This is a genomic window from Billgrantia kenyensis (assembly GCF_013697085.1).
In the GTDB taxonomy this organism is placed as follows: domain Bacteria; phylum Pseudomonadota; class Gammaproteobacteria; order Pseudomonadales; family Halomonadaceae; genus Halomonas; species Halomonas kenyensis.
This window is the reverse complement of record NZ_JACEFT010000002.1, coordinates 225,596-276,814: the sequence shown is the minus strand read 5'-3', so window position 1 is coordinate 276,814 and position 51,219 is coordinate 225,596. Positions and strand designations below refer to the sequence as shown.

General features: G+C 65.7%; 45 protein-coding genes (1 of these 45 running past the window's edge). 7 read left to right on the top strand and 38 right to left on the bottom strand.

The genetic code is table 11. The features are described from left to right. From H1D44_RS21295 to H1D44_RS03835, 3 genes are all read left to right on the top strand, one after another. A partial coding sequence (locus H1D44_RS21295; protein ID WP_181513519.1) for a hypothetical protein occupies positions 1-105 on the top strand: 105 nt, incomplete at its 5' end. 349 nt (positions 106-454) lie between these two features. Next, the gene (locus H1D44_RS03840; protein WP_181513518.1) at positions 455-1,138 is read left to right on the top strand and encodes a sulfite exporter TauE/SafE family protein; all 684 of its coding nucleotides are present in this window, start codon (positions 455-457) and stop codon (positions 1,136-1,138) included. A 23-nt stretch (positions 1,139-1,161) separates the two neighbouring features. Next, complete coding sequence (locus H1D44_RS03835) at positions 1,162-2,124, top strand: sigma-54 interaction domain-containing protein (RefSeq protein WP_181513517.1); 963 nt, start codon at positions 1,162-1,164, stop codon at positions 2,122-2,124. A gap of 68 nt (positions 2,125-2,192) precedes the next feature. On the opposite strand, the gene H1D44_RS03830 is transcribed toward H1D44_RS03835, so the two are convergent. The 10 genes from H1D44_RS03830 to H1D44_RS03785 form a co-directional block, all read right to left on the bottom strand. Further along, entirely contained in the window at positions 2,193-2,621 is a 429-nt protein-coding gene (locus H1D44_RS03830; RefSeq protein ID WP_181513516.1) for a copper-binding protein, read from the bottom strand. A 68-nt stretch (positions 2,622-2,689) separates the two neighbouring features. Then, positions 2,690-3,244, bottom strand: a complete 555-nt coding sequence (locus H1D44_RS03825) for a hypothetical protein (RefSeq protein WP_181513515.1) — start codon at positions 3,242-3,244, stop codon at positions 2,690-2,692. A 42-nt stretch (positions 3,245-3,286) separates the two neighbouring features. Then, complete coding sequence (locus tag H1D44_RS03820; protein WP_181513514.1) at positions 3,287-3,673, bottom strand: cupredoxin domain-containing protein; 387 nt, start codon at positions 3,671-3,673, stop codon at positions 3,287-3,289. A gap of 29 nt (positions 3,674-3,702) precedes the next feature. Next, positions 3,703-5,376: a NapC/NirT family cytochrome c gene (locus H1D44_RS03815; RefSeq protein ID WP_238984409.1), complete on the bottom strand. Its 1,674-nt coding sequence runs from the start codon at positions 5,374-5,376 to the stop codon at positions 3,703-3,705. A 165-nt stretch (positions 5,377-5,541) separates the two neighbouring features. Then, positions 5,542-7,158: a cytochrome D1 domain-containing protein gene (locus H1D44_RS03810; RefSeq protein ID WP_181513513.1), complete on the bottom strand. Its 1,617-nt coding sequence runs from the start codon at positions 7,156-7,158 to the stop codon at positions 5,542-5,544. A gap of 253 nt (positions 7,159-7,411) precedes the next feature. Next, positions 7,412-8,179 (bottom strand): Crp/Fnr family transcriptional regulator, encoded by a 768-nt coding sequence (locus tag H1D44_RS03805; protein ID WP_181513512.1) that lies wholly within the window; start codon positions 8,177-8,179, stop codon positions 7,412-7,414. Between the two features lie 31 nt (positions 8,180-8,210). Next, positions 8,211-9,095, bottom strand: a complete 885-nt coding sequence (gene ccmI, locus H1D44_RS03800; RefSeq protein WP_181513511.1) for a c-type cytochrome biogenesis protein CcmI — start codon at positions 9,093-9,095, stop codon at positions 8,211-8,213. Further along, positions 9,095-9,583, bottom strand: coding sequence for a cytochrome c-type biogenesis protein (locus tag H1D44_RS03795; protein ID WP_181513510.1), 489 nt, complete (start codon positions 9,581-9,583; stop codon positions 9,095-9,097). The genes ccmI and H1D44_RS03795 overlap by 1 nt, the downstream gene beginning before the upstream one ends. Next, complete coding sequence (locus H1D44_RS03790) at positions 9,580-10,143, bottom strand: DsbE family thiol:disulfide interchange protein (protein WP_181513509.1); 564 nt, start codon at positions 10,141-10,143, stop codon at positions 9,580-9,582. The genes H1D44_RS03795 and H1D44_RS03790 overlap by 4 nt, the downstream gene beginning before the upstream one ends. Continuing rightward, the gene (locus H1D44_RS03785; RefSeq protein ID WP_181513508.1) at positions 10,140-12,146 is read right to left on the bottom strand and encodes a heme lyase CcmF/NrfE family subunit; all 2,007 of its coding nucleotides are present in this window, start codon (positions 12,144-12,146) and stop codon (positions 10,140-10,142) included. Before H1D44_RS03785 ends, H1D44_RS03790 begins: the two co-directional genes overlap by 4 nt. 361 nt (positions 12,147-12,507) lie before the next feature. Between H1D44_RS03785 and H1D44_RS03780 the strand changes: the two genes are divergently transcribed. Further along, a complete protein-coding gene (locus H1D44_RS03780; RefSeq protein WP_181513538.1) occupies positions 12,508-13,029 on the top strand; it encodes a peptidylprolyl isomerase in 522 nt (173 codons plus the stop codon). A gap of 76 nt (positions 13,030-13,105) precedes the next feature. Here the strand turns inward: H1D44_RS03780 and H1D44_RS03775 are convergent, their stop codons facing one another. Together H1D44_RS03775 and hemE are read right to left on the bottom strand one after the other, a co-directional pair. After that, positions 13,106-13,483 carry a VanZ family protein gene (locus H1D44_RS03775; RefSeq protein WP_181513507.1) on the bottom strand — a complete coding sequence of 126 codons (378 nt, stop codon included), beginning with the start codon at positions 13,481-13,483 and terminating at the stop codon, positions 13,106-13,108. Beyond that, on the bottom strand, positions 13,476-14,558 hold the full coding sequence (gene hemE / locus H1D44_RS03770) for a uroporphyrinogen decarboxylase (protein WP_181513537.1): 1,083 nt from the start codon (positions 14,556-14,558) through the stop codon (positions 13,476-13,478). Before hemE ends, H1D44_RS03775 begins: the two co-directional genes overlap by 8 nt. A gap of 168 nt (positions 14,559-14,726) precedes the next feature. Between hemE and ribA the strand changes: the two genes are divergently transcribed. Both ribA and trhA read left to right on the top strand, forming a co-directional pair. Then, on the top strand, positions 14,727-15,362 hold the full coding sequence (gene ribA / locus H1D44_RS03765) for a GTP cyclohydrolase II (protein WP_181513506.1): 636 nt from the start codon (positions 14,727-14,729) through the stop codon (positions 15,360-15,362). A gap of 38 nt (positions 15,363-15,400) precedes the next feature. After that, positions 15,401-16,072, top strand: a complete 672-nt coding sequence (gene trhA, locus H1D44_RS03760) for a PAQR family membrane homeostasis protein TrhA (RefSeq protein ID WP_181513505.1) — start codon at positions 15,401-15,403, stop codon at positions 16,070-16,072. Here the strand turns inward: trhA and H1D44_RS03755 are convergent. Genes H1D44_RS03755 through H1D44_RS03740 form a run of 4 tightly spaced genes read right to left on the bottom strand, consistent with a single transcriptional unit; the run spans position 16,030 to position 19,259 of the window. Next, complete coding sequence (locus H1D44_RS03755) at positions 16,030-16,914, bottom strand: DUF6999 family protein (protein WP_181513504.1); 885 nt, start codon at positions 16,912-16,914, stop codon at positions 16,030-16,032. The two genes, trhA and H1D44_RS03755, sit on opposite strands and share 43 nt — an antisense overlap. Continuing rightward, positions 16,907-17,590, bottom strand: a complete 684-nt coding sequence (locus H1D44_RS03750; protein ID WP_181513503.1) for an iron-containing redox enzyme family protein — start codon at positions 17,588-17,590, stop codon at positions 16,907-16,909. Before H1D44_RS03750 ends, H1D44_RS03755 begins: the two co-directional genes overlap by 8 nt. A 2-nt stretch (positions 17,591-17,592) precedes the next feature. Then, positions 17,593-18,693, bottom strand: coding sequence for a beta-ketoacyl-ACP synthase III (locus tag H1D44_RS03745; RefSeq protein WP_181513502.1), 1,101 nt, complete (start codon positions 18,691-18,693; stop codon positions 17,593-17,595). Beyond that, positions 18,690-19,259, bottom strand: a complete 570-nt coding sequence (locus H1D44_RS03740) for a diguanylate cyclase (RefSeq protein WP_181513501.1) — start codon at positions 19,257-19,259, stop codon at positions 18,690-18,692. The genes H1D44_RS03745 and H1D44_RS03740 overlap by 4 nt, the downstream gene beginning before the upstream one ends. Before the next feature lie 145 nt (positions 19,260-19,404). On the opposite strand from H1D44_RS03740, the gene H1D44_RS03735 reads away from it, so the two are divergent. Next, complete coding sequence (locus tag H1D44_RS03735; protein ID WP_181513500.1) at positions 19,405-20,778, top strand: acyltransferase family protein; 1,374 nt, start codon at positions 19,405-19,407, stop codon at positions 20,776-20,778. A 312-nt stretch (positions 20,779-21,090) separates the two neighbouring features. Here the strand turns inward: H1D44_RS03735 and H1D44_RS03730 are convergent, their stop codons facing one another. The 22 genes from H1D44_RS03730 to dxs form a co-directional block, all read right to left on the bottom strand. Next, the gene (locus tag H1D44_RS03730; RefSeq protein WP_181513499.1) at positions 21,091-21,603 is read right to left on the bottom strand and encodes a hypothetical protein; all 513 of its coding nucleotides are present in this window, start codon (positions 21,601-21,603) and stop codon (positions 21,091-21,093) included. A gap of 35 nt (positions 21,604-21,638) precedes the next feature. Continuing rightward, entirely contained in the window at positions 21,639-22,379 is a 741-nt protein-coding gene (locus H1D44_RS20805; RefSeq protein ID WP_220127954.1) for a hypothetical protein, read from the bottom strand. Between the two features lie 608 nt (positions 22,380-22,987). Next, on the bottom strand, positions 22,988-26,434 hold the full coding sequence (locus H1D44_RS03720; RefSeq protein ID WP_181513497.1) for a toxin VasX: 3,447 nt from the start codon (positions 26,432-26,434) through the stop codon (positions 22,988-22,990). Beyond that, positions 26,431-27,330, bottom strand: coding sequence for a DUF4123 domain-containing protein (locus H1D44_RS03715; RefSeq protein ID WP_181513496.1), 900 nt, complete (start codon positions 27,328-27,330; stop codon positions 26,431-26,433). The genes H1D44_RS03720 and H1D44_RS03715 overlap by 4 nt, the downstream gene beginning before the upstream one ends. 12 nt (positions 27,331-27,342) lie before the next feature. After that, on the bottom strand, positions 27,343-29,400 hold the full coding sequence (locus H1D44_RS03710) for a type VI secretion system Vgr family protein (RefSeq protein WP_181513495.1): 2,058 nt from the start codon (positions 29,398-29,400) through the stop codon (positions 27,343-27,345). Between the two features lies 1 nt (position 29,401). Next, entirely contained in the window at positions 29,402-29,689 is a 288-nt protein-coding gene (locus H1D44_RS03705; RefSeq protein WP_181513494.1) for a type VI secretion system PAAR protein, read from the bottom strand. 25 nt (positions 29,690-29,714) lie between these two features. Next, a complete protein-coding gene (locus H1D44_RS03700; RefSeq protein ID WP_181513493.1) occupies positions 29,715-30,293 on the bottom strand; it encodes a GNAT family N-acetyltransferase in 579 nt (192 codons plus the stop codon). Then, positions 30,277-33,942, bottom strand: coding sequence for a type VI secretion system membrane subunit TssM (gene tssM, locus H1D44_RS03695; protein ID WP_181513492.1), 3,666 nt, complete (start codon positions 33,940-33,942; stop codon positions 30,277-30,279). Before tssM ends, H1D44_RS03700 begins: the two co-directional genes overlap by 17 nt. Before the next feature lie 5 nt (positions 33,943-33,947). Next, positions 33,948-35,393 carry a type VI secretion system protein TssA gene (gene tssA / locus H1D44_RS03690; protein ID WP_181513491.1) on the bottom strand — a complete coding sequence of 482 codons (1,446 nt, stop codon included), beginning with the start codon at positions 35,391-35,393 and terminating at the stop codon, positions 33,948-33,950. Between the two features lie 8 nt (positions 35,394-35,401). Beyond that, complete coding sequence (vasI, locus tag H1D44_RS03685; RefSeq protein ID WP_181513490.1) at positions 35,402-36,055, bottom strand: type VI secretion system-associated protein VasI; 654 nt, start codon at positions 36,053-36,055, stop codon at positions 35,402-35,404. Next, the gene (locus tag H1D44_RS03680) at positions 36,052-37,668 is read right to left on the bottom strand and encodes a sigma-54 interaction domain-containing protein (RefSeq protein WP_181513489.1); all 1,617 of its coding nucleotides are present in this window, start codon (positions 37,666-37,668) and stop codon (positions 36,052-36,054) included. Before H1D44_RS03680 ends, vasI begins: the two co-directional genes overlap by 4 nt. A gap of 3 nt (positions 37,669-37,671) precedes the next feature. Continuing rightward, positions 37,672-40,461, bottom strand: a complete 2,790-nt coding sequence (gene tssH, locus H1D44_RS03675; protein ID WP_181513488.1) for a type VI secretion system ATPase TssH — start codon at positions 40,459-40,461, stop codon at positions 37,672-37,674. 8 nt (positions 40,462-40,469) lie between these two features. Beyond that, complete coding sequence (gene icmH, locus H1D44_RS03670; RefSeq protein ID WP_181513487.1) at positions 40,470-41,315, bottom strand: type IVB secretion system protein IcmH/DotU; 846 nt, start codon at positions 41,313-41,315, stop codon at positions 40,470-40,472. A gap of 3 nt (positions 41,316-41,318) precedes the next feature. Continuing rightward, the gene (gene tssK / locus H1D44_RS03665) at positions 41,319-42,653 is read right to left on the bottom strand and encodes a type VI secretion system baseplate subunit TssK (protein ID WP_181513486.1); all 1,335 of its coding nucleotides are present in this window, start codon (positions 42,651-42,653) and stop codon (positions 41,319-41,321) included. Then, on the bottom strand, positions 42,653-43,207 hold the full coding sequence (gene tssJ / locus H1D44_RS03660) for a type VI secretion system lipoprotein TssJ (RefSeq protein WP_181513485.1): 555 nt from the start codon (positions 43,205-43,207) through the stop codon (positions 42,653-42,655). The genes tssK and tssJ overlap by 1 nt, the downstream gene beginning before the upstream one ends. 26 nt (positions 43,208-43,233) lie before the next feature. Further along, the gene (gene tagH, locus H1D44_RS03655) at positions 43,234-44,619 is read right to left on the bottom strand and encodes a type VI secretion system-associated FHA domain protein TagH (RefSeq protein WP_181513484.1); all 1,386 of its coding nucleotides are present in this window, start codon (positions 44,617-44,619) and stop codon (positions 43,234-43,236) included. A 4-nt stretch (positions 44,620-44,623) separates the two neighbouring features. Continuing rightward, the gene (gene tssG / locus H1D44_RS03650; protein ID WP_181513483.1) at positions 44,624-45,643 is read right to left on the bottom strand and encodes a type VI secretion system baseplate subunit TssG; all 1,020 of its coding nucleotides are present in this window, start codon (positions 45,641-45,643) and stop codon (positions 44,624-44,626) included. Then, a complete protein-coding gene (tssF, locus tag H1D44_RS03645) occupies positions 45,607-47,370 on the bottom strand; it encodes a type VI secretion system baseplate subunit TssF (protein ID WP_181513482.1) in 1,764 nt (587 codons plus the stop codon). Before tssF ends, tssG begins: the two co-directional genes overlap by 37 nt. A gap of 41 nt (positions 47,371-47,411) precedes the next feature. Next, positions 47,412-47,843, bottom strand: coding sequence for a type VI secretion system baseplate subunit TssE (gene tssE / locus H1D44_RS03640; protein WP_181513481.1), 432 nt, complete (start codon positions 47,841-47,843; stop codon positions 47,412-47,414). 15 nt (positions 47,844-47,858) lie between these two features. Further along, entirely contained in the window at positions 47,859-49,340 is a 1,482-nt protein-coding gene (tssC, locus tag H1D44_RS03635) for a type VI secretion system contractile sheath large subunit (protein ID WP_181513480.1), read from the bottom strand. 84 nt (positions 49,341-49,424) lie between these two features. Further along, the gene (tssB, locus tag H1D44_RS03630) at positions 49,425-49,934 is read right to left on the bottom strand and encodes a type VI secretion system contractile sheath small subunit (RefSeq protein WP_181513479.1); all 510 of its coding nucleotides are present in this window, start codon (positions 49,932-49,934) and stop codon (positions 49,425-49,427) included. Between the two features lie 481 nt (positions 49,935-50,415). Then, positions 50,416-51,219 carry the end of a 1-deoxy-D-xylulose-5-phosphate synthase gene (gene dxs, locus H1D44_RS03625; protein WP_181513478.1) on the bottom strand. Its footprint extends 1,104 nt past the window's final position, so only the last 804 of its 1,908 coding nucleotides appear in the window; the start codon falls outside the window, past its right edge; it ends in the stop codon at positions 50,416-50,418.

Sequence of the window (51,219 nt, the reverse complement as noted above, 5' to 3'; positions counted from 1 at the left end):
AAGGCGCCGGAAGCGGTGGTCGAGAAGGAGCGCGGCAAGCTCAAGGAGTACCAGGCGGCCCGCGCCGTGCTGCTCGAGCAGCGTGACAAGATCGCCGCGCTTTGATTAGCGGCCCGAAACTGCACCGGGCGAACTCGGGAATGACGCCAATGCCTCGGGGCCCTACGCATACGCTAAAAAAACGGCCCCAAGCGGGGCCGTGATAATTGCTGCTCAATTACGAAACGGTACATCTTTCAAGCATTTTTTATGCCAGATTGACTCAACACCGCTTAAAGAAATGCACCTTATTGATTTGAAGGGGGTGTTTCCTGATTCTGCAAGGCCCTCCAGGCGACAGCCGTAACGTTCAATGCGTATGCTTGTGTCATCTGCCACGCCCGACATGTCAGATGACACAGCATGGTGAATCGCCACAAGCTGTTGCCTCAGCACATCAGGGGAGCAAGCCGTAATGCCGGCTGAGTGGTCCATCGCCTTTCTGCTGGGGCTGCTCAGCAGTACTCACTGCCTGGGCATGTGTGGTGGGATAGCCGGCGCCCTGACCTTCAGCCTCTCCCCCGAGGTGAGAGCGAGGCCACGCTGGTTGACGACCTTCAACCTGACCTACAACGCCGGGCGCATCAGCAGCTATCTCGTTGCCGGCGCATTGGTTGCCGGCAGCGCCGGAGTGCTGAGCAGCACTGTAGGCACTGCCAACCGCCCACTTATGGCAGTGTTGGGTGCGGCCTTTCTCATCGCGGTGGGGCTCTATATCGCCGGCTGGTTTCCGCGTTTCGCGCGTATTGAGGCGCTGGGGCGTCCGCTATGGCAGTACCTGGAGCCTATGGGGCGCCGGTTGCTGCCGGTACGCCGTCTCTATCAGGCCTACGGCTTCGGGCTAATATGGGGGTGGCTGCCCTGCGGGCTGGTCTATTCAGCGCTGCTCTACAGCCTGACCACGGAAGTCGCCTGGCGAGGTGCACTGTTCATGTTGTTTTTCGGCCTTGGAACCATGCCGATGCTGTTCACCGTGGGAGTCATGGCCAGCAGCACTGCGGCAAGGCTTCGCTCGCCGTTTGTGCGTAGGCTCGCCGGGCTGGTAATCATCATGCTGGCACCGGTGCCAACGATACTCACCCATTGGGGAGGCGCATGAAGAGGGATCAGATGAAGGAGGCAATGGCAAACCAAACCACACGCTTCGAGCTGGTCGGCGAATCTCCCGAGCTGCAGGCGGTCGTGCGCTCGGCGCGCCTGGTGGCTGCGACCGACGCCACGGTGCTGATTCTTGGTGAGAGCGGTACCGGCAAGGAGCTGCTGGCTCGCCTGGTGCACAAGAGTAGCCGTCGCGCCCAAGGCCCCTGGGTCACCCTGAACTGCGCAGCACTACCCGAGGACCTGATCGAATCCGAGCTTTTCGGCTACCAGCGGGGCGCTTTCACCGGCGCTCATGCCGATACGCCCGGCCGAGTCCAGCAGGCCCATGGCGGTACTCTATTTCTCGACGAGGTAGCTGAGCTTCCCCTGGCGGCCCAGGCCAAGCTACTGCGCTTTCTGGAATACGGCGAATGCCAAGCACTGGGAGCAGGAACCGTAGAGCAGGTCGATGTGCGCATCCTGGCCGCAACACATCAGGATCTCCGCACCCGGGTGGCAGAAGGCACTTTCCGCGAGGATCTTTTCTATCGCCTCCATGTCATTCCATTGGAGCTGCCACCGCTGCGTGTGCGTGATGGCGACCTACCGCTACTGGCACGGCGCTTCTGCGAGGAACTCGCATGTCGCCATGGCGTCGAGCCACCAACGTTTGCCTCCGACTTGATGCGTCGGCTGCTCGCCCATGACTGGCCAGGCAACGTCCGGGAGCTTCGCAACTTGATAGAGCGCTGCGTGGTACTGATGCATGGTCACACCATTGGAGCCGACGACCTCCCCGAAAACTGGCTTAATGCAGCGACACCCCGACAGAACAATGCGACATGGCAGCTGCCCGCCGGCGGAATGAGCCTCGACGCTCTGGAGGGCCAACTAATCCGCCAAGCACTGGAGCAAGCAGAGGGCAACCGCTCGCGTGCCGCCCGCCTGCTGGGACTGACCCGCGACACTTTACTCTATCGCATGAAGAAGCACGCCATCGCCTGACCTCCCCTACGACGGGGTGTCGCCTCGGTGGGCAACACCTCATCGCGCAAGCCGGTCCAGCGCAGGGCTCAGTAACCCACCGCCTCGCGCAGCTCGGCCGGCAGACTCAGCTCGGTACCCTCGGGCAGCGCTTCAAACTCCTTGGCGTACCAGCGCTGTCCGCCCTCGATGCGGCTGAACATCTGGAAGACTACCTTGTCACCCGGCTCAAAAGCGGACACAGCCTCCCCTTCGGGGAGTGCGAGATGCATGCGCATGGCCATCATCACTTCAGGGACCGCCTCGTGGGCTAGCGTCACCCGCCCTTCACTCTCATCATGGCCCAGAAAGATACCTCGCACCTCGAAGGGGCCCGCAGCGGTTTCAGATGTGGCGTGGGCATGGTCATGAGCGTGATCACCGCCATGCGCATGATGGGTGTGCTGCCCCTGGTCTGCGTGTAGCGTTATGCTGAAAATAGCGGCGGACATCAACGCCAACAAGGAGGTTCTTTTCATCAGTTGCATTCCTCAGCGGAAAAGCCGCCCCGGTGAGGACGGCTGGAAAGGATCATGGTCTGAAGCGTTCACTCGAATAGGCGGGTGTCGAGGTACTCCACCGAGAGGTAGTCGTCGAAAACCCAGAGGCGCACGAAGCGTCCACGCTCCTGGTTCTCGCTCTCGCCTCCGCCCCAGATCGCCAGGCCGTTCGGCTCCTCCGGCATGCCCTCCTTGAGCTGCTCGAACCACCACTCGGTCATCTCCTCGCCCCACGGTTCACCGTGCCGTGAAACCAGTTGCTCCTTCACGACCGCATGATCCTGCACATCGGGATGGAACGTGACAACCAGGGCCAGTTGATCGCCGCCTGCCGGGAAGACATAGCGCACATCGGTCACGGGCCCATCCGACACCCGGAGCTCACCGTCGATGATCAAATCATCATCGGGTGTTTCCTGCGTCTCGACATTCACCACATCATCGGTCTCGAGACGTGCCAGCACTTCCTCGGAAGACATCCCGAACTCGGCACTGCGATAGCCCGTGATGCCTTCCGCCGCTGCCACCGCACTTGTCGCGGTCAATACCAGCGCCGTCAATAGCCCGCCAACCAACGCCGCGGGTTGAGTGGTTATCGCCATGCGTACTCCTCTTGGGCCATCAGGCCCCGTCGCCAAGTGTTCTTACTCGTCAGCCACGACCCGGATCACCCCCACCATGCCCCGGTCCTGATGGGGCTGGCAGTAGTACTCGTAGGTGCCTTCCTCGTCGAACGTACGCTCCCAGCTCTCCTCGGGGAAGAGCCGTCCGGAAGCGATATCCTCCTCGGGGAAGTAGATGTCGTGATTGGAGCGGCGCTCGACGTTGACCCAACGCACCGTGGTGCCAACGCTCACCTCCAGCTCCTCGGGTTCGAAGCGGTTGCTGATCATCTCGATCTCGACCACGTTGTCGTTGTCGGCGCTGCTGCCCTGGTCGTTCTCGCTGCCGGCCTGGGCCATCCCGCTCATCAGCAGGGTGGCCAGCAGGCCGGCACCGAAGGTGGTCAGAAGCCATCTGTGCGTGTGCATCACTTCTTCCTCCTTGGGTGCCGGACGCATCAGCGGCTGATGCGCGTGGCGTTGATCTCCACCATGTCGTCGTCGAAATCACCGGGAATCTCGGCATCGAAGGCCAGGCCATACTGCCAGGAGACATGGTGGAAGCGCGAGGCGGCGTAGTCGTCGTGCAGCGCCACGTTGAAGCTGTACTTGCCGTCGGTGGAGAGCGGCTTGTCACCTTCCACGCCGGTGCGCAGGGCACGGGTCAGGTAGGCGGTCCAAACGCCATCCTCTTCCATGGCGGTGATAACCACTGCCTCGCTCTCGGAGAGGTGACGCTGTTCGAGGATATAGCCGCTCTCGGTCAGCTCGTTACCACTATTGTAACGAGCAATGTCGAGGTAGACGCCACCGCTCAGCAGTTCGGCGATCTCCGCCTCCTCCTTGAGCTTGTCCCAGCCACCGCGAGCGGCACCGCGACGACCGCGAATCTCGATCTCGCTGCGGCTCTCGCTGAGGTACTTGGTCACCCCGTTCATCAGCTCGAGACGCTCGGCCAGCTCGGACTCCGCCAGCGCTTCATCTTCCGGCGCGTCGGGCATGTAGGTGGAGTCGTGGTGACAGCTTGCCCAGCAGCCGCCGCGATCGGCCATGTCCACCCGGTCGTCGGCAAAGCTGACGGTCAGCTTCATGGGGTTGTCCGGATCCATGCGACCGCCATCGACGAAGGGCAGCGGGGCATGCTCGCCGGCCTCCCACTGGAAGCGCATGAACAGGTAGTCGTCGTCGAAGGAGGCCTGCGCGGTCATCGGGATGTGGCCGCGCTTGTCGCCCAGATCGAAGGTCTCGATCTTCTCGGCGTTGACCGCCATCTCGCCGATCTGCGCCTCTTCGCCCGCATGACACCACACGCAGCGGTCACCGAAGCTGAAGGCGCGGCCGCCGCCGTGCTCGCTGCCGTCCTGAATCCACTCGATGGAAGCCTGGCCAGGCAGGAACAGGGTCATGTCGAGCGCCGGAATATCGTCCCAATCCAGCGTCGAGGCGATGTCGCCTTCTGCTACCACGGCCTCGCCCAGCTCCTCGGCCTCCAGCGGCATCTCGGGCTCGCCACGCTCGGCCAGGTCGGTTTCGGGCTCGTCGTGCTCGAAGCGTGCAAGCCACACTTCGGACTCGTCCCAGTCTTCGGGCAGCTCATGGGCGATGCCCTGGTGGCACTCGATACAGGTCTGGCCCTGCTCGAAGGCGCGGGCATGCTCGCGGGCGGCACGTGGCGCCTGCTCCTCCAAGTCCATGGCCGACCAGTCGTGGCAGTTGCGACACTCACGCGAGTCGGTGCGCAGCATCGAACGCCAGACGTTCTCGGCCAGATGGAGGCGCTTGTCCTCGAACTTCTCCTTGGTGTTGATGGTTCCCAGCATCCAGTGCCACACCTCGCGGCTGGCCTCGATCTTGCGGATCATCTTGGGCCCCCAGTCATCCGGCACGTGGCAGTCCGAACAGGTGGCCCCCACGCCGGTAGGGTTCTGGTAGTGGGGGCGGTCCTTGTACTCCTCGTAGACCCAGGTCATCTCGTGGCACGCCGTACTGCAGAACTTCATGCTGTTGGTGGCTTCCATCACGGTATTGAAACCGCCCCAGAACAGGATACCGGCAACGAAGAACACCACGGCGGCACTCAACGATGCCCCCATGATGGTGATCTTGCGCCAGTTGCGTAGACGCTCCCCCATGATCAATCTCCCGAGTTTTTCATGACACCCGTTGCTTACTTAAGCCTGCCCTGCCGCCTTGTTGGGTTGTGGTGCCGGCCCCTTCTTCAACCGCTTCGCTTCGTGCCATCCCTTGAAGCAGCTGAAGAAGAGGCCGGAGCGCCATAGGCGCTCCGGCAGGTCGGCTTAGCCGCGCTTGTACTTTTCCTTGCGGTTGTAGACGTTGAACTTGCCGGTCGGCGTGTTCAGGTTCTCGACCCGGCCAATCTCTTCCATGGTTGCGTCGTCATAGATGATGATGGCGCCATCGTCCTGGTGGCCGCGACCGCGAGCCCAGATGGAGACCCACACCTCGGTACCGCTCTGGTCGTACTCGAAGTGCAGCGCCACGGCGTCATGCTCGCGGGGACGGTCGGCGACATGGATCGGAGTCAACTCGCGGGTCTCCTTGTCCATGACCATGACCCACTGGTTGACGTCGGCCTCCGGGTGCATCGACTGGTCGATCCAGACGTGCGGGGAGTCCGGATGGCTGCGCAGGAAGAGCCCCGGGCCGTCGGTCTCGACGGTGCCGCAGATCTCCCAGGCGTGGTCAGGATGGTTCTCGGGATCGGTACCCCAGAAGGTCACCAGGCCCTCGCCCAGGTGGGTGGTACCGGCCACCGGACCACACTCCGGATCGATCCAGTTGGCGCCCGGGCCCGGGTGCGGGATCTGACCGGTGTTGAGCATGCTGACCAGCTTGCGCTCCACGGTGTCGACGAACGCCATCTTGTGGCTGAAGTTGGCCGCGATCATGAAGTAGCGACCGGTGGAGTCGAAGAAGCCGTCGTGCAGGTACTCGGCGGACTGGATGTGGTCGATGCGCAGGTTGTCGATGTCGCTGTAGTCGACCTGCCAGATCTGTCCGGTTTCCTTGACGTTGACCAGGAAGCTGGGCGCATGGGGCGTGTCGTAGAGTGCCGCGACGCGAGCCTCGTGGACGTAGTTGCCCTCGGTGTCGTAACCACGGGTGGAGACGACCTTGAGCGGCTCCATGGTTTCAGCGTCGGCGATCACGAAATGCGGGGGCCAGTAACCGCCACCGATGACGTACTTGTCGGCCCACTCGCCATAGTGGGAGACCGCCACGTCGCGGGCGTCGATACCGATGAACACCTCGGCGGTCACCTGGGGCGGATCCATCCACAGGTCGATCTTCGACAGGCGTCCGTCACGCCCCTGGACGTACCAGAAGCGGCCATCGGAGCTCGACTTGGCCACGTGCACGGCGTAGCCGGTCTCGGCCTCGGTAACGAGCTCCTTGGTGTCGCCGTCGATGATGCCCATGGCGCCACGGTCACGCAGGATGGTGACCATGAAGTTTTCCCAGTTGCGGTCGTGCTGGGGCTCGTCCGGCCACTCCTCCTGCGGCACCACGATGGTCCAGGTGTCGCGGATGTCGGCCAGGGACATCTCCGGCGGCTCTTCCGGGGTCTGCTGGATGTACTTGGAGATCAGGGTGATCTCCTCTTCGTCCAGGATGCCGTCGAAGTTGTTCATGCCGCCTTCGGTGCCCAGGGCAATGATGCTCTCCAGGCGGCGCTGGCCCATCTCCTGAGTGTCCTCAGGCAGCAGGCCGGGGCCGGTGGCGCCCTTGCGCAGGGTGCCGTGGCAGCCGGCGCAGCGCTGGAAGTAGATGGCGCTGGCGCGCTCCATTTCCTCGGCGGTCATTTCCGGGGCCGCGGCCTGGGCGGTGCCCATCATCGCGGCCAGCGGGAAGCTCAGGGCAAAGATTCCCTTGGTCAATGCTCTCTTGTGCATATCGTGCCTCGCTTGGTTTCCCCTTCGGGTAGTGGCTGGCGGGCGCCGCTGCATGACCTTTCTTTTCCATCCCAAATGATCATGGCCAGCCCCCCCCACCTACGGGTTAGTAGAGCAGCTTTCACGTCGACCGAACTTGACCGCTGTCAATTGATGCATTCCAGAGTTGACTTATGTCAGTAGAGGGGTGAAGAAATGCCGATAGGCCAGCCAGACTGCACGATGGGCCGAGGCAAAGTGACGCAGCAGGCCGCTAACGGAGTGCCTGCAAGGACGACGCAAGACAGTTCTGGTTGGGTTTCTTACCCACCGCGGCGTCCTCCGGCGTGGCCTCGTCAGCATTGGCAAAGCGTCGCAGCGCCCTGAGATTCTCGACATGGACGCAGTTGCGCTCACAGCAGACGCCGACCTCCTTCAGCCGGGCCATGGCCCGGGAAAAGCTCTCTGGCTTCATCCCCAGGCGTCCAGCAATCAACAGCTTGTCGCAGGGCAGGCAAACGGTGGCCTGCTCGGCATCCTGCGGGCATAGCGAGACGATGAAGGCCGCCAGGCGCTGGTAGGTCGGCAGGTTGGTCAACTGGTCGAGCTGGCGCACCAGGTAACGCAGCATTCCCGAGAGATTGGCCAGCAGGTTGAGCGCCAGGCCGTGATTCTGCTCCAGGGTGGTGAGAAAATGATCGGCGGTGAACACCAGCAGCCGTGCATCTTCGGCCACCGCCGCATTGACCGGGTAGCCCAGCCGATCGAACATCGCCGCCTCGGCAAAGGACTCGCCCCGGGTGAACAGTCCCACCATGCACTCGTTGCCGTCGGGGCTTTCGCGGAACAGCTTGACCCAGCCGTCCAGCACCACGTAGAAGCGATCCGCGGGCTCGCCCACGCTGAACAGCAGGCTGCCACGGCGGTAGTTTCGCTCTTGGGCACCGTCGGTCAGCAGCGCCAGGGTTTCGTCCTCGAGCCCTGCGAAGAGGGGCACCTGACGAACGGCTTGCAGCGCCTCTCGGCTCAGCGGCGACTTCATGCGATTCTCCTTCATGATCGTCAGCTCCGGTTCAGCCTTCCGCGGTCACCTGGGACAGGTTGCCGCGAATCACTTCGGCTTCGGGTGAGCCCTCGGGCAGTATGCTCAGCAGGCGCTCCCAATAGCTGCGAGCGCTATCCATTTCCCCCTCCATGAAGGCTTGCGAGCCGGCCAGCCAAAGCCCCTGGGCATGGTAGGGGTCGACTTCAAGTGCCTGCTCGATCAATCGCAGCGGCTCTCCTGTCAAGCTGCCCTGGCGCTCGGCCATGACATCGGCATAGCGCGTCAGCAGATCGGGGTCGCGGTCGCCGCCATGGGCCAAGGCCTCACGGAAGGCGCGCTCGGCGGCTTCCAGATCCTCCAGGAACACCAGGGTCCGGCCCAGCAGCACCCAGCTCTCGAGGTCGTCCGGCTCCTGGGCCAGGCGCCCCTGGAGCTGTTGCGCCATCATTTCGAACTGGCGCCTCAACTCGGCCTCGGTAGCCGGGGTCGGCACGACTTCGGCCACTTCCTCCGAGGGTTGCTGAGTAGCGAAGACCTCGTCGGCATGCCCCACCGCGAGGTAGAGGCCGATCGCCATGAAGGGCAGCACGGCGATGCTGACGAACGCGGCAGCACCGGCTGCCCGCCGGGCACCTCGCCCTTCGTTGATCGGCTGCTCATCGGGATCGACGGCGCCGCTGTCGAGTAGCTCCCGCTCCAGGTCGGCCAGGGCCGTATCGTACTGGGCTCGAGTCAGGGTGCCCGACGCCAGGTCCTGCTCCAGTTCACGCACCCGGTCGCGATGGACACTGGCATTGATCGAACGCCGTGACGGCACCGTGTCACCCTGTGGCTCACGCAACAGCGGGTAGAGCACGAACGCCAGTGCCAGGATGCAGAGCAGCAGGGCAAAGAGTAGAAACAGTCCGTTCATCACATCCTCCGGGGGGAGCCGTCGTTGCGGAGCTGCTCGAGCTGGGCTCGCTCCTGCTCGGTGAAATCGGGGCGCTGCGGCATGCTGCGCCGCCCCACGATGATTCGCCACCAGGCAATGATGCCGCCAAACAGCAGCAGGAAGGGGCTGGCCCACAGCAGATAGGTGTTGGCTTGCAGCGGTGGCCGATAGCGCACGTAGTCGCCATAGCGCTGGACCATGAAATCGATGATGGCGTCGCCGTCATGGCCGGCGAGTGTCATCTCGTAGACCCGCCGACGCATGTCGGCGGCGAGCTCGGCGTTGGATTCATGGATGGTCTCGCTCTGGCACACCGTGCAGCGCAGCTCGCGCACCAGGCTGTCGTACTGACGCTGCTGGGCCTCACTTTCGAACTCGAGCGGCTGGCCAAGAGCGAGGGCCATGGCAAACCCTGCCACCAGCCATAGCGGCAATCCCAGCAGGCTGATCATCATAGGTCGCTTCATGACTGCGCTACCCTCCTCGCCTCGTTACGCTGCTGCTCGTCGCGCAGCTTCTCCACCAGCGGCAGCACCTCGTCGAGCAACAGCTGACGGGAGAGCGGCCCTATGCGCTTGTAGCGGATCACCCCATCGGCATCGAGCACGTAGGTTTCCGGCGTGGCATAGACGCCCCAGTCGATGCCGGCATCGCCACGCGGATCGAAGGCCACGGTCTGGTAGGGGTTGCCGCTGACGTCGAGGTAGCGCAGCGCCGCATCGCGCTCGTCGCGGTAATTGAAGGCGTGAATGGGGATACCGCCGCGGGCCAGCTCCATCAGCAGTGGCTTCTCGGAGCGGCAAGTGCTGCACCAGGTGGCCCAGACGTTGACCAGCGACACCTCACCAATGAAGTCCTGCTCGGTAACGATCCGCTGAGCATCTTCCAGCGCCTCGAGGCTGAAGGCAGGCGCCGGCTTGCCCACCAGCGGCGAAGGCAGGTCCCGCGAGTTCATGCCCAGGCCCACGAACAGCAAGCCGAGCAGGGCAGTCGCAGCTATCAGGGGGAGCAGCAAGCGCAGGTTCATGAGCTGGTCACCCCACTTGCTTGCCCAATGGCCAAATCACGCTCTTGCTGAGACTGGACCTCACGCCTTCTGGCCAGACGATAGCGCTTGTCGCAGGCCGCCAGCAGGCCGCCAAGGGAAAGCAGGATGGCGCCGGTCCACATCCAGAACATGTAGGGCTTGTAGTAGAGGCGGAAGCTCCAGGCGTCGCCCACCAGGCGTTCGCCCAGCGAGACGTAGACGTCACGGGTCGGCGCGCGATGCAGCGAAGCCTGGTGCATGGGATTCTGCGGCTGGGTGTCGTAGTAGCGACGCTGGGGCAGCAGCGTTGCTACCAGGCGGCCATTACGGTTGACCTCGACCACGGCCTGGTCGGCATCCCAGTTGGGCCCACGCACGCTTTCCATGCGCAGCAGGGTGAAATCGAAGCCCGCCGCCGAAGCGGTCTCGCCCGGCTGCATGCGCACGTCGCGCTCCACCTCGTAAGTGTTGACCATGGCGATGGCCACCACGATCAGTGCCAACCCCACGTGGGCCAGATGCATGCCCATGAAGCTCGGCCGCATGACCTTGCGCAGCCTCGCCGAAAGCGGCTGTCGCGACGACCCCATGCGCTTGTGGATATCCAGCAGGGCGGTGAGGATGATCCAGGTGGCCAGCATCAGCGACAGCGCCGTCAAGGGCCGCCAGGCCCCCATAGTCAGCGGCCACAGGCCGCCGGCCACGATGCTGACCACCAGCACCCAGCGCAGTTGGCGAAAGGTCTCGCCGGGATTCGCCTGCTTCCACATCACCGATGGACCGAGGCCGACCAGCAGCAACAGCGGCAGCATCAGCGGAGCGAACACGGCATCGAAATAGGGAGGGCCCACCGAGATCTTGCCCAGGCCGAAGGCATCCAGCGCCAGCGGGTATAGGGTACCGATGAAGACCGCGATACAGGCCACCGTCAGCAGCACGTTATTGGCCATCAGCAACGACTCGCGGGAGTACCAGGAAAAGCTGCCACCGAGGCCTACCTTGGGCGCTCGCCAGGCGTAGACGGTCAGCGAACCAAGCAGCGTTATGGTAAGCATGCCGAGGATGAAGACGCCGCGCTCCGGGTCGGTGGCGAAGGCGTGTACCGAGGTGATGACCCCCGAGCGCACGATGAAGGCCGCCAGCACGACCAGGGCGAAAGTGATGATCGCCAGCATCAAGGACCACACCTTGAAGCCACCGCGCTTCTCGGTCACTGCCAGGGAGTGGATCAGCGCCGTGGCGGTGAGCCAGGGCAGAAAGGAGGCGTTTTCCACCGGATCCCAGAACCACCAGCCGCCCCAGCCCAGCTCATAATAGGCCCACCAGGAGCCTACGGCTATGCCCAGGGAGAGGAAGACCCAGGCCACCGTGGTCCAGGGGCGCGACCAGCGCGCCCAGGCAGCGTCCAGCCGGCCGCCGAGCAGGGCGGCCATGGCAAAGGCGAAGACTACCGCCGTACCCACATAGCCCATGTAGAGCAGCGGCGGATGCAGGATCATGCCCGGATCCTGCAACAGCGGGTTCATGCCGCGTCCGTCCGAGGGGCCCGGCACGATGCGCTCGAACGGGTTGGAGGTCAAGACGGTGAAGGCGATGAAGCCCACGCAGACCATGCCCAGCACCGCCAGCACCCGGGCCAGCATCTCGCGAGGCAATGACTTGCTGTAGTAGGCCACCGCTGCGCCCCAGGCACCCAGGATGAAAATCCATAGCAACAACGAACCCTCGTGGCCGCCCCATACCGCGGTGATCTTGTAGATCATCGGCTGGCTGAGGCTGGAGTGGCTGGCGACGTAGCGCACCGTGAAGTCGCTGACCACGAAGGCCCAGATCAGCACCCCCAAGGAAAGCGTGAGGAAGACGAGCTGGCCGGTGGCCAGGAAGCGGCCGGTGCGCATCAGCCGAGCGTTGCCGGTCTGGGCACCGATCAAGGGCAAGATACTCTGGGCCACCGCCAGGCACAGTGCCAGGATAAGGGCAAAGTTTCCGAGTTCCGCCACCATTGGCTGACACCTCCCGCCTTCCCGGTGCCGATGGCTCGACGACCGGTCTCAGATTCACGTTCAAGACCGGGGCGAACAGGATGGAAACGGTGATTGGATGCCGCCTCGGTCGGGCATGTGAGAATGGTCGGACCAACACGGCAAAAAGACCATACCCAATACTTCTTTTCCCGGAGGGGTTGTGATCCATGTCAAACAAAAAGGCGTGGCTCGATGTCGCGCCCCGGTTCCAGCCGCCGAAAGCCTGACAGCGGACGCATCTGGACGTAAGCTAGGCGAAGCGTTTTCCCTGTCGCACCATCAGGAGTCCCCCGTGCTGAAGCGAACCCTGCTTTCCCTGCTTGCCGCCGCCAGCCTGCCGCTGGCCTCGGCCCATGCCAACGCCGCCGACGTCGTGCTGCACACCAACCACGGCTCCATCGGGATCGAGCTGTTCCAGGAGCAGGCCCCGGAGAGCGTCAACAACTTCCTCACCTACGTGCAGGATGGCCACTACGACGGCACCCTGTTCCATCGTGTGATCGACGGCTTCATGATCCAGGGCGGTGGCTTCGATCAGGACTTCCGCCAGAAGCCCACTCGGGCACCGATCGACAACGAGGCCGACAACGGCCTGCGCAACGAGCGTGGCACCCTGGCCATGGCCCGCACCGGCGATCCGCACTCGGCTACCGCGCAGTTCTTTATCAACGTCAACGACAACGCCTTCCTCGACCACCAGGGCACCCATTCCGGACAGGCCTGGGGCTATGCGGTATTCGGCCGCGTGGTGGAGGGCATGGACGTGGTCGATGCGATCAAGCGGGTGCCCACTGGCAGCCAGGGCCCGTTCCAGGACGTGCCCCGCGACCCGGTGATCATCGAGCGCGCCGAGTTGCAATAAATCGCTTCTCAGGCCGTAAACGACGACGCCCCGCTTTTGAGCGGGGCGTCGTCGTTGGGAAGCGCGAAGCTAGCGCCTAGCCGTGGCCCAGCAGGTAGCGCCGCACGGCAGCCAGTATCAGCACGGCAGTTCCTGCTCCCAGGGTGTTGGCGAGGATATCGGCCCAGTCGCCGCCGCTACGGCCGGGAACGGGGATCTGCAGGTACTCGATGAAGATGCCGAACAGCACCACGGCGATGAAGGTGCGCAGCAGGGGCAGTCCGGCCAGGCCGACCAGCCCCGCCAGGCCGGCATAGCCGACGAAGTGGTTGAATTTGTCCCACGGCAGGTTGCTGGGCATCTCGCTTCCCGGGGTCAGGCTTCCCACCGCGATGACCACGGCAGCCAGAACGGCCAGCACCGCCCACAGGCGGTGCCGGTCGTGCCAACGCTGGAGCCAGCCAGTGTCAGGCATTTTGGTGCTGGATGGCACGATGGTAACGCGGACTCAGCTCATGCAGCGCCTCCATGAAGGCGGTGACGTTGTCCGGGTTGGTGAACTGACTGATACCGTGGCCCAGGTTGAACACATGCCCCGGCCCTTCACCGTAGCTGTCGAGAATCCTGGCCACCTCGGCACGAATGGCCACCGGGCGCGCGAACAGCACGTTGGGGTCAAGATTACCCTGCAGTGCCACCTTGTGGCCCACCCGGGCGCGGGCATCGAACAGCTCGGTGGTCCAATCGAGGCCCACGGCATCCGGCCCCGCCAGGGCGATATCCTCGAGCCACTGGCCACCGTTCTTGGTGAACATGATCACCGGCACGCGACGACCGTCGTGCTCACGGATCAGTCCGGCGACGATCTGCTCCATGTAGCGCAGCGAGAACTCGAGATAGGCCGGGGTGGAGAGCACCCCGCCCCAGGTATCGAAAATCTGCACCGCCTGGGCCCCGGCGCGAATCTGCGCGTTGAGGTAGTCGGTCACCGCACTGGCCAGGGTATCGAGCAGGTCGTGCATCACGCTGGGCGTGTCGTAGAGCATGGTCTTCACATGACGGAAGTCCTTGCTCGAACTGCCCTCCACCATGTAGGTGGCGAGCGTCCAGGGGCTGCCGGAGAAGCCGATCAATGGCACCCGGCCATTAAGTTCGCGGCGAATGGTCGAGACCGCCCGCATCACATAGTCGAGGTCGCGCTCGGCATCGGGCGCGCTCAGGGCAGCCACGTCCTCGGCGGTGCGCACCGGCTTCCTGAACTTGGGCCCCTCGCCTGTCTCGAAATAGAGTCCCAGCCCCATGGCGTCGGGAATGGTCAGGATATCGGAGAACAGGATCGCGGCATCCAGCGGATAGCGCTCCAGCGGCTGCAACGTCACCTCGCAGGCCAGGTCATGGTTACGACACAGGTCCATGAAGTCGCCGGCTTCGGCGCGAGTGGCGCGGTACTCCGGCAGGTAGCGGCCGGCCTGGCGCATCATCCAGACCGGCGTGCGGTCTACCGGCTGGCGCATCAGGGCGCGCAGAAATCGATCGTTCTTGAGATCCATGCAGGCAGTCATCCACAGGAAATGTCGCCACATTGTAGCGCATCCTTTTTGCCGAGGCTTGACCCTGGCCAAGTTCCAGGCCATTGCATGCTCGTGAGCCGCGCCCACGTTCCTGCTAGAATGCGGGATTCACTTCCGGCATTGCCGTGGTCTTGACCGAGGTACCCCGTGACCGTTCGATTCATCGCCGCCTCCCGGCTGCCCACTCCCTGGGCCACCTTCACCATGCACGGCTTCGAGGACGAAGCCACCGGCAAGGACCACATTGCCCTGACCTTGGGCGACGTGGCCGACGGCGAACCTGTGCTCGGCCGGGTGCATTCGGAGTGCCTGACCGGCGACGCCCTGTTTTCCATGCGCTGCGACTGCGGCTATCAGCTGCAGGAAGCGCTCAAGCGCATCGCCGACGAGGGGCGCGGCGTGCTGCTCTACCTGCGCCAGGAAGGCCGCGGCATCGGTCTGCTCAACAAGATCCGTGCCTACCACCTGCAGGATCAGGGCGCCGATACCGTGGAAGCCAACGAACAGCTCGGCTTCGGCGCCGACCTGCGCCGCTATGACCTCTGCGTGCCGATGCTCGAACACCTGGGCATCTGCAGCCTGCGGCTGATGACCAACAACCCACGCAAGGTCGATGCCCTGACCCAGGCCGGCGTCACCATTGCGGAACGCGTACCGCTGACCACGGGTCTCAATCCTCATAACGAGCAGTATCTGTCGACCAAGGCCGGCAAGCTCGGCCACATGATGGCGCTGGGCGACTTCACCCAGGCCGGCGACGTGGATATCGAACGCAAGCCCTGACCGCAAGGCACCGGGGCGCCTCTGACGGAAAAGCCCCTATGCCTCACATCGAACGTTCCGCCGGCCACCGCCGCCATCTCTTCGAGGAACTGCTCAACAGCGTCAGCCATGGCATCGGTGCGGTGCTGAGTCTTGTCGGGGTCATCGTGCTGCTGGTGCTGGCGAGCATGGCCGCCCATGTCGACCCTTGGAAGATCATCGGTATCAGCTTGTACGGTGTGACACTGGTGCTGCTCTATGCCATTTCCACGCTCTACCACGGCGTTCGTCACCCACGGCTCAAGCGACTGTTCCAACACCTGGACCACTGCGCCATCTACCTGCTGATCGCCGGAACCTATACCCCCTTCCTGCTGGTCAACATGCGCAGCCCCACCGGCTGGACCCTGTTCGCCATCGTCTGGGGCCTGGCCCTGGCCGGCATCGCCTGCAAGCTGGCCTGGCCTCACCGATTCACCGTCCTGCGTGTCGCCATCTACCTGATCATGGGCTGGCTGATCGTCTTCGCCGGTGAGGAGATGAGCGCCAGCCTGCCGACGGCCGGCATCGTCCTGCTCGCCGCCGGCGGTATCACCTACACCCTCGGCGTGGTGTTCTTCGCCATCAGCGCGATTCCCTTCAACCACGCCATCTGGCACCTGTTCGTGCTCGGCGGCAGCACCTGTCACTACTTCGCGGTGTATGCCGCGGTGCTGCCGTTCGGGGGTTGATGCGCGGCCAGCCTGAGCCGCTCCAGCCGGGCATAGAGGTACTCGGTGAAGAAGCCGTGCATGAGGAAGCACTGGCTCAGGTTCCACGGCCCGACCAGGTAGTGCGGGTACTTGTTGTAGGCCATCTCGGCCAGGCTCGGGTCGCCGATCAGCTGGCCGACGCGAATGGCGATGGACTGGTCGAGGTTGAAGCCATTGATGGCGTCGCGGTACTCCTCGCGGGTCAGCAGCAGGCAGAACAGGCACATGAACAGCGCATGGGCGCTCTCGAAATCGAGCACCTGGGTACGCCGGCGCGGCAGTTCGAAGTCGCTCTCCTCCAACGAGCGCCAGTGCGTCCAGTTGATCGCCTGCGGCGCCAGGGCTGCCGGGCGCTGCCGCCAGTGGCCCATCTCCTCGATCACCCGGAACAGCTCCTGATCGTGCTTGACGAAGCTGGCGTCGAGCATGTCCTCGATGCGGCTCGGGTAGAGCGTGAGCGGCTCTACCGTGACCTCCGGGCCGTTGTCGATGAGGAAGTTGAGAATGTTGGACTCGGTGGCGAAGTGGCGCAGGATCAATTGATTGGCGCTGGGGCTGACGAAGTGGGTGCAGAACCAGCAGATCAACCGCTGCAGCAGGCCGTGGGCGCGAAACTGGGGCAGCGGCAGACGCTTCACGAACCAGATCAGATGCAGCAGCACTGCCAGCAGGAGCTGCAGAAGCGGGCGCAGCGACCAACGCGTGGGGCGCTCCAGGTCGTCCAGCCACAGCCGCACCGCCGCCGGCTCGATGGGCAGGGAGTCGTCGAACGCCAGCGCGCGCAGGAAGGGGCTGCGCGGCCTCGGCCTGGTATCAGCCATGCTCGATCTCCTCCAGTTGCAGGGCATAGAGCCGCGCCACCACCCGTGCGGTGCGCAGGATCGCCTGCTGCTGCTCCGGCGTGCGGCAGACCCGGTCGATCAGCGCATAGAGCTTGTCCAGGTGGGCGTCGTCGTTCTCGCCGTGGTAGCGCATGAAGCAGGTGTAACGGCCGTCGCCCTCGGTGGCCTCGTCGATCCGCCGCGCCCAGTCGCTGGCCATCTTCTGCCCCAGCCCTTCGATGATCCACATGGCACCGATCAGATCCACCGGATTGGGCTGGCTGGCGCGATACATCATGAAGGCGTGCAGCGCCTCGCTGCCGGCATTGCGCCGGCCGGCGCGGATTTCCTCCAACGCGCCACCCGCCGCCACGAAGTCCGCCTCCAGCATCTCGTAGTCGCGATGTTCCTCCTTGGCGTGACCGATCACTTCCGAGCGCACGTCGGCGTAATCGCGCTCGAAGCTGGAGGTGCCGCGGGTGATCCAGCGCGCACCCTCGATCACCTGCTGGCGCAGGTGCAGCAGCAGGCTGCGGTAATCCTCGCGGGTGAAATTGCCGCGCTCCAGGCGCTGGATGATCGGCACCCGCCCCAACTGGCGCTCGAAGTCGAACCACACGCGCATCAACCCTTGCAGGCACTCCTGTCCCAACTGGGTGGTGACCTTGCTTTCCATGGTTATTCCTCCACGACTGTGAGCTGCATGTAGACGTTATTGAAGCGACCGCTCTCCGGCACCATGCACAGGATGGTGTCGCCGGTTTGGTAACTCTGGGTGCGACGAAACTCGTCGAGCATGATGAACATCGAGGCGCAGCCGGTGTTACCGCGGGTATAGAGATTGGTGTACCACTTCTCCTCGGGGATGGCCGCGCCGGCCTGGGTCAACATGTCGAAGATCTTGCCGCGGAAATAGTGCGACGAGTAATGGCACAGCACGTGGTCGATCCGCCCCACTTCTACCCGCCCTTCGTCGATCAGCCGCAGCAGGCCGTCCACCCCCAGCTTGACGATGTTGTCGAGCAGGCGAACGTCCTGGCGGATCAGCAAGGCGCCGGCGGCCTCCGCCTCGGCGTAGGTGGCGAAATCCTGCCAGCTGCGTTCATCGCCTACCGCCCGGCCCACGCTCATGCAAACCGGGTAGGCGTCGGCGTGGGAGAAACCGCGAATCCAGTCGATACGAAAGCTGCGCCGGCGCGGCACGCTCTCCAGCAGCAGCGCCCCGGCGCCGTCCGACAGCATCCAGCGCAGGAACTCGGCATTGAAGTCGACCTCCTGCGCCACCGCCTCGTAGCGGCTGGCCTTGAACAGCCGCGAGGCCAGTTCGCTGGCGATCACCAGCGCATTGTCGTGCTCACCGGCCTTGAGCCCGGTGTAGGCCGCCTTCAGCGCCATCATGCTGCTCGAGCAGATGCCGTGGCTGCTGTGCAGCTCCACACCGGCCACGCCCAGCTCGGCCTGGACCATGCTGCCGAATCCCGGCAGCACCAGGTCGCCCTGGCTGGTGGCCACACTGAGCATCTCGAGCCGCGGTTTGCTCAGGAAGCTGTCGTCGAGGCAGGCCTGGCCCGCCCGGGCGGCCATCTCGTCGTTGCCGATCAGGGTGTTGTGCTCGGCATCGATGGCATAGTGGCGCTGACGAATACCGTTGGATTGCAGGATGCGGCGCTTGAGCCGGCTCGGCTTGCCGTGCACCAGGCCGAGCACCGCCTCGATCCGCTCGTTGTCCACCGGCTCGCCCGGCAGATAGTGGCCGCTACTGGTGATATAGACGCTCATGCGGAATTGCCTCCGTGCTTGAGGTAGTGACGCAGGCAGCGCAGGTTCTCTTCCATGTAGGGAAACACGCACAGCAGGGCCATGAAGGTCAGGTAATAGGGCAGATAGCGCTCGCCGCCGTGGGGCACCTCGACGGGAATCAGCCGCATCTGCCCGGCCCAGTTGAGGGAGACGAGATCGATCACCACCGGCCAGTTGATCACCATGATCATCGCCAGCATGTAGAACGGCAGGCTGGCCAGGTAGCTGTGTGCATGCATCTCCCAGATGCTGATGTGACGCCGAGGAGCGGCGTAATGCACGTCCCAGTGGGCCACGACCTCGTGCAGCACCCAGGCCAGCAAGCAGATCAGCAGTACCAGCACGTTGATGCGATAGAGCAGGCACATGAGGATGGGGATGCCCACCTGAATGCCCATCGCCGAGTGCATCAGGGTCTCCTTCAGCCCCGAGGTCTCCTCGATGTGCGTGGCACGGTGGCAGCACCAGTCGACGAAACCGGCAATTCCCCAGAGCGGCAGGAAGACGTACAGCAGGACATGGACCAACAGCGTGTGGGTATCCATGGCGATTTCCTCTGTTTCAGCGACTCTCAAAGCGTTCTTGCAAGGCGCTTACGTTTCATGGAAGATGTTAGGAAACACTGTTCGATAACTAATATCCACCAAGCGCATGTCATTTGCAAGCGCCAATCGAATGGAACGAAACATCATGAAACAGGTAACCCACAGGCGAGGCTCGACTTCGGACAGCGCAGCCGCCACCCAGGCAGCGCGGGATCGCTACCCCGATGCGCTGCGTGCCGGCGCGCTGCTGGTGGTGGTATTCGGCCACTGGATCGCCACCCTGCCGCGGCTGGAAAACGGCCTGATGACCACCACCGATCACCTGCTGCTGGTGTGGACCGGCGCTGGGGTGCTCACCTGGCTGCTGCAGGTGGTACCGCTGTTCGTCTTCGTCTCGGCCGCGGTCAGCGCCGACAGCGCCCAGCGTCGGCTGGACCAAGGCCAGCGTCAGCTGCACTGGTGGGCGGGCCGGGCCCTGGGCCTGGCCCGCCCCACCGTCACCTACCTGGCAGTGCTGGTGGCCTTCGTCCTGCTGGCGGCCTACACCGGCGGACGCCTGCTCGGCCCGCTCAACCACTCGCTGACCGTCCACCTCTGGTTCCTGATGATGCTGCTGGGCATACAGGCGCTGCTGCCGCTAAGCGTGTGGGCCGACAATCGCTGGGGGCTCAAGGCCGTGGCAGGGCTGGTGCTCATCGCCGCCGCCGTGGATCTGCTACGCGCCGGCATTAGCTCTCCCGGCGAGCTGCTGGAGCTGGGCACTCGCGTTACCGCTAACGGTGGCGGCATCGGCTGGCTCAACGCCGCGGTGGTCTGGCTGCTGCCGCAGCAGCTCGGCATCGCCTGGAAACGCGGGCGCTTCTCCGGCCTGAGCTGCGGCCTCGCCCTGCTATCGCTCGGGCTGGTGTGGCTGGCCGCCGCCGTGGCCTCGGGCTACCCCGTGGCCATGGTCGACGGTGCCTTCGGCGTGCCCAGCAACTTGCTGCCGCCCACCCTGGCGCTGGTCGGCGTGATGTGGGTACAGGTAGGCGCTGCGCTGACCTTCGAAGCCCCCGTGCGCCGCCTGCTGGAGCGCCGCCGAATCGACCGAACGGTGACGATCCTCGGCGCCCTGGGTATGCCGCTCTACCTCTGGCACAAGCTCGCCGAGCTGCCGGCCGCCTGGCTGGGCGAGCGCCTGGGCCTGCCTATCGACGCCGGGATACCGGGCGAAGTGGGCTTCTGGCTCGGCCGCCTGTGGTGGATTGCGCTGTGTATCGTGGCCGTCGCCCCCGTGATGATCGCGGTGGTGACCTTCGAGATGCGCCGCAAGCGCGACGTGGTTTCCGCCACCGCTGCGCCAGCCATCCTCGCCGGCGGCGCGTCCCTGCTTGGCGGCATCGTCGCCAGCCTGGCGCTCGGTGCCCTGCCCGGTGCCATCTTCGGCCTGGCCGGCGTCGCGGCCGCCTCATGGCTGCTACGCGCCCATCCACAGCCGGCCGAAACGCCATCGGAGCGCCTGGCGGAAAGCGCAGAGTGAAAGGCAGCCGAAGGTTGTAAGCCATTTCTTACAAAACGAATCGGCGATTTCCTACAACCAGATTGATGCAGGTTAACGTCACCCAGCACTGTTAGTTGGCAAAGTAAAACCGTACTGAGCACGGAGGCTCAGCCAGGGACGACCGAGTCAGGAAGACTCACTATCCAGGGATGCTCGGGTGGAAGGATGCTCGAGGTGGAGGTAAGGAAGCGAAGATCCAGCCCGGCCGCAAGGCCGGGCTTTTCGTTTTGTCGTTTTTGGCTCGCTGTGACGCCATCTTCATTGCTGACGCCCGTGGCCGCAATGGGCGCCTCAAGTGCCGCCAGTTCGTAACCTGGCAACCAGCCGCCGGATACCGGGCGCCCGCAGTAGCAGCAACACCCCCAGGCCAAGCTGAATCAGGCTGCCGACAAAGGCCGCCCTCCCCTCTACCGCTCGATGTATACCGAGCAGTTCACGGTCGTAGAACAGCCAGGCACCATGGTTGGCAAGCTGAGGCAGTGCGGTGACGGCAACATACAGCCCCACCGCCCCAATCAGCCCAGTCTCGAAGTCGACCCCAGACAGTGCCGATGCCTTCGCTTGGTCATCCCCCGTAGCAGGCAGCAGCCGGCCCGCCACCGCCGAATGAAAATGCCAGAGCACAATCGCTACCCCGGCAAACAGCAGTGTCGTCACAACGAAGTAGCCCAGATGCAGGTAGTGAACATCGCTGCTATGGAAGCTCACGCCCTGCACCGCGAAGCGCAGGGCCGTGAGTCCAAGATAGATGGAAAAGCAGCGAACCAGCGCTGCCACGAAGCCTTGAAGGGCGGATGATTGCATCGTGTTCTCTCTTCTACCGCCCATGAGGCGAATCGTCAGGCCACGTTAGCCGCAAACGGCAGGGTGCGGTAAGCCGTGCACGGCGACGGCGGCACCTCGACGCCGAAGCGCTTTTCGATATCACCCATCTCAATGAATTTCTCACCGCGCTGGTAGGCGGCGCGCAGCTGCTCGCTGAGTTCGGCAAGCTGACGGGAAGGTTTGGCCCACTGCTCCCGGGGCAACGGCTTGGACCACTCGGCCAGCCAGTCTTCGGGAACCGCCTTGGGCAGCACATGCTTCATGCGATACTCGGTGTACCAGTGAGCGAAGCGGGCATGCTCCCACAATCGCTTGCGACGGAAGCGCCGCCAGCGGGCCATGTCGTTGGTGCGCTCACACTCCGCCTTTTCTCGGGCGACGTAGGCATCGTACCACTCGAGGCCCCACTCCCGGGCCGAAGGCGTGATGGCCTCGGGGCCTTCCTCCATGAAGCGTCGGATGTACTCCCATTGCGCCAGCGCCCCAGGCAGGCCACCGGTGCCGACGACGATACCGGCCCCGGGCAAGGTATAACCCGGCCGCTCGGGGTCGGGCGGAAGCAGGGCGAAGTTCCAGCCGAAGCCGGTGATAGCGCCGGCGCTCACGCTGGGATTGAAGACTGCCAGAGCGATTACGTCTTCCCAAGGAACTAGTACTGTTTGGCGCTCCTGGCCGGCGCGCTTACGGCAGAAATCATAGAAATGGGGGTAGAGAGGAAGAAAGGCCAGGGAGACGATATGCAGCAGCAGTGTCATGAGAGGGAAGGCCGCTTCCGAAGTGGACATCCAGTCATGGAGCCCCATAAATAGGATCAAGGCAGTTGGCATTGCAACGGCACCAGCAATAGCAGCCAACCACATATTGGTAGGAGCGGGTAACCAGAAGCGCTTCCCAGGAGCCTCTACCACGAAGGCCACCTCACGGCGATGACGATGCAAGCGGATGGGTGGGATTCGCTTAAGAACCACATTAGGAAAGACAATACCCGTAATTAAGGGGAAGAGTAGAACCATATATACCCCCCCCAACCCCATAGCTATAACACGCGTGGGGGGGGGAAAGCCGCCTATCGCCGCCCAGACAACAAGAAAAAAAATTGCCATTACTGAAAATGCAAAGGAAGCCAAAGCACCCGTGTCACTCAGGCTGTCGTAGCTAGCTCCTTGGCGCAGATCCATGACAGCGTCGTCATGCTGAATGTCGATATGGGCTACATCCACCCCATGCTCGCTATCGGTAGGCAGGGGCAGCGGACTCAGACAGTACTGCTCCCCCCCAGCTCGGCTTTCGCGCTCGCCGGCACGCATGGGTGGGAGCGAGTCATTAATGGTCGGTTTGGGCATGGTGTGTCCAATCCTTGTGGTTATTGCCAGTCCGTCAATGGCATGTTCGGCCAGTTGCCCACCCGGCTGCGCGTCCAGAAGCTATCGCTAAGGGAGGAAAGGGCTCGCCACTCGCCGGAGAGAGTGCTGCCCCGCTTATGCAGCTCAAAGACCTGTGTGGCGGGATCATTGGACCCAGCCGTCCGCACGACCAAGCGGAAAGAATAATAACGGCTTAGTCTATCCGGATCGATATGGTACATCAGAGCGAAACTCGCACCATTCTCCTCCAGCTTGGCGTGTGTGAGAAAGTCCTGGGTCAGCTCATCATGGGAGCCACTCAGGGCAACCCCCCAGACACCCAACGACAGGCTTTCCGAACTAGGGGCATCAAAACCAGGCAGTTCTATGCGTATTGCTAGGTCGCTTGCGGCAGGACCGGGACCCGGCCCGCCATGCGCAGAGGCCTGCCCCTGGCGCTGAACAAGTAGACCGGTATCGCCAAGCTTGGCCAGTTCTTCCTCGTGGGCCTCGCGATCCCAGCCTTCACCTCGCAGCCCCCAGTAGCTACGTTGGCACCAACGCTGCACGGGGCTAAGCGAAAAGCGGTTAGCCAACACCTCACCGGCGATCAACAACACTGTTCCCGCCGCTACCACCCAGCCGGCAGGGCCGGCAAACTTCAGCAATAGCAGCCGCCAACTCACAGCAGGCCTGCCCATTATCCGCCCCAATCTACTCATAACACCAATAATCGCGCCACCACCAGTGACCCCTGCTGCCCCTGACATAGCTACCTGCGTAGCCAACCGTTCGGCTTGGGTTTCCGCGCGCTGCAGTCGACTATATTGCTTATATGTCTCGAAAGCGCCTGCAGCACCACCCAATAATGCGACGGTTCCCATTGCACGATTGGCCACCTTTGCCCAGCGCTCCAGTTGCGCTGGGCTACCTGCAGCGGCTCGGGCTTCGACCGGCGTCAACTGCTTGATATAGTTTTTATAAAGATTGCGATGGCGAGCGTCGTCGATCATTTCTCGTATTGCCCACAATCCTGCCAGCGTACCCATAGCATGAGAGCCAGCATTACTTATATGCTCAAAAAGCTGCTCATCACTGCGTCCTGATTGTCTTAATGTTTGCAAAGCACTAATCAAATAAATTCCACTTAGCATTGACAGCCCACCGTTTAGCAACACCCCCAAACTACGACCAACCGACAGATCGCCCTGCTCGTTTCGAACCAAGGTATTCAGGGTATCGTTCAAGGTATGCCTGGGCTGGCGAGCGATAGCACGATCACCGCCGCGCTCCGCCAGAGCGGCACGGGTGGCAGCCTGGCTGAGCCCACCCACCTTGAGCGCATGGCCATTGCCTTCGTCGACGGGGAAGCTGTGCTCGGCCAGGGTGTCAAGGGCCTCGGCCAGCAGGCGCTTTTGCCGGTTAATGTCGGCCTGGCTTTCACGAATCCTGCGGGCATTGAACTGGTCGGCCGCTCGGCGATGCGCCTGGCTGGCACCGCGCCGCGAAGCCCGGTCCATTTCCAATTGGCGCTCCTGATAGAGTTGCTGGAGCCGACGCTCCAGCGTCGTCAGGTTTGCCACGGCCCTGTCGGCCTGGCCCAGCGCCTGCTGAAGTCGGCCCAATACCGATTGGTCTGGAATATCCCAGCCAAGCTCAAGTAGCCCCAGGCGTTCGGCAAACATCAGCCTTTGCCCTTCGGGCAAGCGCGAAGCCAGTGTGGCAATGCGCTGCCCCAGGTCGATGTCCTGGATGTCGTCGAGCAGCGTCTTGAGAACGGCTTGCCCCAGCAGCTTCTCCTTGAGCTGAACTTCACCCGCGATGGCGGTCCGGACCTCGTCGGAAAGGCCCTCCACGCTGCGAAATCGCAACCCGGCATGCTGTTCCACTTCGCCTCGCCATAGCTGATAGCTGCTGAGTGCTCCTCGTGCAGACATGACTACAGCGGTTTGGGTCAGCGCCTTCTGGACACCATCGCTTTGGGACAGGAACTCCTCGACAAAGGACTCGGTAGGTACGTAGTGCATCAGGTGTGCCGCCGCCGGAGTGGTGCCGGTATAGTAGCCGGAGAGAAAGACTTCCTGGCCGCATGCCAGCAGGGTCTCGACGGCCAGCTTCTCCACCAGGCAAGAAAGCAGAATGTGAGGCTCTGCTTCACGATCGAGTAGCACAGCATGGATGTGCCAAGCTGGCAGTATGGTGGCCAGATCAGCACCGATAAGACGATAATCGCTCTGCCACTGTTCCTGCATCGGGTTGGCATAAGCCAGGAAATTTTCCATTTCCTGCTGGCGGATCACATCGACGATGCCGTTGGGTGCCAGCGCGAAATTGCCGCCAATCACCTCGCGGAAGTGGTCGCGTTCGGTACGCTCGACGAAGGTCTTTACCTGCTCGGCATCGGTGCCGAGTCGCTCAGCGAGTTGCTGGCTCAGGGCATCGATATCCCGTTCGATAGGTCTCAGCGCCCCGCCAATGAAACCCGGATGTCCGCCTGAACCGGCCGTGACACGCTCCTTGGTTTCACGATGCTGTGTATAGAGCTCAGCCAGCGCCTCCAGGTCGTCGCGCTCGGCATCGCCGGCACCACCCAGCCATTCCGGAATGTTGCCTCCGCCCGCATTGGCAATGTGGGGGGCAAAGTTCAAGGTCATAAGACTTTCGATAGTGCGTGCCGAGAAGAGCTTCACCTCATTCTCGTCGACCCAGTTACCCTGCTGCTCTGCCAGGCAGGCCCAGGCCTGGGCCAGGTCCTTGATACGCCCTGCGATGTCTTCCACCACCAGGCAGGCACTATCTTCCTGGTACTCTCCCTGGATCGCCGCCGTGATCTCCGCAGCATGGGCAAGTTGCCATTCGGGCTGTTCGCCTTCCGCTTCACACCAGGCATAGCTGCCCGGATCGAGAGCTTCGCCGCTCTGCTCGGTTGGTGCATTGGGAGTCGCGCTATGTTCGCCATGGTCGTCCGCCAGTACGTCGGCCAACGCATTGGGGTCCAGCAGATGAGCGGTGCCATTCCCCGGACAGTAGGCGCCAACGTTCACTCGCGTCATGACCTGATCGCGGAAGGCGGCCTGGCGCAGCATCGATTGATGCACTTCCGTCAGCTCCAGAAGGCTGAACAGTACCTGGATGCTGCCCTCACGCTCGACGATGATCGCATCGCCACTGCCATCGGGCTTGACCTGGAAGACTTGTAGCTCATCGGGAGTCGAGCTGTGTACCAGATAGAGCCAGCCTTCACGTATCGGCCGTACGCCACAGCGGCGGAAGCTGCCGTTATGAACGGGTGAGAATCCCGGCGTGGCCGAGGCGCGATCCGCCTCAGGATCTTCGACCAGGGCATAGCGCACCGGTACCAGTTGCAGGTCGCTTCGCGTAAGGGGGCACACCCCCTGTTCCTGACCTGGATCGTTGTCGCTCTGGCTATCGGCAACCCGACTAGCGGGATCCCTATCGTGGCTCATGCTTGTATCTCCCTGCTCGAAAGCCGCCGTGCTTCGGCAGCAACAGCCTTGAGTCGCTCCATGGGGGGGCGCCCATCGGCCTGTGACAATGGTCGCGCCAGATCCGGCATGCGCTGTTCATCCAGGGCAACATGACCATGCGCCCCCAGGATGTTGGCCATGTAGTAGTGGGCACGACGTCCAAAAAAACCCAGCTCTCGTGTGGTATCGATGACTTGCTTTGCGGCCTGGGCGGCCGTTCCGCACTCTCTTATCAAGGGACCAGTGGCAAAGTAGGTATCGAGGTGATGCGCCAGTTCCTGGGCAAAGCGCTGCCATGCAATACGGCTCAGTGAATCAAGATGCGCCTGTTGAAGGCTGAAGCGCGCCGTACGCGTTAACGGCTCATCATGATGCGCTTGGGCCACGTGCCACCACGTGACGACACTGTTCTCTACCGTCGGCAACCAGAGCTCCTCCATGACTCCCAGGAGCTGGCTTCGATGTGGCTGCAGCTCAGCTTCGAAAAGGCAGCGCATGACCTCAGGCGAGGCCGTGCGCAATATCCTTTCACCTTCGAGCGGATGTTCGACGAACAACAGCCAGCGAAGATGTTCCGCAGCCTCTTCCAACGATGCCTCGGTAGTGAACAGCCAACCCCAACCTTCGAGAATGCCACGCTCGAGGAAGGCCTCCCAAACGGGACTACCCGGCTCCAGCGCCACCAGGCATGGTGAAATCTGGCGACACTCAGCCAAAGGCGTATGCAGATAGATCGGCTCGTACAGAGGTGCATCGAGATGCTGATAGAGCCATTGCTCCAGCGGCTCAAGCTTGATGCCGTCGAGCAACAGATAGTGCTTCCTCTCACCGAGTGCCATCCGCGATGGTGGCGTGCCTACTGGCAATGCTTCCATGACCTTCTATCCCTAATCATCGCCAAGCGGTGTACAGGGCTGGGTCAATGCCAACTCCTGGCGCAGCGCAGCCTCCTGGCGTGGCGGCTCGATACGCGGCACGTCGGGTGCCGCTTCCGCCTCCCGCGGCAGCGCCGGTGCCTGAGCGGCCTGGCCGCTGCCGGAGCCGGGGCTGCCTCCGGAGTTGATCTTGACCTGGCTGCCGACGATGGTGACGCCGCTGGGGTCGAGCTTGACGAAGCTGCCTCCGGCCTTGAGGGTGATCTCGGCGCCGGCTTCGATCACCACCTTCATGCCCGCCTTGTGGTGGATCTCCTGGCCGGCTTCGACCAGTTGGGCGCGACCGTACTTCTCGTGACGGCTGGCGTCGACGATGAGGTGGTCGTCGCCGTCGATCTGGGTGTGGCGGCTGCCGTGTACCGTCAGGTGATCGTCGGCGTGGATCTCGCCGATGCGGTCGTGGTGCACGGTGAGGAAGCTGTCGTTGCCGATCTCTTCGGTGCGGTCGTTGTGGGTCAGCAGCTCCAGGTCTTTCTGGGCGTGCAGCCAGATCTGCTCGTCGCCGGCCTGGTCCTCGAAGCGAAGTTCGTTGAAACCTTCGCCCTTGTGACTCTGGGTGCGGATCACGGTGCGGGTCTTGTGCTCGGGTAGCGCGTAGGGCGGCGTGTTGACAGCGTGGTAGGTGCGCCCGGTGATCAGCGGCTGATCCGGATCGCCCTCGAGGAACGACACCACCACCTCATGCCCAATCCGCGGAATGGCCATGCTACCGTAGCCACCGCCGGCCCAGCCCTGGGAGACACGCACCCAGGCGCTGGCGGTTTCATTGGGCTCGGCGTAGCGATCCCAGGGAAACTGGACCTTAACCCGGCCGTGCTCGTCGCAGTAGATCTCTTCGCCCTCGGGGCCGACGACGAAAGCAATCTGCGGGCCGTCGACGCGGGGCTTGGCGTTGGGCGTAGGGCGCCAGGCGCGGTCGACAGGGGTGAGGATCAGTTCGTTGTCGAACTTGGTCATCTGGCCCATTCCCGCCGCGTCGCTCTGGGTGACACCATCCTCTTCCAGGGCCTGGGGCTGGCTGCCGGCGTGCTTGACCTTGACCACCTGCCAGTCACGGTTGAGTTCACTGAGGTCGTGGTCGGTGAGGGTGAACTTGACCCCGGGGGCGAGCTCGGGCAGGTCGCTCTCGGCGGCACAGGTCAGGGCGCCGCTTCTGAGGTGTTCGAGACGGATGCGGGTGAAGGCGTCACCGGAGGCGTCGGCCTTGTAGCGCCCGGGGTAGTCGTAATGCTCGTAGTCGTCCCTTTGGGCGTGCTCTTCCAGGTCACCCGCGGCGTGCTCGTGAAGCTGCGCATAGGCCGGGTTCTTGAACGAGTAGTCCTTGAGCGTGACCGAGGCCGGGGCGACCCGGGCGAGCTGCTGGAGCTTGCGCACGTGGCGGCTCGGCGGGGTACCGCCGGCGCGGCCGTGGTAGGTGCGCTCGCCCAGGTGGGCCAGGGTCTGGGGGGCGTCGGCGAACACCAGACGGTGGGCACCGTTCGGCGCATCCTCGAACTCATGGAAATAGAACAGGCCCTCTTCGGCGGCCAGGCGCTCGACGAAGGCGAGATCGGTCTCCCGGTACTGCACGAGGAACTCTCTTTCCGCCAGGTCGCGGGTGACGGCAAAGGCGACATCGGTGAGGCCGCGCTCGTCGCACAGGGTGTTGAGTACGGTGAGCGGCGAGACCTCCTGGAAGATGCGCGAGTTGTGGCGCAGGTCGAGGCGCCACAGCGCCGGGCGGGCGACCAGGGAGTAGAGGGTGCGGCGATGGCCGCGGTCGCCGCGGCCGAACTCGCTGACGACGGCGTGGACCCGGCGCAGCACCTCGCCTTCCTGCCAGATCGTCAGGCTCACCGGGCGGTCGAGCAGCTCGGTGGCGGAGAGGCTGCCGTTGCGGCTGGCGAAACGCACCTTGAGGTGGAAGGGCTGCGAGAGCGCCTCTTCCAGGGTGAAGTCGATCACCGCCAGCTCGGCGCTGTCGACCCCGGCGAGATCGAGGGTGAACTGGAGTCCGGTGCGGTCGGCCATGTCAGCTGCCCTCCCCGCTGGCGGAACCGATCACAACGCCGCCGCAATCGACGGCGTGGCCGGTGAGCGCTGCCGGCTTGCCATCGATCAGGATGGTGCCCGAGCCCTCGGCAATGGAGCGCGGGTGCGAGGGGTGCTTGGGCTTGTCGTGCGGGGCCAGGGGGTCGCCCAGGCGCGCTGCCGGTTTGCCGTCGATGATCACGGTCGGGCTGCCGGCGGTGACCGGCGTTGGCGGAAAGCCGTCGTGATCGGTGCCGATGTCACCCACGAGTACCAGTTTGCGTCCCATCTGTCGTTCTCCTGTCGCTATTCGCCTAGTCCCACTCGGCGGGCGCTTCGAAGCTGGCCACCTCGAAGGCATTGACGTGCATGCGTGCGAAGCCGGCCTGCTCCAGGCTGCGTATCGCCGACTGGCAGGCCAGCGGCAGCCGGGCGTTGAGCGGTACGCCGTTCAGGCTGAGGCGCGCCGCCCGCAGCAGGCGTGCCCCGTGTCCGCTGCCCTGCCACTCGGGCTCGACGAAGAAGAAGCGCAGCTGCCAGGCCGCTTCGTCATCCGGTCGGCACGCCAGCAGCATGCCGAGGGTAGGCCCTTCGCCGTGGCGCAGCTTGAGCAGCCGGCCCTGCCAGCGGGCGATGTTGCCGCCGTCGCGCTGCAGCCACTGGCCGTGCTGCACGGTGAATTCCAACGCCCGGCGCAGGGTGGCCAAACGGGCCTCGTCGCGCAGTACCCAGGGCGAGTGCCCTTTGGTATCGGCACGCCGGGCCGCCTCGAGGAAGACGTCGATGTCTTCCATCGAGGCCTCCTCCAGCCCTTTCACCGCCTCCTCGGTGCTGGCAGGCGCCGCCTCCTTGCGGCGTTCGCCGCCAAATAGGCGCTTAAAGGCTGCCAACATCGAAGCCTCCTTCGGCGTACAGCGCGGTGGGCAGCTGGAAGCCGGCGACCAGCGGACGGGTGAAGGGGTTGCGCGAGCCGGTGGCATGGAGGCGATAGCGCGCCGTGCCGCCGTCGACCTGGAAACGCAGCTCCAGGTCGCGCTCGCCGGCGCTGGTGATCTCCGCCTCGTCGAGCAGGCGGAACCAGGCCCAGGCGCCGTCGCGGCTGAGGCTGCGCGGCGAGCGGTTGACCTGGCTCGGTACCAGGGTGATGCGGCTCTCATTGCCGCCGCGCAGGGCGTTGGGCCAGATCATCGAGACCCGCGAGCTGGCGCTGTGGGCGTAGTCGATGATCTGCCCGTCGATGTTGATCACGCTGCGCCGCTTGTCGGCGCTCAGGCTCACCGGCTCCAGGGCGAACTCCACGTCGAGCACGCCGTCGCGGCCGAAGTAGGCCTGACGGATCTGCTCGGCGCGCTGGAAGGCGGTGAACACGCTCTGACGCAGCAGCGGGCTGCCCTCGGCATCGACCAGGAACTCGGGCGCCTCTTCGATGAAGGGACGCAGGTTCTCCTGGTAGAAGCGGTCGAGGATGCCGCCGCTGGCGAAGAAGGCCTCGAAGTCAGCCAGTGCCACCTCACGCGAGGCGCTGGGCACCAGCGGGTAGCGGCCCGCCAGACGCTCCTGATAGGGCCCCACCACCTCGTCGAGCCACTGGTGCTCCAGGTGACGGATGGCGCTGGCCATCATCAGCTGCCAGCTCTGGTCGGCCAGGCTCTCGAGCATGCGATCCACCGGGGCCGGGGTGTTCTCGGCAATGCGCTTGAGGTTGTGGATGGGGTCGCCGCCGCGCAGCGCCAGGCGGTCACGGGCGCTGAGGAAAGCCGCCCGGCCCGGGTCGCTGGCGCCCTGTACCTGGCGCAGGTAGTCGCGCAGCTCACCGATGGCCACCTTGATCTCGGCAATGTCGGCCGGGTTGTCGCCACGGGCGTCGAGCAGCCCGTTGAGGTCGCGGAAGTTGCGCTCGATCTCGCCGGCCAGGCGGTAGCGCGGCGAGCGCTCCAGCGCCTGGCGGGCGGCCTCGTCGTCTACCGGCAGCTCGGGGTAGAGCCGGGTGTGGCGCGCCACTTCGCCGAGCAGGCGATCCAGCGGCCGGCTGGCGCCGAGCAGGGTGTCGGCCACGAACACGGCCTGGTCGATGTCGGGCAGCGGTACCAGGTAGAGGTCGTCGAGCACCTGACGCCAGGTCACGTGGTAGTCGCTGACGTAGCGCTCGTGCAGGGCGTCGCGCAGTTGGCGCTCGTCGGCGGCGCTGAAGGCGATGTCGTCACGCTGGCCCAGCACCCAGAGGTCGATCATCGCCAGCTCGGTGGCCTGTTCGATCTCCTTGAGGAAGTAGCCCTCGAAGCCGTCGCGGGTCACCAGGCTGGGTACCTGCAGGCGCTCCAGCTCGTCGTCGCGGGCCATGAACACGGCGTTGAACGACGGACCCACGCCCTGCGGGAGTTCGAGCACCGCGCCGCTGCGGGTGGAGCTCTCCGCCTTGAGGGTGGCGTAGACCCGCTCGTCCATGGGCTGACGCGAGAGCTCTTCCTGAGCGGCCTGTAGACTGCCGCGCAGTGCCGCCATGGCCTGCTCGGCGTGGCGGTCGCCGGAAGCGATCTGGCCTTCGAGGTCGGTGTGCGCCATGGCGTAGGCGAGGTGGTCGAGCAGGCGCTCCTGCACGCTGCCGCGCTGCGGGAAGGCGCGCTGCCAGCGCCGTGCCATGTAGGCTTCGACCCGCTCGGGCTGACGCCCGCTGGCGTCGGACATCATGCGCAGCACGCGCAGCAGGGCCAGCTTCTCGTTGCTGCCCGCCTCGGCGCGGTTCATGTCGTCCATGATGCCGACCATCAGCGAGGGCAGGAAGTGGTAGCCGAGCATCGCCAGATAGGCGCTCTCCACCTGGCGGCCCACGGCGTGACCCTGGTAGAGGCCCATGTCGGCCAGCCACGGCAGGTGCTCACGATAGTCGCCGAACTCCAGGGTGGCGGCGCGCAGCCGGTCGAGGGGCTCCAGCAGCGCATAGCCGGTGGGGTCGTCGCTGCGCAGCTCGTCGGGCTGGGCGGCGAGGAAGGCCTCGGCCTTCTCCTCCACCGCCGCCAGCGCCTGGGTGTTCTTCTGGTAGAAGTGGCTCCAGCCGCCCACCAGCGCCAGACCGCCCACCAGGCAGGCAAAGGCACTGGTACGACGCAGGCGACGCCGCCTCCGGGCGGCACGGGCGTTGTCGCCGGCCAGCCCAGCCTCGGGGTAGATCACCTTCTCGAACAGCTCCTCGGTGAAGTAGAGCGCGCTGCGCGCGGCGCGGTGGGCCGGCTGAGTGGTATCGGCCATGCCGTAGCGGCGCGCGGCGGCGTCGACGAAGGGATCTTCCGGCACGCCCTGCTGGTACACCGAGGTGAAGTAGGTGCCACGCACCATGGCGGCGGTGGAGTAGCGGTCGCTGGAGAGCGCCTCGCGCAGGAAGCCGAGCAGCACGTCGCGCAGGCCGGCGAGCTGGCGCACGAAGCGGAACACCGATTCACGCTCCTCGCGGTCGCGGCACTCGGCCAGCAGCGTGGGCAGGCTGCGGTTGAGGCGCTCGAGCATGGCATCGTAGGAATTGGCGAACTCGTCGGCCCACTGGTCGATACGCTCGACGCTCTCGGCGCTGAAGGTGAAGCCCAGCGGCGCCCGGCGTGCGGCGCGCGAGTAGTGACGGAAGAAGTCGTCGAAGCCGTGCAGCAAGTCCATCTTGCTGAAGGTGACGTAGACCGGCAGGCGCGCGCCGTGGCGCTCCATCAGCTCGCGCATGCGCGCACGCAGCAGCGAGGCGTAGGCCTTGCGCACCGCCACCCGGGCATCGCTCAGCCGCGCCAGGTCGAGCACCAGCACCACGCCGTCCAGCGGGCGCTGGGGGCGGTTGTATTCCAGCCAGCCGACGAAGTGATCCCACAGCCGGCTCTGCATCTCCTGGGGTTCGCCCCCTTCCAGCGCGCCCTGGGTCAGCAGTTCACCGTCGGGGTCGATCAGCACCGCCTTGTCGCCGATCCACCAGTCGAAGCCGTACTGGTTGCCCTTCTTGCCCTGACCGGAAGCCTTCATCACGTGGGTCAGCGCGAAGTTCTGGCCGGAGCGGTTGATCAGGCTGGTCTTGCCGGCGTTCTCCACGCCCATCACCAGGTACCAGGGCAGCTTGTAGCGCGCTCCGGGACCGGCGCCAAGGTTGTCGAGCAGCTCGTGCAGGGTGGCGTTCAGCGTCGCTTCCTGCTGCTCTACCTGAGCCAGCACCGGGTCGAGCTGCAACTGCTCGTTGTGGCGGCGCTCGTCGCTCACCTCGCGGAGCCGGCGAGCGAGGCGGATGCCCCACACCACCGCCACCAGGGTGGCCAGCGCCAGGGTGGCCAGCAGGCGGTTGAGCCAGGGCGCCAGCGGGTAGCTGTCGCGTACCTGCCACATCGGCCCCAGCCACCAGATGGCGGCGACCAGCGCGGCCAGCAGCAGCCACCAGAGCACGGCGGTGAGTTTGCTCGCCTGCTTGCCAATACCCTGGGCCTTGTTACCGTGCATCTTGGCCCGGTTGAGGTTGCTTTCAGCCCTGGAGACGCCGGGTACCCAGCGACTCAGACCGGACTTCACACTTTTCCACATGAGCCTTAGCCCTCGTCCCTGTCGATAATGTTGTTGGAAAGAATCTCGAGTCGCTCGATCAGCGCCGGCTCCCATTGCTCCAGGCCAATGCCGACCAGCGACTGCTGCACCGCGCGATAGTGCTGGGCGGCCAGCGCCGCCAGCCCGGCATCGCGCAGCAGATCGGCGCTGGCCAGACGCCAGTAGGCGACCTCCCGCGGCGAGCGGGCCTCGGCCAGGCCGCGGTCGAGCCCCGTCAGTGCCGCTTCGAGGCCCTCGGCATCGAGCTTTTCGCGCGCCTCGGCGAGCCCCTCCTGCCACGGATCGCCACCGCCTTGCTGTCCGCCCCCGCCGCTACCGCCCGCGGCGGCCTCCAGCCACTGGCGTGTCTCCGCGTCGACGAAGGCGCTGCCGTCGTTGAAGGTCAGCGCTTCGATGCCGGGCAGTCGCTCGACGAAGCGACCCGCCTCGTCGCGAATGGCCGCGGCGCAGCGCGGATGGCCGAGCCGTTCGGCGGCACTCGCGCTGAGACGGTGCCCCTCCAGCCAGTAGGGGCTCACCGCCAGGCTGTTCTCGATGCGCTTCCACAGCTCGGTGTCGGCGCCGCGAGAGAGCGCCTCGCGATACTCCGCCACCCGGTCGGCGGCGGGTGGCGCCAGCTCGGAGCGGACGCCGTCGCGGGTGGCCGGCAGCGCCTGGATGGCATGCCAGATGGCGTGACGCCGCAACCGATAGCCGAGCGGGTCGCTCGGGCTCTGCTCGTTGAGGAAATCGGCCATCTTTAGCAGCGCCTGCCGATTGCCGCGCTCGTTGCCCGCTTCCAGGCGCATCTCGGGCAACTTGGCCGTGGGCGCAGAGGCACCGCTCGGCGCGGTACTTGGCGAAGCCTCTTCCCGCGACGGCGCGGCGGTGGACGCCGCGGCCTGGCTGGGGCGGGCCTGACGCAGCAGGCGCTGCAGGTCCACCAGCGGCTCGTCGGGCAGTTCGAGGCCCCGGGCCGCCGCCAGCAGCGCCTCCAGGGCGCCCTCGCAGGCCTGGTGCTCGTCGGCGGCGTTGTCGAAGTCGAGGGTTTCCGCCAGCGTCAGCGCGCGCTGAGCGAACTGGAGGAACAGCCGTGGCCGCAGCCGTTCGCCCTGCACGCCGGCGTAGGGGTAGGCCTGGTTCCACCAGCCTTCGAGACTGCCGGCGAACAGCCGCAGCGAGAGGGCGAAGCGTACGCCGTCGCCGCCGCGCTGCAGGCAGTGCAGCAGGTGGCCCAGCACCTTGAGGTCCTTGCCGGTTTCGCTCAGCAGGCGCACGGCGCGGGTCTCGGCCCCCTCCCAATCGACTCCGCCGTGCTGCAACGAGCCGATCTTCATCATCTCCTCGTCGAGCCAGGCATAGTCGGCGCTGTCGACCACGGGCCTGCCCACGCCCTCCGGGGGGAGTGCAGCCAGCAGGCCTTCCAGCTGTGTCTCGTTGACGATTCGCATCTCTAACCTCACCAGCGACAGGCGTCGCGCAGCGGCTGAATTGCCTGGCGCAGCCCGGCGGTCTCGAAGCGCAGGCCGTCGAGAGTGGCCTGGTCGCTGCCCAGTGCCAGTTCGTCGGCGTCGAGCAGCTGCTGCAGCGTGGCGATGGCCGGCAGCCCCCGGCCGCCACTGACCACGTAGCCGCCGTCGCGGGCCTGCCATACCTGCTCCAGCTCGCGTCCGCCGGCCTGCAGGCGCACCTGCACCCGGGGGGCCTCCAGCGCCTGAGGCAGGTGGAGCTGGAAGCGGGTGATGGACTTCTCGCAGGCGATGACCAGCTGCGGCCGCGGCGGCACGCTGCCCAGCGCCGGCGCGCTGATGCGCACGTCCTCGCCCTCCTCGCGTACCAGCAGACCCATGTCGTCGCCTTCGCGCTCGGCTTCCTGGGCGTTGATCGCATGCCACAGGGCGGGGCGCAGGTCTTCGCTCACCGCCGCCTCGTCGCGGGTCAGGAACAGAGCGTCGTAACAGCCCAGCCGCTCCAGGCGCGAGGACTCGGCCGCGCACTCGCGGGCCTGGGCCACCACGGTTTCGGCGGTATCGCCCCAGGCGTCGGCGGCAACGATCAGGCTCACGGCCAGCGCCAACCATGGCGCGCAGCGGAAAACAGAGGTCGAACTCATTTGGCATCCAGTTCCAGCAGTCGGCACTTGTGTGCCAGGGTGCGCTTGGGCAGGCCGAGGCTCTCGGCCGCCAGGGCGCGATTGCCGTCAAACAGCAGCAGTCGTTGGCGGATCAACTCCGCCTCGTAGTCGCGCAGAGCACGCCGCAGGTCCTGCACGCTGTCGGCGGTCGCGCTGAACGGCGGCGTCCGCACGGCATCGCCATCGTCGTTCGCTTCGGTGTCGGCCCGCTCGGGCAGCGCCGTCGGGGCAACGTCCTCTCCCGGGCGTGTCATGGCGCAGGCGTAGTCGATCAGGTTTTTCAGCTCGCGCACGTTGCCCGGATAGTCGCGCTCGCGCAGCAGGCGCAGCGCGGCCGGCGTGATGCCCATCTCGTCGCGCCCCTCACGGGCGCAGAAATTGGCCACGAAGGCTTCCGCCAACTCGCCGATGTCCTCGCTGCGCTCGCGCAGCGGCGGCAGGGTCAGCGGGAACTGCCCCAGCCGGTAGTAGAGGTCGGCGCGGAAACGCTGGTCGCGAATCCGTTCGCGCAACGGCTGATGGGTGGCCGCCACCAGGCGCAGGTCGGCGCGGCGTTCCTCGCTCGAGCCCAGCGGCCGATAGCGGCCGTTTTCCAGCACTCGCAGCAGCTTGGCCTGCAGTGGCAGCGGCATGTCGCCGATCTCGTCGAGGAACAGGGTGCCGCCGTCGGCCTGGCTGATCAGCCCTTCACGGGCCTGGTCGGCACCGGAGAAGGCGCCCTTGGCGTGGCCGAACAGCTCCGATTCCAACAGCGACTCGGGGATCGCCGCGCAGTTGATCGCCATGAAGGCGCCCTGGCTGCGCGCCGAGAACTGGTGAATGGCGCGCGCCACCCGGTCCTTGCCGGTACCGGTCTCGCCCTGCAGCAGCACCGCCAGGTTGGTTTCCGCCGCACGCACCACCTGGCTGCGCAGCGCCTGCATGGCCTTTGATCCGCCCAGCAGATCCGCGGCCAGCCGCTCGGCCAGGGCCTGGCGCCGGGCGCCGTCGCTCAACTGAGCCAGCGACTGACGCAGGCTCGCCTCACGCTGACGCTCGCCCTGGTGGCGGGTCAGCCCCGCCCACAGTCGGCACAGCAGCGCCTCGAAGGCAGCGAACTCGCCGTCCGCCTCGAGCCGGGCGAGGGTGGCCGCTTCCCCGGCCATGGCCAGGGCACCGAGCCACTCACGCTTGCCGTCCAGCGCCCGCAGCGGACGCACCACCAGTTGCAGCCCGCCGGAAAGCGCCGCCACCTGAGCCTGGAAGTCGGCGTGGTCGAGCCGCGAACGCGCCTCCAGCAGGCCAAGACGCAGCGGCTTGCCCTGACGAATGGCGTGGGCATAGGGGTGACGGAAGTCGTCGCAGTCGAAGCGCATGTCACTATCGTCGCCACCCAGACCGTCGCCACCCAGCCAGCGGCCGCTGCCGTCGAGGTAGAGACAGCTGACCCAGGCCAGTTGGTGGCTGGCCTGGAGAATGCCGCTGGCGCAGGCGCGCAGCTCGGCGGGCGAGGCGCTTTCGACCAGCGCCAGCGCGCGCGCCATGCCGTCGAGGCCGGGCCCCGTCGGCAGGTCGCCTTCGCACCAGCGCATGTCGATCGCCTTCGCCGTCATCGCCTACACCACCTCCGCGGTGAAGGCGCCCGCCTCGTCGACGCCCAGGGCCACCCGGGTCACCGGCTCGCGCCGCGCCATGCGGTCGAGCAGCGCCCGCGACACCGGCGGCAGCAGCTCGCCGTCGATCACCGACTCGAGCATGCGCGCGCCGTTCTCGCTGCGGGTGGCGCGTACGCAGATGGCGTCGCGCAGGGCCTCGTCGAGCACCACTTCGGCCTGGCGATGGCGCGAGCGGATACGCTCGGCCAGGGTGTCGAGCTTGGCCGCCACGATGTCGCGCAGGGTGTCGGCGCCCAGCGGGAAGTAGGGCACCACTTCCATGCGCGCCAGCAGCGCCGGCTTGAAGAAGCCCGCCAGCACCGGGTAGAGCGCGTCGTCCAGCGCCGCGGGCTCGTCGGCGTGGGCGACGATGGCCTCGTAGCCGAGGTTCGAGGTGAGGAAGAACACCACGTTCTTGCAGTCGATCAGACGCCCTTCCCCATCGGCCAGCTCACCCTTGTCGAAGGCCTGATAGAACAGGTTGAGCACGTCCGGGTGGGCCTTCTCGACCTCGTCGAGCAGCACCACCGAGTAAGGCCGCTGACGGATCGCCTCGGTCAGCAGACCGCCCTCGCCGAAGCCCACGTAGCCCGGCGGCGAGCCGATCAGCCGCGACACGGTGTGCTTCTCCTGGTACTCGGACATGTTGATGGTGGTGAGGAACTGGCGACCGCCGTAGAGGCGCTCGGCGATCTGCACCACGGTCTCGGTCTTGCCCACGCCGCTGGGGCCGACCAGCAGGAAGGCACCCAGCGGGCGGCCGGGACGGCGCAGGTCGGCGCGGGCGGTGAGCAGGTGGCGATGCACGCGCTCGATGGCCACGTCCTGGCCCTGCACCAGCCGGCCAAGATGCTCGGGCAGCTCGGTGAGACGGGTCAGCTCGTCGCTGGTCATGCGCTCCACCGGCACCCCGGTCCAGTCGCCGATGACCTGGGCGATCTGTGCCTCCTCGACGCTGGCGTTGACCAGGGCGAACTCCTGCTGCAGCTCGGCCAGACGCGCCTCGTGGCGGGCCAGGGCTTCGTGCGGATCTTCTGCTGCTGCGACGGCGACCTCATCGGCAGCCTCGCCGACGCTCTCTTCAGGGCTCTCGGCGACACCTGCTTCAAGTCCTGCTTCAAGACCTTCTGCAAGACCATCTGCAGGGCTCGCGGCGGCGGCATCCGCTGCCGCCACGCCGTCGCTGGCCACCTCGGTCTCGGCAGCCGCAGGCTCGACCTCGGCGTCGTCATTGCCCGCTTCGAGCAGCTGACGATGCAGCGCGATGATGGCGTCGACGCACTCGCGCTGGTCGATCCAGGCCGCCTCGAGCCGCTCGACCTCTTCCTCCAGGCGTGCCAGGCGGGCGTCGAGCTCGGCCTCGCGGGCCGGGTCGGGGCTGCGCCCCAGCAGGCGTTCGCGGTCGAGCTGCTCGCGCTCGCGCTGGGCGGAAATGTGCTCGCTCTTGAGGTGGCTGAGCCGGCGCGGCGGAGTATCCAGCGCCTGGGAGAGCCGTGCACAGGCGGTGTCGAGCACGTCGATGGCCTTGTCGGGCAGCTGGCGGCCGGCCAGGTAGCGCGCCGAAAGCTCGGCGGCGGCGCGCAGGCCGCTGTCGCCCACCAGCACGCCGTGGGCGTTCTCGTAGGTGTCGCGCAGGCCGCGCAGGATCATCAGCGCCTGGTCGACGCTGGGCTCGGCCAGGGCCACCGGCTGGAAGCGCCGGGAGAGCGCCGGGTCCTTCTCGAAGTACTTCTTGTACTCACGCCAGGTGGTGGCGGCGATGGTGCGCAGCTCGCCGCGGGCCAGGGCCGGCTTGAGCAGGTTGGCAGCGTCGCCGCCGCCCTCCTGGTTGCCGGCGCCGATCAGGGTGTGGGCCTCGTCGATGAACAGCAGGATCGGCCGGGGCGAGGTCTTGACCTCCTCGATCACCGCCTTGAGGCGCTTCTCGAACTCGCCCTTGACCGCGGCACCGGCCTGCAGCGCGCCGAGGTCGAGGCTCATCAGCTCGACGTCGGCCAGCGCCGAGGGCACGCGACCTTCGACGATGCGCGCGGCGAGGCCCTCGACCACGGCGCTCTTGCCCACCCCGGCATCGCCGATGACGATGGGGTTGTTCTTGCGCCGGCGGCCGAGGATGTCGAGCATCTGGTCGATTTCCGGATCGCGGCACAGCACCGGGTCGAGCTCGCCGCGGCGGGCCTGCTCGGTGAGCGAGGTGGCGAAGCGTGCCAGGGCGCTATCGCCCTGGGCGGCCTGGGCCGGGCGACGACCGGCGTCGCCGGAGTCGGCGCGGGGCGCCTCGGCAGAATCGGCGGCCAACCGCTCGAAGCCACGACGCAGCCCCTCACGATTGATCTCGGCCAGCAGCGTGGCGCTGCGCGGCCCCACATAGCGCCCGGTGTTGTGCAGCAGGGCGGTGAAGATCAGGCCGCTGCGCAGGCTGTCGTAGGCGAACTCAGTCGTGGCCAGCAGCCAGGCGTCCTGCAGCAGCTCGACCAGCAGCGGTGAAAAGCTCGGCGTGGTGACGGCCAGGTCCCGCGGCGGGCGGGTCTCCTCGACCAGCCGCGCGCGCAGCTCATGAAGGTCGACGCCCTGCCCTTCGAGCAGGCAGCGCAGGTCGCACAGCGGCTGATCGATCAGCGCCAGCAGCAGGTGGCCGGCGGTGACCTCGGGAGCCTGCTGCTCGGCGCACAGCACCGCGGCCTGCTCCAGGCCTTGACGGGAAACGGCGTTGAGACGGCCGATGAGCGCGGGAAGCTCTACCCTGAGCATGGGATCTCCTAACGGTAAATCTGATCGAGAAGGGTACCGACCTGGGCCGCTTGCTGATCGAGCGTCCAGGCGAAGCCCAGGTAGGCACCGACCATGGCGACGGCGAACAGCGCGAACACGCCCCACACCGGGATGCCGCGACCGCGGTGGCGCCGCCCCGGCATGACGTTGTCGAGCGGCCGGGTCAGGCTGTCCTCAGGGGTGTCGCTGAGCGACGCCAACTGGTCGCCGAGGGTGCGTACGATGTGCTCGTACTCCTCGCGGCCGTGGTCCATGACCTTGTAGCGCCCCTCGAAGCCGAGACACAGGCAGAGGTAGATGAACTCCAGCATGTCGCGGTAGCGCTGCGGCTCCTGCTGCAGCCGGGCGAGGATCGAGAAGACCTTCTCGCCGCCCCAGGTCTCGTTGTGGAAACGCGTCAGCAGCGAGTGCTCGGCCCAGCTGCTCTGGTGACCCCAGGGCGTGGCCATTACCGCCTCGTCGATGAACGAGCAGAGCACATAGCGGAAGGCCAGCAGCGTAGGCCGGTCGTAGCCCTGCTCGGTGAGCTCCACCTCGATGGCGGCGATCTCGTCGACCACCTGGCGGTAGAGCCGGTCGAGATCGCCAATGCCGTCGAGCTGGCGCACCCGCAGCACCATGCCCAGCAGCGAACTGGCGGCGTCGGCCAGGGGGTTGAGGTTGTAGCCGCGCAGGCGGAACCAGTACTCCTCGTCGGCGTCGAGCTGTTCGGCATGGCTGTGGATCAGCCGCTCCAGCCCGCTCTCGTCGATGCGGTCCTCGTGGCGGGTGGGGGCATAGCGCGCCACGGCGCCAGCCTCGGGTTCGTATCGCGTGGTGGCAAGTTCTTGCATGGCTTAGCTCCTGATCGCCCAGAACTGCATTTCGAGCCCGGGGAATTCGCCCGCCACGTGGAAGGCGAAACCGCTGGCACCGTCGAGCATGCTCCAGGCCTGGCTCTGCCGGTCGAGGCGGAAGTAGCTGTAGCCGGCGTGGTAGGGCAGTTCGCGCGGGGCCACCGGCAGCGGCTCCAGCGGCACGCCGGGCAGCTGCAGGCTGATGAGGTCGCGGATGCGCTCCACGCTGGCCACCTTGGTCTGCTGCAGGAACAGCTTGCGCAGCCGCTCGTGGGGCATGTCGGCACGCACCGCGAGGATGAAATCGGCGCTTTCGAGCAGGGCCGGATCGGCCAGCGGTGCCACCAGCAGGCCGTAGCGGCGCGACTGCAGCTGGATCGCCAGTGCGCGCGGCTCGAGCACGGTGGAGAGCGCCTGACGCAGGCTCTGCATCAGCATGCGGAAGGCCCGCTCGGGGTGGTCGTGGTCATAGGCCGGATACTCCGGCGGCAGCCGCGACTCGTCGGTGAAGGTCGTGAGCTCGCTGGCGGTTTCCAGCATGGTGGCGAACAGCCGCTCCGGATGCAGGTGACCCAGGCGCGCCAGGTGCTGGAAGCGCGGCTGGGCGCGGTTGAGCAACTGCAGCAGCATGAAGTCGGAGACGTCGGCCACGCCGGCCTGGTGCGGCGAGGCGAGGCGATGGGCGATATTGCGCGCGCGTTCGCGCATCAGTCCGGCCATCTCGCCGACGAAGCGCTGCAGCACCGGCGCCGCCTGCACGTTGAGCAGCGTGGGGATGAACTGCTCGTCGAGCACCAGGCTGCCGTCGGGGCGCCGCTCGTGGATGCGTGCCACCGCCAGGCAGGTGTAGGCGCTGCGGTCGTCGCGCTCAAGCAGCAGCCTGGGCGCGACCCGGGCGACATCGAGAATGGCGGTATCGCCATCGCGGGAGTGCAGGTCGCGTACGCTGCGCTGGGCCAGGCGATAGCGGGTCGGCAGGTCGTCGTCGGGCCAGCGCACCTCACCCACCGCATCGGTGGCCAGCGGCAGGCAGAGGTAGACGAGCTGGTTGGCGATACCGGCGTCGTCGATCTCCAGCGGCTGCGGCTCGATATCGTCTTCGGGCAGCAGGAAGGCCGTACCGTCGGGCATCACGCCGCTGGCACGGCCGATGGCGATGCGCCCGAAGCTCAGGTACTCGGCGTTGAGCTCCAGGGTCTGGAAGCCGTACAGAGCGTGGCTGATGCCGCGCAGGCGCGTCTCGAGCAGGCCCTCGAGGCTGCGCTGCTGCTGCTGGAAGTGCTGCGGCTTGATGAACAGCCCTTCGCTCCATACCACTCGGTTGCGGCTGGCCATCAGTCTTCCTTCCTCAGCTCGGCCTCGTCGGCGCGCAGGTGCACCAGCAGGTGGTAGTCCTCACTGCGCGAGGCGACCCGCACCACCTTCTTCCATTCGGTCTGGTCGGGGTTGTTGTAGAAGGCGATCAGCCCGATGTAGCGGGTCTCTTCGTCGATGTCGAACGGCTCGTAGAACTTCCACTGCCCCGGCAGCAGGGTGAAGTCGTCATGCGACAGATAGTTGGTGCCCAGGGCGCCTTCCAGATCGTTGAGCAGCTGCTGGTGGTCGGCTGCCATCAGCATGGAGTCGTCCTTGAGCTGCAGGATCTGGAAGCGCAGCGGCGTACCCTCGCCCTCGAAGTTGGGATTGACGTCGGGCTCGGCGAGCATGGCCAGATCGACCCGGGTCGGACGGTCTTCAGGGTGGCCCACCGGGATCGAGGGATCGCGGATCACCTGCCAGGTCTTGCCGATGGTGGTACAGCCGCTGAGAACCAGCGCCAGCAGCAGCACCGCCAGCCACGCCAAGGAGCGCCCCGAGGCCTTGCTTGCGCGCAAAAGTCTTGTACTCATGTTTCCTGCGTCCCGTCTTGTTGTGTTCACTTGGCTTCGCGCTGCTGACGTCGCACCGATTGGTCGTAGGCCTGCTCGAACACCTCCCAGAACAGCTTGGCGAAGCCCTGCTGACGACCGGAGTTGAGCTCCTGGTAGTAATGGCGATACATCTCCCAGGCCCAGCTGCCCTCGTCGTCGAGACGGTTGCCGGCACCGCGATAGGCATGGAAGCGCTTGAGCAGGGCGTCGGGGGCGAAGGCATCGAGGATCGCCTGCAGCGCCTCGCCGATGGCCTCCTCCACCGCCGCCTGGTGCTGCCCCTGATGGGTCAGGCACTCGGTGACCGCCGCTGGCGCCGAGAGGTGCACCGGGCTGCGACGGGCGGAAAACAGCGTCTCCACGGTGTCGCGGTAGGGCTGGCCCAGGCGCAGCGGGTTGTCCTCGATCGGCTGCAGGCGGCGGTCGCGCAGCGGATAGCGGCTGTCGTCCTGAGCGCGGTGCAGCGCCTGCAGGCCTTCGATGGCGGCGCGCAGGGTCTGGCCGGCCTCGGCCATGAAGTTGAGCTGCTCTTCGCTGTCGGCAAAGCGCAGCTCGGCGCCGAGTGCGCGCAGCAGCGGATCGCTGCCGGTAGAGCCGGCGCCGGCCGGCACGCTGTCCTGCCAGCGCTCCTCGAGCTGCTCACCCACCGAGCGTTCCAGATCGTCCAGCAGGCCTTCGTCCATTTCCCGGTTCATCTTGGTATCTTCCTCGTATCGTCGATTGGTCGGCGCCGCTGCGCGCCACTCCAGAGAGCCGTGCTGCCCCGTGTCGCCATGCCGCTGCTCGGCCAGGACGCCGAGCAGCGCATCGTCATCGCCTTGCGCCGCATCATGCTCGTGGGCCAGGGCCGTGAGCGGATCGCGCTGGCTGGCACCCGGCGTGGCCTCGCCCAGGGCCTCCAACGGGTCGTCGCGGCGCGGCGGCGGAAAGGCGGTCGAGTGCGCGGCCCGGTACGGCACCACGCCCTGCTCCGCCAGAACCTCCTGCTCGTCGTCGACCAGGGCGGCAAGCGGCTGGGCACCGGGCAGGCCGGCCTGACGGTCACCCAGATGCACGCGCACCCGGTACTCGCCGATCCCCAGCTCGTCGCCATCGCGCAGGGCGACCCGACGCTCGCGGCCCAGCGGCAGCGTGGCCTGGTTGATGAAGGTGTGGCCGCTGCGGTCGATCAGGCAGAACTGGCCGTCGGCCCGGCGGATCTCGGCATGGGCGGGGCGGATTCGCCCGGCATGGTCCTGCAGCAGCCAGTCGTCGCTCGCGGCGCTGCCCAGGGTTCCCCCCGAGGCCGGAAATACATGGCTGCTGGTGGAGCGCCCCTCCAGCCGTTCGCTGTTGAGCACCACCAAGGTGACGGCGCTGGCGGCGACCTGGGGGCGGGAAAGATACGTCATCGCGTTACCCTGTCATCTGAATGCGTACCCGGCGCCGCCCCGAGGCGGCTCCAGATTCGGGATTGACGAAAGTGGTCCAGCCGAGCTGACAGCAGCCATGGTCGCCAAGACGCATGGGCTGCACCGCGCTCTCCAGCAGTTCGAGTTCGAGGTCGTAGGCCAGCGGCTCGCGCAGCACGAAGCTGACCAGGGTCTTGAGCGGTGCATGCTCGCGGCCATCGGGCAGGAAGTCGCGGAAGCGGGCCAGGCTGAGCCCCTGCAGGCACAGGGCGAACTTGCCGCCCACGTCGGCGACCCGCTCGCCGGCCACCATGTCCTCGCCCAGGGTCATGGCGCCAAGGCCGGTGCGGCTGCGCTGGTCCTCGGGGATCTCGACCCAGCGGTGCACCCACTGCTCGACGCTCACCTCGTCGAGATCGAAGCAGTGACCGACCACGCTCTCGACCACTTCGGGCGAGCGCGAGCGCCCCGCCAGCAGGCCGGCATAGGCCAGCATCTTGCCCCAGTTGATCGGCGTCTCGCCGCGCAGCTCCTCGTCGGCCAGCCCCACCAGGGCGAACACCGCGGCGGAGAAGCCGTCGCTGGCGCCATCCTGGTAGCGCACGTAGTGGCGGTACTTGCGCCAGCTGCGGTGTACCAGGGTCAGCAGGCGGTGGTTGAAGAAGTCGAGGAAGTCGCGGGCGACACCTTCGTGATGGGCCGCCTCGTGGGCCAGCGACTCCAGGTAGTAGCCGGGCAGTGGCGACTGGGCTCCCTGCAGGCCGAAAAAGCTGACTTCCAGCGCGTATTCGCCGCTCGGACGCGGTTCCAGCGCCACCACGTCGCTGCCGGGGAAACCCAGCGACGCCGAGGCGCTGAAGCGCACCCGCTCGCGGCCGGGATGCACGTCGGCCACACGCTCGAGATCGTCCTCATGGTGACGATGCAGCAGCTCGACGAGCTGGTAGAAATCGTAGCGCCGGGCCCCCTCGATCAGGGCCAGCGGCGCTAGATCAGGGGTTGTTGGCCCGACTGTAAGGTCCATGCGTAACGTTCCTGGTTGTGACGATTGACGACGTGGAGTTCGTGGAACGAGTTGATGCTGGCGTAGAGCGAGAAGAATCGTGCCAGCACGCTGCCGAACAAATAGAGGCTGCCCTCGTCGCCGAAGGCTTCCTGGTCCAGGGTCATGACCGAGCGCAGGCCGCGTACCGGCAGACCACGCTTGAGCCGGTCGATGGAGCGGGTCTCGATGTTAAGCACGCCGGCCAGACGCTTCTGCGACACCCGCTCGGCCTGGCGGTCGACCAAGGCGCGGAAGTCGTAGGCCCGCAGCACCGAGCACAGCGCATCGCGCTCGAGCAGCGACAGGTAGTTGAGCGAAAGGTTGGAAATCAGCGTCCACAGCAGGCTGCCGTCCAGGGTAGGACGCAGCGCCGGGGTGGGCCGGGTGATGTTGCGATAGGCGGCGAACACCGGGCTGGTGTCGGTGGAGGCGATGATGTCGCCCACCGCCAGGCGCTCGGGCAGGGTGCGGTTGCTGCAGGTCAGGCGCAGCGAGATGGTCTCGCGCATGCCGACGCAGGCTTGCTCGTCGCCGCGCACGAAGGCGATGTCGTGGTCGAAGCCGTCGCCGCGCAGGCTGTCGCGCACCCGCACGCGGAAATAGCGTGCCTCACGGCCGCGATCACGTTCGATCTGGTGCTGGAAGCTCTCGAACGGCACGTACTGACGCGGCTCGCCGCGCATCTTGCCGCTGTCGCCCTCCAGCCAACCCTGTACCGCGTCGACGCTGAACACCTCGTAGTGCTCCGCCGCACGGCTGCTGGGGCGAATGCGGTACTCGCTGCGCTCGCCGTTGAGGTCGATGGGGTCGGCGTCGTGGCTGAACAGGTTGATGGCCGGGGCGCAGAACAACGCCAGATGCTCGTCGCGCACCTTGGCATCTGCCGGCAGCGTGCGCGAGAAGACGAAGCGCAGCACGATGCGCGAGGCCTGGCGCGGCGGCAGCAGCCGACCCAGCCCCACCAGATCGACGAAGTGGAAGGCCTCGGGAAAGCACAGGTACTCCTGCAGGATGCGATAGCCCTGGTGCACGTTGCGCGGATAGGGCAGCAGCGCGTGCTCGCGCTCGAAGCCCACCGGAGAGAGCATGCCGCGGGGCAGCGGTACCACGGCGCCGTCGATCTCCAGCTCCAGGCGCGACAGATAGTGGCCCAGCCACAGATAGAGCGTGCGTGCGGTATAGCCGCCTCCGCCCAGGTGCAGGCGCAGGTTGTCGATGCCCAGCGCATCCAGCGACTGGTCGCCGTCCACGTCGAGGGCCAGCTCGACGATCGAGGACTCACGGGAGTGGCGCGCCTCCACGCCGGCATGCATCAGCGGATAGAGCGCCACGTCGTGGCAGATACGGAAGCGACACGCGGTGCCGTCGATGGGCCGCGCCGCCAGCGTGGTGCCGGCGGGCACCTCCTGGCGTCCGCTCAAGGCGCCCTTGTTGGGCGTGAACTGCATGATCGTCATGCTCGGCACCGGGCGCAGATAGTTGGGCCACAGCATGGAGATCAGCGAGTGGGTCAGCTCGGGGAACTCGTCCTCGACCTTCTCGCGCATGCGTCCGGTGAGAAAGGCAAAGCCTTCCAGCAGGCGCTCGACGTCCGGGTCCGTGCTGCGCTCGGAGAGGAAACGGCTGAGGCCGGGGTTGGCCTCGGCGAACTCCCGCCCCTGCAGCTTCAGGTAGTCGAGCTCGTCCCGGTAATAACGATTGAGCATGCACGCCTCGCTTCCTGGCTGGGGCTAATCGGCTTGGGTACTCAGTTCAGGCACTGGTAGCGTTTGTCGTTGAGCAGCAGATCGATGGTGGCCTGGCCCTGGTCGCGGCCGAGATCCACCGTGGCGTGCACCTGGAAGCGCAGCTGCAAGGGGTCGCTGCCACGCGGCAGCGACTCCACTTCCACCTGCCGCACGCGCGGCTCGAACCGCTCGATGCACTGGCGAATGGCACGCTGGATGTTGCGCTCCAGGTCGAGCACGCCGATGGTCGCGTCATTGAAGTCGAGGAGCCCCAGCTCCGGGGCACATTCGCTGTGCCCCGGGTGGCTGTTGAGCAGATCGACCAGATGGCGCTTGATGGACTCGACGATCTCGGCAAGGCTCGCCTCGGCGCCGCCGCTCTCGCTTCTCTCGGGAGTCGCCAAGCGTTCGAACAGCCGGTTGCCGAGCACGCCACCACGGTGAATCGTCATGGCCGCGCCCTCCCCTTACTCCTTGTCCAGACGACCCACCAGCGACAGCTCGAAGTTGGCGCCCATGTACTTGAAGTGCGGACGCACGGACATGGAGACCTGGTACCAGCCCGGATCGCCCTCGACGTCGGAGACCTGGATCGAGGCGGCGCGCAGCGGACGGCGGCTGCGCACCTCGGCCGGGGGATTCTCCTGGTCGGCGACGTACTGGCGAATCCACACGTTGAGCTCGCGCTCGAGATCCTGACGCTCCTTCCAGGAGCCGATCTGCTCACGCTGCAGCACTTTGATGTAGTGAGCCAGGCGGTTGATGATGAACATGTAGGGCAACTGGGTGCCGAGCTTGTAGTTGGTCTCGGCAGCCTTGCCCTCGGGGGTGTTGGGGAAGACCTTGGGCTTCTGCACCGAGTTGGCCGAGAAGAAGGCGGCGTTGTCGCTGCCCTTGCGCATGGTCAGCGAGATGAAGCCCTCTTCGGCCATCTCGAACTCTCGGCGGTCGGTGACCAGCACCTCGGTAGGAATCTTGGCCTGCAGCTGGCCCAGCGCCTCGTAGGTGTGCACCGGCAGGTTCTCCACCGCACCGCCGCTCTGCGGACCGATGATGTTGGGGCACCAGCGGTACTTGGCGAAGCTGTCGGTGAGACGCTCGGCGAGCAGGTAGGCGGTGTTGCCCCACAGGTAGTCCTCGTGGCTCTCGCTGACCGTCTCGCGGTAGTGGAAGGTCTTGACCGGGTTCTCGACCGGGTCATAGGGCATACGCAGCAGGAAGCGCGGCGCGGTCAGGCCCAGGTAGCGGGCGTCCTCGGACTCGCGCAGGCTGCGCCAGCGAGCGTACTTGGGCCCTTCGAAGATCGCCTTGAAGTCCTTGATGTTGGGCAGCTCCTGGAAGCTGTCGATGCCGAAGAAGCTCGGCGCCACCGAGGAGAGGAACGGCGCGTGAGCCATGGCGCCCACTGCGGCGGTGAACTGCAGCAGCTTGATGTCGGGGGTCGAGGGCGAGAAGTCGTAGTTGCCGATGATGGCACCCACCGGCTCGCCGCCGAACTGACCGTACTCGGTCGCGTAGACGTGCTGGTAGAGCCCGCTCTGGCTGAGCTCCGGCGCGAACTCGAAGTCCTCCAGCAGCTCTTCCTTGGTGGCATGCAGCAGGTCGAGCTTGATGTTCTGGCGGAAGTCGGTGCGGTCGACCAGCAGCTTGAGCCCGCGCCAGGCCGATTCGATCTGCTGGAAGCCGCGGTCGTGCAGGATCTCGTCGACCTGGCTGCCGATCTTGCGGTCGAGCTCGACGATCATGCGGTCCACCACCGCCTTGTTGACCTGCGGTGCCGCATCGTCGCTGCGCAGCAGCTCGGCAATGAAGGCGGCCACGCCCTGCTTGGCGATGTCGTAACCGTCCTCGGACGGCGCCAGGCGGGTCTGCGCCATCACCTGATCGAGAAGGGAGCCCTCGGCCTGGGCCTCGGCGGCCTGCCCCTGCGTCTGTGCCATTTCGCTCATTGTAGGTGCCTCGAATCCTTTGCCTGGCCGGGAACGTCATGCGCTGTCGGCGCGCTCCCGGAATGCCTCTGTGACGCGGAAGCCTCAGCTCTTGGCGTCGTCAGGAGTGTCCAGCAGCTCGAGTTCGGCGAGCAGCTGCGTGCGCGCTTCATCGCTCTCCATCAGCTTCTGCAGCTGGTCACGGAACGCTGGGACGTTGCCCAGCGGCCCCTTGAGCGCCACCAGCGCCTCGCGCAGCTCGACCAGCTTGCGCAGTTCGGGCACCTGGCGGGCCACGCTGTCAGGAGTGAAGTCTTCGAGCGACTTGAACTGGAGGTTGACCGCCAGGTCGCCGGCCTCCTCGCCCTCCTCGAGGCGATTGGGCACGCTGGCTGTGAGCCCGAGTCCGGCTTCGCGCATCACCGACTTGAAGTTGTTCTTGTCCACCGAGACCTTTTCCCGCTCCTCGATCGGCGTGGCCTCGGCGCCACCCTTGAAGTCGCCTACCACCAGCAGCTTGAGCGGCAGCTCGGTTTCCGCCTGCTGGTCGCCGGTAGCCGGCACGTACTTGATGTTGATGCGCTCTTTCGGCGCAACGGTTCCTTCCTTCGCCATGGAGAAGCTCCCTGATGGGCCGCCTTGTTTGAATTCGCAATGCTGTGACGACGACGTGCCATACCCTGTCCCCACCGGCCGGAAATGCCCGGCCAGGTGCGGTCAGCACTCAAGTGAGAAACGTTGTCACCCTTGCTCGTGAGGCGAGAGGGTAATCAGACTTTAAGACCGTGCCAAACGGCAGGGGCCAGCAGGAGGAGGTTACAACCCGGATACATCACGGCGTATTAGATTACATGGATTCACTGCCGCTCCTGTAGCGGTGCGGCTCCCTCTTTCTGTGCCGGCATGTGCCTACATAAGAAGCAGCGCATGGATTACACCGCATGTAGGAAATTAGCTACACCAATATAAGAAATATAGGGCAAGCCAATGTGCCAATAACCTCGCCCGATAACGTTGTCGGAAAGGCGGCGGCATGAGGAAAGAACACGAGGGGATGAGAAACGTCGGCCGGGCATGAGAAGCCCGGCCGTTAGTTTCAAGCGAGTCGTGCGTGAATCGACGCCTCGATGCCGGTGGCATCCAGGCCACACTCGGCCAGCAGTTCGCCGGGCTTGCCATGTTCGACGAAGGCGTCGGGCAACCCCAGGTTGAGGGTGGCGACCTGAACGCCTTCGGCGGCGAGCAGTTCGTTCACGCCGCTGCCGGCACCGCCAGCCACGACGTTCTCCTCCAGCGTGACCAGCAGGTCGTGGTCGGCTGCAGCAGCCAGGATGGCGTCACGGTCGAGCGGCTTGACCGAACGCATGTTGAGGTGGGTGGCATCGAGAGAGTCGGCTACCTCGACCGCTGGGCCATTGAGGCTGCCGAAAGCAAGCAGGGCCACCCGCTTGCCGGGCTCGGCGCCACTCTCGCGGCGCAGCTCGGCCTTGCCGATCGCCATGGGCTCGAGATGAGCGGGAATCGTCACGCCGGGTCCGCTGCCGCGGGGGTAGCGCACCGCGGCGGGCCCCGGGTAGTGGTAGGCGGCGCTGAGCATGGCCCGGCACTCGGCCTCGTCGGCCGGGGCTAGGATCACCATGCCGGGTACGCAGCGCAGGTAGGAGAGGTCCATGCTGCCGTGGTGAGTGGGGCCGTCCTCGCCCACCAGGCCGGCGCGGTCGATGGCGAAGGTGACGTCGAGCTCCTGCACCGCCACATCGTGAATCAGCTGGTCGTAGCCGCGCTGCAGGAAGGTGGAGTAGATCGCCACCACCGGCTTCATTGCCTCGCAAGCCATGCCGGCGGCCAGGGTCACCGCATGCTGCTCGGCGATGGCCACGTCGTAGTAGCGGTCGGGGTA

What these genes read in the sequence shown, in the direction of transcription:
- vasI (WP_181513490.1), bottom strand. Translation starts at nt 36,055, where the DNA reads ATGAGTTCGACCTCTGTTTTCCGCTGCGCGCCATGGTTGGCGCTGGCC.
- H1D44_RS03755 (WP_181513504.1), bottom strand. Translation starts at nt 16,914, where the DNA reads ATGGCTGATACCAGGCCGAGGCCGCGCAGCCCCTTCCTGCGCGCGCTG.
- H1D44_RS03820 (WP_181513514.1), bottom strand. Translation starts at nt 3,673, where the DNA reads ATGCACACGCACAGATGGCTTCTGACCACCTTCGGTGCCGGCCTGCTG.
- H1D44_RS03825 (WP_181513515.1), bottom strand. Translation starts at nt 3,244, where the DNA reads ATGGCGATAACCACTCAACCCGCGGCGTTGGTTGGCGGGCTATTGACG.
- H1D44_RS03680 (WP_181513489.1), bottom strand. Translation starts at nt 37,668, where the DNA reads ATGACGGCGAAGGCGATCGACATGCGCTGGTGCGAAGGCGACCTGCCG.
- ccmI (WP_181513511.1), bottom strand. Translation starts at nt 9,095, where the DNA reads ATGAACGGACTGTTTCTACTCTTTGCCCTGCTGCTCTGCATCCTGGCA.
- H1D44_RS03730 (WP_181513499.1), bottom strand. Translation starts at nt 21,603, where the DNA reads ATGCAATCATCCGCCCTTCAAGGCTTCGTGGCAGCGCTGGTTCGCTGC.
- tssB (WP_181513479.1), bottom strand. Translation starts at nt 49,934, where the DNA reads ATGGCGAAGGAAGGAACCGTTGCGCCGAAAGAGCGCATCAACATCAAG.
- H1D44_RS03705 (WP_181513494.1), bottom strand. Translation starts at nt 29,689, where the DNA reads ATGGGACGCAAACTGGTACTCGTGGGTGACATCGGCACCGATCACGAC.
- tssA (WP_181513491.1), bottom strand. Translation starts at nt 35,393, where the DNA reads ATGCGAATCGTCAACGAGACACAGCTGGAAGGCCTGCTGGCTGCACTC.
- tssK (WP_181513486.1), bottom strand. Translation starts at nt 42,653, where the DNA reads ATGGCCAGCCGCAACCGAGTGGTATGGAGCGAAGGGCTGTTCATCAAG.
- trhA (WP_181513505.1), top strand. Translation starts at nt 15,401, where the DNA reads ATGCCTCACATCGAACGTTCCGCCGGCCACCGCCGCCATCTCTTCGAG.
- H1D44_RS03835 (WP_181513517.1), top strand. Translation starts at nt 1,162, where the DNA reads ATGGCAAACCAAACCACACGCTTCGAGCTGGTCGGCGAATCTCCCGAG.
- hemE (WP_181513537.1), bottom strand. Translation starts at nt 14,558, where the DNA reads ATGGATCTCAAGAACGATCGATTTCTGCGCGCCCTGATGCGCCAGCCG.
- tssC (WP_181513480.1), bottom strand. Translation starts at nt 49,340, where the DNA reads ATGAGCGAAATGGCACAGACGCAGGGGCAGGCCGCCGAGGCCCAGGCC.
- H1D44_RS03795 (WP_181513510.1), bottom strand. Translation starts at nt 9,583, where the DNA reads ATGAAGCGACCTATGATGATCAGCCTGCTGGGATTGCCGCTATGGCTG.
- tssJ (WP_181513485.1), bottom strand. Translation starts at nt 43,207, where the DNA reads ATGAGTACAAGACTTTTGCGCGCAAGCAAGGCCTCGGGGCGCTCCTTG.
- H1D44_RS03710 (WP_181513495.1), bottom strand. Translation starts at nt 29,400, where the DNA reads ATGGCCGACCGCACCGGACTCCAGTTCACCCTCGATCTCGCCGGGGTC.
- tssF (WP_181513482.1), bottom strand. Translation starts at nt 47,370, where the DNA reads ATGCTCAATCGTTATTACCGGGACGAGCTCGACTACCTGAAGCTGCAG.
- tssE (WP_181513481.1), bottom strand. Translation starts at nt 47,843, where the DNA reads ATGACGATTCACCGTGGTGGCGTGCTCGGCAACCGGCTGTTCGAACGC.
- H1D44_RS03840 (WP_181513518.1), top strand. Translation starts at nt 455, where the DNA reads ATGCCGGCTGAGTGGTCCATCGCCTTTCTGCTGGGGCTGCTCAGCAGT.
- H1D44_RS03815 (WP_238984409.1), bottom strand. Translation starts at nt 5,376, where the DNA reads ATGGGGGAGCGTCTACGCAACTGGCGCAAGATCACCATCATGGGGGCA.
- tssM (WP_181513492.1), bottom strand. Translation starts at nt 33,942, where the DNA reads ATGTGGAAAAGTGTGAAGTCCGGTCTGAGTCGCTGGGTACCCGGCGTC.
- H1D44_RS03715 (WP_181513496.1), bottom strand. Translation starts at nt 27,330, where the DNA reads ATGGAAGCATTGCCAGTAGGCACGCCACCATCGCGGATGGCACTCGGT.
- icmH (WP_181513487.1), bottom strand. Translation starts at nt 41,315, where the DNA reads ATGCAAGAACTTGCCACCACGCGATACGAACCCGAGGCTGGCGCCGTG.
- H1D44_RS03735 (WP_181513500.1), top strand. Translation starts at nt 19,405, where the DNA reads ATGAAACAGGTAACCCACAGGCGAGGCTCGACTTCGGACAGCGCAGCC.
- H1D44_RS03700 (WP_181513493.1), bottom strand. Translation starts at nt 30,293, where the DNA reads ATGTTGGCAGCCTTTAAGCGCCTATTTGGCGGCGAACGCCGCAAGGAG.
- H1D44_RS03830 (WP_181513516.1), bottom strand. Translation starts at nt 2,621, where the DNA reads ATGAAAAGAACCTCCTTGTTGGCGTTGATGTCCGCCGCTATTTTCAGC.
- H1D44_RS03790 (WP_181513509.1), bottom strand. Translation starts at nt 10,143, where the DNA reads ATGAACCTGCGCTTGCTGCTCCCCCTGATAGCTGCGACTGCCCTGCTC.
- H1D44_RS03785 (WP_181513508.1), bottom strand. Translation starts at nt 12,146, where the DNA reads ATGGTGGCGGAACTCGGAAACTTTGCCCTTATCCTGGCACTGTGCCTG.
- H1D44_RS20805 (WP_220127954.1), bottom strand. Translation starts at nt 22,379, where the DNA reads ATGACACTGCTGCTGCATATCGTCTCCCTGGCCTTTCTTCCTCTCTAC.
- H1D44_RS03745 (WP_181513502.1), bottom strand. Translation starts at nt 18,693, where the DNA reads ATGAGCGTCTATATCACCAGTAGCGGCCACTATCTGCCGGGCGAGCCG.
- tssH (WP_181513488.1), bottom strand. Translation starts at nt 40,461, where the DNA reads ATGCTCAGGGTAGAGCTTCCCGCGCTCATCGGCCGTCTCAACGCCGTT.
- H1D44_RS03775 (WP_181513507.1), bottom strand. Translation starts at nt 13,483, where the DNA reads ATGCCTGACACTGGCTGGCTCCAGCGTTGGCACGACCGGCACCGCCTG.
- H1D44_RS03750 (WP_181513503.1), bottom strand. Translation starts at nt 17,590, where the DNA reads ATGGAAAGCAAGGTCACCACCCAGTTGGGACAGGAGTGCCTGCAAGGG.
- H1D44_RS03740 (WP_181513501.1), bottom strand. Translation starts at nt 19,259, where the DNA reads ATGGATACCCACACGCTGTTGGTCCATGTCCTGCTGTACGTCTTCCTG.
- tssG (WP_181513483.1), bottom strand. Translation starts at nt 45,643, where the DNA reads ATGGACCTTACAGTCGGGCCAACAACCCCTGATCTAGCGCCGCTGGCC.
- tagH (WP_181513484.1), bottom strand. Translation starts at nt 44,619, where the DNA reads ATGACGTATCTTTCCCGCCCCCAGGTCGCCGCCAGCGCCGTCACCTTG.
- H1D44_RS03720 (WP_181513497.1), bottom strand. Translation starts at nt 26,434, where the DNA reads ATGAGCCACGATAGGGATCCCGCTAGTCGGGTTGCCGATAGCCAGAGC.
- H1D44_RS03805 (WP_181513512.1), bottom strand. Translation starts at nt 8,179, where the DNA reads ATGAAGTCGCCGCTGAGCCGAGAGGCGCTGCAAGCCGTTCGTCAGGTG.
- H1D44_RS03810 (WP_181513513.1), bottom strand. Translation starts at nt 7,158, where the DNA reads ATGCACAAGAGAGCATTGACCAAGGGAATCTTTGCCCTGAGCTTCCCG.